Origin of the sequence: Streptomyces sp. NPDC001604 (assembly GCF_042893475.1) — a bacterium.
GTDB lineage: Bacteria > Actinomycetota > Actinomycetes > Streptomycetales > Streptomycetaceae > Streptomyces.
In genome coordinates, this window is sequence record NZ_JBIAUY010000009.1 from 1 (window position 1) to 54752 (window position 54752).

A 54752-nucleotide genomic window follows, 5' to 3' on the forward strand; every position below is an offset into this window, starting at 1 on the left:
CTGGTCGGCGGCCTGTTCACGCGCTGGTTCCACCGCTGGGCGCTGCTCGCGGGCTGGGCGGTCGGCATGGTCTACGGCACCCTCGCCGCCTACGGTGTCGCCTCGCCCACGCAGGGGCACTTCGGCGGCTCATCGGCGGCCATCCCGGGCATCGGCCAGACCGGCTACATCGGCCTGACGGCCGCCGTGCTCAACGTCGCCCTGACGGTGGTCCTCACCTTCATCCTGAAGGCGGCCAAGGCCCCCGAGGGCATCGATGCCACAGCCCCCGGGGACTACACGGCGGATGCGGCGGGAACCGAAGCCGTGTCGGCCTCCACCCTCCAACCGGGCACTTCACCTGCACCCAGCCCCGGTTGAGACCCCGCCCCATGGAGGCTTACGCCGCCGCCTTGACACCGAGGGAGTCCAAGGCGGCGGCCACGGTCTTGCGCAACGACGCGGCGTCGGCGCCGGCACGCGAGCGCAGGTTGACCCCGTAGGCGAGCAACGCCAGCAGATCCGCGGAAGCTCCGGGATCGGCCCCGGGGGCGAGCTGCCCCTGGCGCTCGGCGGTCACCAGTGCCGCGTACATCGCCTCGCGCAGCTCCCGGTGGTGCTGGTCCAGGACGCCGCGCACCTCCGGATCACTGTTCTCGGCCCCGGCGTGGGCGTTGGAAACCATGCAGCCCCATTGGGCGTACTCACCCGAGCAGCGCGCCTCGATCAGGCCGGCGAAGAACTCGGAGACGGCCGGCAGACCCCGCTCGTCCTCGGCCAGGCGGCGGAACATCGGCTGGGAACGCTGCTCCAGATAGCGGCGCAGCGCAGCGCGGTACAGCTCCTGCTTGCCGCCGAAAGTGGCGTACAGGCTGGAGCGGTTGAGCCCGGTCGCGGTCACCACGTCCTGGATCCCGGTCGAGGCCACGCCCTGCCGCCAGAACAGCCGCACCACGGTTTCCAGGGTGGCATCCGGATCGAAGTGCTTGATGTCCGGCATGGTCCACCCCACCATCCTGAAATGAGGATTCCAAGATACTCCCGGTTCAGCTCGCCGCAAAGGTGTCGACAGGTACAGAGTGGGACAGGGCCCCGCGCGAGCGCGAGGTCGTCCAGCTTCGTCCAGGATCCGCCTCAGGGGCACCGCGCGCCGCGACCATGCCCCCATGAATCGAATACCAGCCCTCTGGGCGGCCGCGTATGGATCACAGACCCCTCGCCTTCGGCGGCACCTCGCCCGACGTGCGGTCCAACTCGCCGCGTTCATCAAGGCGCTCGCTCTGACCGACCATCACCCGTTCACCAGCCTCTGAAATCACTGTCGCCGCCTGGCTGGCGCGGGACCACGCATACCCTTATCTTGGAACGGTCATTTCAAGATCGGTGGGCCCCGAGGATCCCGCTCCAGTCGCCGCCCAGGAGGAACGAGCGCCATGACCACCCTGAATGCCGAACTGCGCACCTTCTACGAAGCACGTCAGCAGCAGATCCCGGCCGAGATCCGGGAGATCATGCACCGGGCAGGCCAGGAACTCGCCGACTCCGGCCAGGCAGACCGCGCCCTGACCGTCGGCGCCCAGGCCCCACGCTTCACCCTCCCCACCGCGACCGGACAGAGCCTGAGTCTGGACGACCTGCTCACCGACGGCCCGGTCGTCCTGACCTTCTACCGCGGCGCGTGGTGCCCGTACTGCAACATCGCCCTGCGCTCACTCCAGCGCCACCACGAGGCCATCACCGCCCGCGGCGCCCGCCTGGTGGCCGTCTCCCCGCAAATCCCCGACGAGTCCCTCACCCTGACGGAGAAGCACGCCCTCGCCTTCGACGTCCTCAGTGACGTCGGCTCCGACACCGCCAAGCAGTACGGCCTCGCCTTCGACCTCCCCGGCGACCTGGCCGCCGTCTACGACAAGCTCGGCTTCGACCTCCAGCGCGTCAACGACGGCCACCCGCGCACCCTCCCACTGCCCGCCACCTACGTCATCGACCGCGAAGGCACCATCCGCTGGGCGTTCGTCGACACCGACTACACCACCCGCGCCGAACCCGCCGACATCCTCGCCGCCCTCGACGCACTGGACTGAAGGCCCCGGCTGCTTTCCCCTCCCGCGATCGAGACAGGAGGGGAAGCAGGCGTGGTGCCGGTTCGGCCGATCGCCGTACTGGCAGGATGGCTGCATGGAACGTGTGCTTGGAATCGGTGGTTACTTCCTGCGCGCCGCCGATCCGGCGGCCCTGAGTGCCTGGTATCGCGACTGCCTGGGTCTCGACGCCGACGAGAACGGTCTGTGGCGTCCGGAAGCCGGGCCGACGGTGTTCGCGGCGTTCGAGTCCGAGAGCGACTACTTCGGGTCCCCCTCCCAGCAGACCATGCTCAACTTCCGGGTCCGCGACCTGGATGCGATGCTCGCGCAACTGCGCGCCAGGGGAGCGGACGTGGCAGAAGAGACACAGGACATGGAGGGCGTCGGTCGATTCGGCTGGGTCACCGACCCCGAGGGCAACCGGATCGAGCTGTGGCAGCCCGCCTGAGCGCGTCACGTCCCTGAGGTCGAGTCGTACATGAGGCCGGGGCCCAGGGACATGACCAAGCAGAGGGGGAGAAAGCGCGTGAGTGTCCAGCAGTACGACAAGATCGGTGAGGCCTTCGAGGGCTTCAAGTACCTCCCGCCGGCGCAGTACGCGGAAGTCCCCGGCAGGCGAAAGGGTCGCTGCGGCACGAGAGACCGCGCGGCCGGGTCACGGCGCTGCTCGACGCGCCCATCGAGAACATCTAGACCCCCCTCGCGCCGCGAGGTCTAGGAACAGTGTCTGCGGGCGGCCGGTTTCGGCGAGCCGACCTGGGTGACCAACGACCGGACACTGTGCGGCCCGCCTGGGCAGGTCCGCGGGTGCATCACGCCCGGCGACGCGTCCACTCCGGCTCGGTCCGTGCCCACTCGCGCTCCCACTCGGCCAGGCGGTGCCCGGTGGACACCCGGCGTACGACTGTGTGCGCCAGCAGCACCACGGTCACCGCGCCGCCCGCGGCGCAGATGCCGACGGTCACGGTGTGCTGCCAGACCTGGGTCTCGCTCGGCGGTGGAGGGACGGTCCTGCCTACGGCGTCGAACCAGACGTCGACCGTGTCGCCGCGCTTGGTGCCCGCCGGGACGCGTGCGTTCGCCGTGTGGGTGCCGGTCGCGTCCTTCCAGCGCACATCCACCCGGTACGAGTGATCCCGGCCGCTCTGCGCCGACGGCAGCCTCTCGGGTGTCCTGCCGACGACCTCGGCCCGTACCCGGTGGCGTTCGGCGCGCTGTGCCGCCGCCACGGACCGCGCCTCGTCATGAGCCCACCAGCCCGCGAGCGCTCCCGCCAGTGGCGCGCCCACGAACAACAGGACGGCGACGACCAGCGTCGCCCACGCCTCGACCACGTCCGACCGGCGCCGCAGCGGATTGCGCCGCCAGCGCCAGCCGCGCACCCGGGTTCGCATGTCCACCTCCTCGCCGTCGCCGGAGCCGGAGGGGCCGTATCGTCTTCGGTCCGTATTGTCCCTCCGCGCCGCGTATTCGCGCGAACGCCCAGGAGAATCGGGTACCCAGCACACGGGAGATCGCTCAATCCGCCCGGCCTGCCCTTCGGGCTGTCAGCCGAAGCGTTCGATGCGGATCCGGTCCACGGGCTGGCCCGCCTCGACGAGCAGCCGTGAGGCATGCTCGGCGAAGGCGTTCGAGCCGCAGACATAGGCCTCCCACCCGCCGGCTGGCTGCTCGGCCAGGAGCGGTGCCAGATGTGCTGCGGCCAGACGGCCCACGGGCGCACCCGCCGGTGCGCTGCGCGTGAAGACGGGTGTCGTCTCCGCGCCGAACTCCCTCGCGTAGATGAGCTCTTCCGGACTACGCGCGGACACCAGCAGCCGCAGCGGCACGTCCAGCCCGCGCGCCCGGTGGTGCCGCACCATCGACATCAGCGGTACGACCCCGGAACCGGCCCCGAGCAGCAGCGCGGGCCGGTCGCCCGGCCAGGCGAAGAAGCCGCTCAGCGGGCCGCGCACCTCGACCTGGTCACCGGGCTCGGCCACGGTGTGGAACCAGCCCGAGACCTCGCCGCCCTCCACATGGTCCAGGGTGAGTTCGATGTGCCCCGGGTCGTCGGGCGCGGACGCGAGCGAGTAGTGGCGCTGGGCCACATAGCCGTCCGGTGCGGTCAGCCGCAGCATCAGGTGCTGGCCGGGCAGATGCCCCTCCCAGTCGGGTACCGCGAAGCGGAAGGTGGCCGCGTGCGGGGTCTCCCGGCGGATCTCGGTGAGCGTGGCGGTCTGCCATACCGAGGCCGCCCGGGTGCTCACGGCGATCCGGCCGGGCACCGCGAAGCGGGTCGGGGGAGTGAACCCGGGGGAGGGGGACGGCTGTGTCAGTTGCTCAGTCACCGGAGTACCGCTGCTCCTGCCAGGGGTTGCCGCGCGCGTGGTAGCCGTTCTGCTCCCAGAAGCCCGGCTCGTCGTGGTCGAGGAGCGTCAGGCCCGCGATCCACTTTGCGCTCTTCCAGAAGTACAGGTGCGGCACCAGCAGCCGGGCGGGCCCGCCGTGCTCGGGGGCAAGGGGCTGCCCGTCGTACTCCCAGGCGATCCAGGCGCGCCCGCCGGTCAGGTCCGCGAGGGGGAGGTTGGTGGTGTAGCCGGTGTGCGAGTAGGCGACGGCATGAGTGGCCGACGCATGGGGGCGCACCTCGTCGAGGAAGGCGTCCAGGGACACACCCGTGAACCGCACTCCGAACTTCGACCAGCTGGTCACGCAGTGGATGTCGCCCTCGTACGCCGACGCCGGCAGCGCGTGCGCCTGCTCCCAGTCCCAGGTGCGCGGCCGTTCCACCAGGCCGTCGACCCGGAAGGTCCAGTCGGCGGGCGCCAGTTCAGGGGTGACCTCGGCGGACAGGACGGGCCAGTCGTCGCCCGCGTCGTACTGGCCGGGCGGCAGGCCCGGATTGTCGACGCGGGCGCGCCCGGTGAAGCCTCGGGTGACGTTCATACGGATCCAGCGGGACGGAAGTGATTGCTTACGCATCCAACCGTACGTGCTCGTCAGGCGTGCTCCGGCCCGGGCCGGGCCTCGATCATTAAGGCCGTATGAAGACTCCGGCGGCCCGGGAATAGCCGGCTCCTGAACGTCCTTGCGGACTGGTGCCGGAACCGGTGCCCCGTACAACCGGTGACCAGGCGGCAGCGAAGGAGAGTGGGAGCAATGCCCAAGGCGTACGTCTTCACGCGCTACGGCGGACCGGAGGCCGAGGCCCTCGTCGACGTGGACCGGCCGAGCCCCGACCCCGGTCAGGTGCTGGTCGCGGTGCGTGCCGCGGGGGTGAACCCAGTCGACTGGAAGCAGCGCACCGGCTACCGCCGCCCCGGCGAGAGCGGCGAGCGCGACTTCCCCGCCTACTTCGGCAATGAGGTCTCCGGCGTCGTGGAGGAGGTCGGCGAGGGAGTCGAGGGGTTCGCCGTCGGGGACGCGGTGTTCGGCCGGCCGGTCGTCGGCGGGTACTCCGAGTATGCGCTGGTGTCGGTCGACCTGATCGCGCACAAGCCCGACGCGCTGTCGTTCACCGACGCCGCCACCCTGCCCGTCGCGGCCGTGACGGCGTACGACGGAATCCGCCAGCTCGACCTGCCGACCGGCGCCACCCTTCTCGTGACCGGCGCGGGCGGCGGGGTCGGTGTCGCGGTGGTGCAGATCGCCCGAGCGCAGGGCCTGCGGGTCGTAGGGCTCGCGAGCGAGGCCAAGAAGGACCTCGTCGAATCGCTGGGGGCCGAGCACGTGGCGTCCGGCCCGGGCTGGACCGGGCGGCTTCCGGGCGGTGTCGACGGCGTGTACGACCTGGTGGGCGGTGACGTTCTCGAGGAGGCGGCGACGCTGCTCACCGACCGGACCAGGCTGATCACGGCCGGGGCCCCGCCCGAGGTCGTGGAGAAGCTGGGCGGTGCCCGCGTCGCCCGGGTGCGCACCTCCGAGCGGCTCGCGGCGGCGGCAGACCTCGTGGTGCGTGGCGACCTGGACCCGCAGGTGACGCAGACCTTCCCATTGGAGCGGGCCGGCGAGGCGCTGCGCGCCGTTGAAGAGGGCCACGCCCGTGGCAAGATCGTGATCGAGGTCGCCAAGTGAGCCACGTCCTGGACAACCCCGCCCTCGCCTCGCTGACCGGTCCGCACGCGCACTTCGCCGAGCGGCGCGGCCGGGTGCTGCGCTACCCGGCCGACGTGTCGCCGTGGCTTGCGCTGCCCGACGATCCCGGCCCCGACGACTGGGCCGACCTCGCGGCGCTCGCGGGCCCCGGGGCGGAGGTGCCGCTCGCCGGCTACTGCGGCGAACTCCCCGCGGGCTGGGACGTCACCTTCCATGTGGACGGCGTGCAGCTCGTCGACGACGGCATCGCCGCCGCACCGGACCCCGAGGCCGTCCGTCTCGGCGCCGCCGACGTGCCCGAGATGCTCGACCTGGTCGAGCGCACCAGGCCGGGCCCCTTCCTGCCCCGCACCGTCGAGCTCGGCACCTACCTCGGTATACGCCGGGACGGCGCGCTGATAGCGATGGCGGGGGAGCGGCTGCACCCGCCGGGCTGGACCGAGATCAGCGCCGTGTGCACCGACCCCGCGTTCCGCGGCGAGGGCCTCGCGACCCGGCTGATCCTCGCGGTGGCCCATGGCATCCGTGAGCGCGGCGAGACCCCGTTCCTGCACACCGGAGCGGGCAACACCAACGCCATCCGCCTCTACGAGTCCCTCGGTTTCCGGCTGCGCCGCACCACCGCGTTCCTGGCGGCCCGCGCCCCCGAACCCCTCACGGACGGACGGGAGTTGGCGGCCTCCTAGCGCTCACCGTCGGGTGGTGTCCACGCGTTGTAGCGCACGAGATACCCCGCGAACCGCCGTAGATCCTCCTCCGGCCAGTCCGCCAGCCGCTCCCGGAAGGCCGCCCGGCGGCTGTCGGTGACCTGGGCGAGGATCCGGCGCCCGGCCTCGGTGAGGTGCAGGACCTGGACGCGGTGGTCGTCCGGGTCCAGGCGCCGCTCGATGAGCCGGGCCTGTTCCAGGGCGGCCACCTGGCGACTCACGGTGGACTTGTCCAGGGCGTAGTGCGCCGCCAGGTCGGTGGCCCGGCAGCCGCCGCTCTCCTCCAGATGTCCGAGCAGCGTGTACGAGACCAGCGACAGCTCGGGGTGCATACGGCCCGCCGAGGCACGGGCACGGCGGGCGAAGGCCGTCATCTCGCGCTGGATCGTCTCCACGGCTTCGTCTGCTTCCACCGGACCTCCCTCGTTCACCACGGAATACCACCCCACCCCCGCTTGGTTGTACAGTACAACTTGATGTGAGAGTTGTATAAGCCAACCATCTGGAGGTTGTGAGCGATGAGGTCGCCGGCCCTGCGCCATGTGATCACCCACCTGATCACCCCGCTGCTGATGTGCATCGGCATGGGACTCGCGTACATGGGTGCGTTCGTCACCCCGGAGCCCCATCACCTGCCCGTCGCCGTCGTCGGCTCCGGCCCGCAGGCGAAGGTGTTCGCGCAGACCGTCAAGGACAAGGCGGGGGACAGGCTCGACGTCCGCACCGTCGCCACCCGCTCCGAGGCCGTCGGCCTGCTCGACTCCCGTGACATCACAGGCGCCTACGTGCCCAGCGCGAAGACGCCGGAACTGGTGGTCGCCAGCGCCGCCTCCGACATGGACGCCACGGCCGTCGAGAAGGTCTTCACGCCCATCGCCGCCGGGCAGGGCCTTCCGCTCAAGGTCACCGACGTGGCCGCACCGGTCGACGACGACCCGACCGGGCAGGGACTGTTCTTCCTGCTGATCGCGCTGAGCATCGGCTCCTACGCCTCCGTCGCCGCGCTCGGCGCCGCCGGCGCCGGTCTGGCCATGCGAGTGCGTGCCCTGCTGGCACTCGGCGTCTCCGCCGTCGTCAGCGGTATCGGCGCGCTGCTCGCCGGGCCCGTCTTCCACCTCGCCCACCACGGCCTCGCGAGCCTGTGGGGGATGGCCTGGCTCTACTCCGCGGGCATCCTCTTCGTCGGCGTCGGCCTGCACACCTTCCTCAAGCGCTGGACCACCCTCGCCATGATGGTGCTGTTCGTCATGCTCAACTTCACCAGCTCCGGCGGTCTGTTCCGCCCCGACCTGCAGAACGGCTTCTTCGGTACCCTGCACGCCTTCTGGAACGGCGCCGGATTCGTCGAGGGCGCACGCAGCCTCCTGTACTTCCACGGCGACGGTCTGTCCCGCAACGTGTGGACGCTCATCGTGTGGCTGCTGCTGGGTCTCGCCGGCACGGCGATCGCCGCCGCCCACGAGCGGGCTCGCGGCCGGGCCGAGGCGTCGGTCACCGCCGCCGCCCTGGCCCACGTTCCCGAGGAGCGGAAGGCTGAAGAGAGGGCCGAGGAGGAAGCGGAGGAAGAGGTCGAGGAGACGGTCGGCGTCTGACGCCTTGCGGTAGTGTTGGCGCCCGGCCGTGGAAGCTCCCGGCCACCGAAGACCGAGGAGGTGAGACCCATTACCGCTGTGTCAGGTCGGGTGCTCACACCTCGAGTCGACGCGGGCCGCCGGCCGTAGGCGACCGCGAGAGCGCCCTTCGACTTACCGAAAGGCTCTCGGCTTTCATGCCTCCCTTGTCTCCATCACCTTCCTCCCTGCCGTCGCCCTCCACCCGTGAATCGGTCGTCGCAGCGCTGCGCGCCGCGGGCTGTGTCTTCGCCGAGGACGAGGCGGAGTTGATCCTGGCCGCCGCGCGCACGCAGGAGGAACTGGCCACCTTGGTCGGCCGCCGGGCCGGCGGGCTGCCCCTCGAACTCGTCGTCGGCTGGGCCGAGTTCCGGGGGCTGCGCATCGCCGTGGAACCCGGAGTGTTCGTGCCTCGCCGCCGCACCGAGTTCCTCGTCGAACAGGCCCTCGCCCAGGTCCCCGACGCATCCGTCGTCGTCGACCTGTGCTGCGGCTCGGGCGCCGTCGGCGCGGCTCTGGCCACCGCGCTCGGCCAGGTCGAAGTGCATGCCGCCGACATCGATCCGGCCGCGGTGCGCTGCGCCCGCCGCAATGTCGGCGCCGTCGGCGGCCGGGTCCACGAGGGCGACCTGTTCGCGGCGCTGCCGGACGAGCTGCGCGGCCGTATCGACATCCTCGCGGCCAATGTGCCCTACGTTCCCACCGGTGAGGTCGGCCTGTTGCCCGCGGAGGCCCGCGATCACGAACCGCTGGTCGCGCTCGACGGTGGCGCGGACGGGCTCGACGTGCTGCGCCGGGTCGCCGCCGAGGCATCCCGCTGGCTCGCCCCGGGCGGCTGCCTCCTGGTCGAGACGAGCGAACGGCAGGCCGCCGCGGCCGTGGACGCCTTCACCACGGGCGGGTTGAGGGTGCGCCTGGCGGTCTCCGAGGAGCTGTACGCCCATGTCGTGGTCGGCGTCCGTCCCTGAACCAGCCTTTGCGGACTCCGTTCCCGGTCAGGTGGAAGGGGAGAGTTGCTCGCGCACCCATTCCGGATCGGGGTTGGTGTGCGGCCGGCCCTTCACGACGACAGTCGGTACGGTCTCGTTGCCGTCGTTGGCTTCCCGCACCGCCGCCGCCCCGGCCGGGTCGCGCCAGATGTCGACCCAGTACAACTGACGGGCGCTGCGGCCCAGTCGGAGGCGCAGGCGCATGCAGTACGTGCAGCCGGGGCGCCAGAGGACGACCGGTCGGCCGTCGGCCGCGCTGCGGCGTTGTGCCTCCGGCCAACCGATCGACTGCGGGAAAACCAGGGGTGAGTTCACGCCCGCGAACGCCACGAACACCAGCAGGACGGCCACGGCGGCGGCCGGGCTGCCTCTGAGGAGCAGCCCGGCCGCAACGGCCGAGCCGCCGAGCACCAGCAGAAGCGGCAAGATCCAAGGACGCGTCATGACGACGCAGGCTACCGGTGCCTCAGGTCGTCGCGCCGCTGCCCGACGGGCTCGAGGACGGGGCGTGGTTGCGCCAGTCCCTGTTGCCGGGGCCCCGGAACCTGTCGTGCCGGTCGCCGGGCCCCTGGCGGTCGAAGGTGCCGGAGATCGCGCGGGTGGCGGTCCGGGTGCCATCGGCGGAGCGGGTGCCGGCCAGGAGGGCCGTCTCACCCTTCTTGAGGGTGCCGGTGCCCGAACCCTTCGCACCGTCACGGAACACGGTGGTGTCGGAGTTCACGGTCCATGTCCAGGTGGCACCGTCCTCGCTCTTGAGCGTGACCTGGTCACCGGCGACCTTCTCCACGGTGCCGCGCTGCCAGATCCGTACCACCCACTTGCCGGTGTCCTGGTCCTTGACCGTCGTCTCGCCGTGCACGCCCATGCCGCCGAAGCCGAAGCCGAAACCGAACCAGGGGCCGACACCGTGCCGGCCGCCGGGACGGTCCGGGGACGGGGAGTCCGACCCCGACGCGGAGGGCGTGGCGCTCTGGCCGGAGCCGCCCGAGGTGGCGGCGTAGGCGACGGTGCCGCCGAGGGCAAGAACGGCGACCGTGGCCGCCGCGGCCACGGCACGCGCCCGGCGGGAGCGGCGCAGCCACTGCCCCGGCGCGCGGTCCGGGCCGCCCGGACCGGTCATCACTTCCATGCCCGGTGGCGTCCCGACGCGCCCGTCAGGCGGCTCGCCCCCGGCAGTGGGTTCCTGCTCCGGCTCGTGCATCACGGCTCGCTCCCATCGGCCACGGCAGGCGGCAGTCTGCATGCCATGCCTTGCTGTGATTGTCGAATGCGGGCGATAAGGAGCCCGTAATCAGTAGCTGTGAGAGCCCGCCCCGGCCGCCTCGGGCGGTCAGCCCGGCTTCTGCACGCGTGCGATGAGAAGTGCCACGTCGTCGGAGTTGTCGGGCTGGTGCAGGGTGCGCAGCAGCAGGTCACAGACCTCCTCCAGGGGGCGGTCGGGACCTTCGAGAAGCGAGAGCAGGGCGTCCAGGCGCTCGTCGAGGGGGTGCTGCCGGGTTTCGACCAGCCCGTCGGTGTAGAACACGAGACGGTCGCCGGGCTCCAGGTCGACCGTGGTGGTGGAGAAGGCGACGCCGCCCACGCCCAGCGGTACGCCCGTGGGCAGTTCCAGCAGCTCCGGGGGGTGCCCGGGCCGCAGCCGGGCCGGCGGCAGATGCCCGGCATTGGCGATCCGGCACTGGCGCAGCTGCGGATCGTGGACGGCGTACACACAGGTCGCGATCGAGTGGTCCAGGCCCTCGGTGATCTTGTCGAGGTGTTCGAGGAGACGGGCCGGGTCGAGGTCGAGGGAGGCCAGGGTGTTGGTCGCGGTGCGCAGTCGGCCCATGGTCGCGGCCGCGTTGATGCCGCTGCCCATCACATCGCCCACCACCAGCGCCGTCTTGCCGCCGTCCAGCGGGATCACGTCGAACCAGTCGCCGCCGACCTCGCTGGTGGCTCCGGCGGGCTGGTAGCGGGAGGCGACCTCGAGGCCGCCGGTCACCGGCGGGTGGCTGGGCAGCAGGCTGCGCTGGAGGGTGAGGGCGGTGTCCCGGGCGTTCTGGTACCAGCGGGCGTTGTCGATCTGCACCGCCGCGCGGGACGCCAGCTCGCGGGCGAGCAGCAGGTCGTCCTCGCTGAACGGCTCCGGGTTGTGCGTGCGCTTGAGGTCCAGGGCGCCCAGCACCTCGCCGCGAGCGATCAGCGGCACCGCCAGATACGAGTGGACCCCCGCCTCGGCCAGCAGCTCGGCCGCCTCGGGGGAGCGGGCGATGCGCGGCAGGTCCGCGGGCGCGACCTCCGCCACCATCACCGGCCGGCCGGTGCGCACGCACTCGGTGACCAGGCGGTCGGGGCCGTACCGGGTCACCTGCCCGGGCGGGTCGGCCGCTCGCAGCGCCTCAGGGGCGCCGTCCGCCTGCACGGCCAGGGCCCGGATCACCGCCGGCTCCGTGGGGCCCAGGCTGCTGCGCCTGCCCGCCACCACCGCCTCCAGCAGATCCACGGCGGCTATGTCGGCGAGCTCCGGCACGGCGACGTCGGCCAGTTCGCGGGCGGTGCGGTCCAGCTCCAGGGTGGTGCCGATGCGGGCGGAGGCGTCCGCGATGACCTGCAGCCGCCGGCGCGCGGCCTCCGCCTCGACGCTCGCGCGGTGCTGCTCGGTGATGTCCACGACCGAACCGGCCACACCCAGCACGGTCCCGACGGCGTCCTCCAGCCGGTACAGCGAGAGCGACCAGGCACGCTCCTCGTCCGGATCGGCCGGGGTCCACCCGGTCGCCTTCTGGTCGACGAGGGGCCGCCCGGTCTCCAGCACATGACGCGCCGCACTCTCGATGGCCTCGACGTCCAGGTGCGGCAGGACCTCGGCGATCGAGCGGCCGATGTGCTCCTCCGCGGTAATGCCGTTGAGCCGTTCGAGGGCCGGGTTGACCGACACGTACCGCAGGTCGGTGTCCAGGACGGCCAGCCCGATGGGCGACTGCGCGATCATCCGGGTGGACAGGGCCACGTCCCGCTCCAGCCGCCGTACGGTCGAGCGGTCGGCGCACAGCCCCAGGGCGTAGACGTCGCCGTGGTCGTCCAGCAGGCGCATGTTGCGGAACTCCACGAGGCGCGTGCTGCCGTCCTTGCGCCGAATGGGGAAGGCACCGGCCCAGCTCTGCCCCGTGACCATGACATCGGCGAACAGTTTGACCACGAGGTCGAGATGCTGCTCGTGCACCATGATCCGGGCCGCGTACTGGCCGAGGGCCTCCTGCGCCGGATAGCCGAACAGCTCCTCGGCCTGCGGGCTCCACAGCACGATGCGTCCCTCGGCATCCAGGACCACCGAGGCCACGCCCAGTACGTCGAGCAGCCCGCTCGGCTGTACCGACTCCTCGCCCTCGGCCACCGGAAACCCAGGTGCACTCATTCCACGCACCGCCTTCGCCCGTTCGCGCGGCACGCCGTCCCCCGTGCCGACTCCCCTTGTTCTACCGCGCTCAACCGTCCCTGTGACGACCCCGTCGCCCACCTCCACCATCCCTCAACACCACGGGGGCCGTCCCCCGGAGCGTGACGACAGTACCCGGTACGGACCGTCACCGAACCGACAGCCACCGTTACCGAATTGGTCTGTACATGACTACGTCATCGGGCCAGACTGTCCGCCGAGCACGCCCCGCCCCCATCGAGGAGCCCCCATGCCCCTGCGCGCCCGGCAACGTTGTCACGCGGTTCTGACCGCGGCCCTCGCCCTCGCGGCCGCCGCGGTCCTGTCCGCCGCTCCGCCCGCCTCGGCGGCCGACACCTGGACGGAACTGGGCTCGGACCGCGCCGATCCGCTGACCGAGAGCCAGGGCCTGACCTCCGTCGAGGTCCCGGCGGGCAGCCCCAACCGCTACACCGGCATCGGCACGATCCCCGCCGGCGTCGCCGGCCGCGGCTGGAACCACGTCGGCGACCCCGACGCCTCCTACAACGGCTACTACGTCGAGCCCTACCAGGCCGACTCGGGCAGCGCGAAGATGTTCCGCGTGCAGGCGCCGGGCGGGGCCTGGTCGGAGTACGTCCACACGCTCAGCTCCGGCGAGGCGCTCAACAACTCCTGGGTCGCGATCTCCCCCGACGGACAGTGGATGCTGGCCGGCGAGTACGGCACCATGACCCGCTTGCTGGTGTTCCCGACCCCGGGCGTCAACGCGAGCACCTCGCCCTCGGCGAACCTCCCGCAGGCCTCCACCGTCAACCTCGACCACGCCGTCCGCGACGTCCAGGGCTGCGACTTCTCCGGTCCTACGACGCTGCTGTGCTCCTCCGACGACCCGGCCGGAACGCTCTTCGGCATCACCAAGCCGCTGCTCCAGGTCGACCTGTCCGCCTCACCGAACGGCACATCGGACGTCTCCGGCCATGTCACGGCCCTGCGGCAGCTTCCGCTGCGCAGCTCCTGCTCGGGCACCTTCGAGGTCGAGGGCATCGACTACGACCGCCGGGACGGCACCCTGCGGGTGATCGTCGTGTCGCCGGGTTTCTGCGTCCTGACGGACAGCAAGACGTACCGCTTCAAGCGGAGCTGATTCCTCGCTGGTCCGGTGCGGCCAGTGGTGCTTTTCTGGGGGTGTGGCGCGATTCGCGGGGAACTCGCGGTACCGCGCCACAGCCACGAGAGGAGCGGTCACGATGGATCGTCAGCGCTCGCACGAGGAGCCGGTCTCCCTCGAGATCAGCGGATGCAGCAAGGAGGACGCCCGGATCGTGTTCGACGCGCTGTGCGCGTGCTTCGAGTCCGATCGGGGCCCGGACGAGGTGCCGCAGCAGCTCCACGAGACGCGGCCGATGGTGTGGCTCGGCACGTTCGAGGTCACCGATGCGCATCAGTGTCCGGCGCCGGGGCGGTTGTCGTCCACCGTCGAGCTCGACGCGCAGGGCGGGTACTGGGCGATCGAGCGGCTGCGCAGCACGCTGGATCCCCTGTTCACGGTGCGTGATCTTTCCTCGGCGTCGGGGGATCAGGAGCGGGAGTTGCACGTCATTCTCGAGAGTCGGTGAGTCTGTCGTCTGCGGCGCCGTGGGGGCTGGTCGCGCCCACGCGGCGGAGCCGCAGATCAACACAGCCCCGCGCCCCTTCCCGGCAGTGCAGACCCGGTGGTCAGGAGGCGCAGGACCGTCTGGCGGTAGATGGTGTGGACTGCGGGCAGGTCCGCCAGGTACGCGCGCTCGTCTGTGCCGTGCAGCCCCTCGTAACGCACGCCGAAGCCTGCCGTCGCCGGTATGCCTTCCGCCGCCAGCAGGTTCCCGATGTTCGAGGGGCCCGCGGTCTTCGCACGGACCGTCAGGCCCTCGCGGGCGGCCGCGTCCAGCAGTGCGGCGGAGGGCTGCTGGTTCTCGGTCAGGCGGTACGGCGGCCAGGAGGCGATCGGGGTGATCACGGTCGGCCTGGGGCCGGGAAGCAGCGCGTCCAGCTCGGCGGCCGCTCCGTGCACCAGAGCCTCGGCCGCGCCGGCGTCGAAGGCCGGGGTCGTGCGGATGTCGACGCCCAGTTCGCACCGGTCGGGGACCGCCGAGAAGCCCTCGCCGCCGTGACAGGAGGTGACCGTCAGTTTCGGCGGCAGCGGGAACTCGCCCTCGGCGCCCGGTAGTTCCGCGTCCTCCAGCAGCCGCACCAGCCGCGCCGCCCGGGAGACGGCACCGCGCGCCGTGCGCCTCGACCCGGAGTGTCCCGACTCCGCGTGTACGGCGATCGTGGCCCGCCACAGCCCCCGCCCGCCGACCACCACCTCGTCCGGGCCGGGATAGCCGATCATCACCCCTGCCGGGCGCACCGCGGCCGCGTCCGCGAGATAGGCCCGGGCTCCGCCGAACCCGCCGGTGTGCTCGTCGGCGTCCAGCAGGACCGCGAGCCCACCGCTCAGGTCCTGTGCCTGGTCCCGCACCTCCGCCGTGATCCGGCAGAACATCGCCGCCGCCAGCTTCGAATCGGCCGCGCCGCGCCCCCGTAGCCATCCGTCCACGACGTCCGCGCAGTCCGGCGGGAACGACCAGGCACCCTCGTCGCCGTAGGGGGCGGTGTCCACGCAGGCGTCCAGCGCCCACCACGGCCCCGGCCGGCCACCCGCCACCTCCACCAGCAGGGCCACCGGCCGGCCCGTGTCGTCGTAGAGGCGGCGACACGGCAGGTCGCGGGCGCCGAGCCAGTCCTGGAGGACGGCGAGGACGGGGCCGTAGTCGTCGATCCCGGCCCGGCTCGGGCAGCGGATCAGTGCCTGCGCGAGCTCGACCACCTCGGTGTCTTCGGGGCTCATGAGGCCACTGTGCCCGGGGGTGGTCCGTGTCACCCTTTTCCGCTTATGCAACTAGTTGCAAAACATGGGCGGGGTCCTCTACAACAGAGGCATCACACCGCGCATGGAGGGCCCGATGAGCCGTTACCCGCATCTGCTGAACCCCCTCGACCTGGGCTTCACCACGCTGCCCAACCGCGTCCTCATGGGCTCCATGCACGTCGGCCTGGAGGAGGCCGAGCGCGGCTTCGAGCGGATGGCGGAGTTCTACGCCGCCCGGGCGCGCGGGGGAGTGGGGCTCATCGTCACGGGCGGTATCGCGCCCAACGACGAGGGGCGCCCGTACGAGGGCGGTGCCAAGCTCACCAACGACGCCGAGGCCGAGCAGCACCGGCAGATCACCGAGGCCGTGCACCGTGAGGGCGGCCGGATCGCGATGCAGATCCTGCACTTCGGCCGGTACGCCTACCACCAGGACCTGGTCGCCCCGAGCCCCCTCCAGGCGCCGATCAGCCCCTTCCCGCCCCGCGAGCTCACCGACGCCGACGTCGAGCGGACCATCGACGACTACGCCCGCGCCGCCCGGCTCGCCCGGCAGGCCGGCTACGACGGTGTCGAGATCATGGGCTCCGAGGGCTACCTCATCAACGAGTTCATCGCCGCCCAGACCAACCAGCGCACCGACCGCTGGGGCGGCTCGTACGAGAACCGCATGCGCTTCCCCGTCGAGATCGTGCGGCGGGTGCGCGAGGCCGTCGGCGAGGACTTCATCATCATCTACCGGCTGTCCATGCTGGACCTGGTCCCCGGCGGCTCCACCCTCGACGAGGTCATCACCCTCGCCCAGGCCGTCGAGGCGGCCGGCGCGACGATCATCAACACCGGTATCGGCTGGCACGAGGCCCGCATCCCCACCATCGCCACCTCGGTGCCGCGCGGCGCCTACGCCTGGGTCACCAAGAAGCTCATGGGCGAGGTGTCCGTCCCGCTCGTGACCACCAACCGCATCAACACCCCGGAACTTGCCGAGGAGTTGCTCGCCGAGGGATATGCGGACATGGTCTCCATGGCCCGCCCGATGCTCGCCGACCCCGACTTCGTGAACAAGGCCGCCGAGGGCAAGCCGGAGGCCATCAACACCTGTATCGGCTGCAACCAGGCCTGCCTCGACCACACCTTCAGCCTCAAGATCACCTCCTGTCTGGTCAACCCGCGCGCCTGCCACGAGACCGAACTGGTCCTGTCGCCAACCCGGTTGAAGAAGCGTGTCGCCGTCGTCGGGGCCGGGCCGGCCGGACTCGCCTGCGCGGTGTCGGCGGCCGAGCGCGGCCACGAGGTCACCCTGTACGACGCCGCGAGCGAGGTCGGCGGTCAGCTCAACGTGGCCCGCAAGGTCCCCGGCAAGCAGGAGTTCGACGAGACCCTGCGCTACTTCCGCCACCAGCTCGACGCGCACGGCGTGGACGTACGTCTCAACACACTGGTGGAAGCAGAGGACTTGAAGGGCTACGACGAGGTGGTCGTCGCCACCGGCGTCACCCCGCGCACCCCCGACATCCCGGGCATCGACCACCCCAGCGTCGTCGGCTACCTCGACGTGCTGCGCGACAACGCCCCCGTCGGCGACCGGGTGGCCATCCTCGGCGCGGGCGGTATCGGCTTCGACGTCGCCGAGTTCCTCACCGACGGCGGGGACAAGGCGAGCGAGGACCCCGAGACGTACTTCCGCCAGTGGGGCGTCGACATGGACTACCGGGCACCCGGCGGACTCGCGGCCCCGAAGCGGCCCGCCGCGCCGCGCACCGTCCACCTGCTGCAGCGCAAGACCAGCAAGGTCGGCGCGGGCCTCGGCAAGACCACCGGCTGGATCCACCGCACCGAGCTCAAGCACCGGGGCGTCACCATGGTCCCGGGCGTCCGCTACGACCGCATCGACGACGCCGGCCTGCACGTCACCGTCGGCGAGGAGAGCACGGTCCTGCCGGTCGACACCATCGTGCTGTGCACCGGACAGGAACCGCGCCGCGGCCTGTACGAGGAGCTGGTCGCCGCCGGAGTCGGCGCGCACCTGATCGGCGGTGCCGACGTGGCCGCCGAACTGGACGCCAAGCGTGCCATCAAGCAGGGCACCGAGCTGGCGGCGGCCCTCTAGGGGGCCCTGCGGCCGTCCCTAGGATGACTCCATGTCACTCCCGCACGCGATCCTCACCGCCCTGCTCGAAAAGCCGTCCTCGGGGCTGGAGCTGACCCGCCGGTTCGACAAGTCGATCGGCTACTTCTGGTCGGCGACGCATCAGCAGATCTATCGCGAGCTGGGCAGGCTGGAGGCCGAGGGACACATCCGGGCGCTGCCGTCCGAGCAGCCGGCCCGCGGGCAGAAGAAGAGCTACGAGGTCCTGCCCGCGGGCCGCGCCGAACTGGCCCGCTGGACCGCCGCCTCCCAGGACCCCAAACCGCACCGCGATGTGATGCTGCTGCGGCTGCGGGCGGCGGCCGTGGTGGGCACCGCAGGCCTGGAGGCGGACCTGCGCCGCCATCTCGATCTGCACCGGCTGCAGTTGGCCGAGTACCAGGAGATCGAGCAGCGCGACTTCCCGCCCGGCAAGGACGCCCCCCAGGACCGGCTGCGGCACCTGGTGCTGCGAGCCGGTATCGACCTGGAGACCTTCTGGACGCAGTGGCTCACGCACGCCCTGGAGGAACTCGCCGAACTGCCCGGTTCCGAACCGGCGTGAGCTCTGTGGCTCCTGGGCCCGCCGCCTTCAGAGCCGGTGCGGCCGGGCACGCCGGCGCAGGTACCAGCCCGTCGCGATGACGCCCGTGCCCACCAGGGCGGCGCCCACCCCGACCGTCAGCGGGCCGTAGTCCTGGACGGCGCCACCCAGCCCGCCCCTGACGCCGAGCGAGGGCGAGGGCCTGGTGGTGGCCGAGATGGTGGCGGCGGGAGTGGTGGTGGGCTTCGGGGTGGGAGTGGAGGAGGAGACGACGACGGTCTGGGTGCCCGCGGTGCCGTCGTTCGCGCAGACGACCGTCACGGTGTACGTGCCGGGGCTCACGTTCGACCAGGCCGCCGACTGCAGGGCGGCGGTGCCCGTCAGTGGCGTCTGACGGGTCGGCTGGCTGCTGCTGAGCAGCGAAGCGGTGCCGAACGCCCCGTTGGTGCCGCGCGAGGAGCACGCGCTCGTGGTCACCGAAACGGTGGACCCGCTGGTGCTCACGGAGATCCCCGACCCCTGCGCCGCGGCCGGCACGGCGGCCAGGGCGAGCGGGAGCGCGGCGGCGGCTGCCGCGGTCAGGGCGGAGCGAACGACTGGCTGAAAGTTGCGCATTGGACTGCCCTCCGACGGCACGGTTGGCGGTACATCCCTTGCGCCGCCGAAGTCGGGAAACGCCCGTGCTGCCTCAGGGGCAGCCAACGTCCCCGCGGTCCTGCCCGCATGCGGACCGCCTCCGGGCAGGTGACGGATTCCTCCATCCGGCCCATGCCACAGGGTCGTCACCGCCGTCAGCCGCCGGCCGCCCCGGTGGTCACCGTCCGCTCCGCCGAGTAGCCGCCCCAGGTGCCGTCGGGCAGTCTGGCCCGGATCCGCACGCGGTGGCGCACGCCGGCATCCCGGCTGACGTAGAAGGAGTACGATGCCCGGCCGCGCGGCGCGTCCCCGCCGTAGACCAGGGAGGTGGCCGCCCGGCCGTCGAGGCTGATCTGGTACTCCGTGACCACGCCGTCGGTGCGTGGCGGGGTCCAGCGCAGGTCGAGGTAGTACGCCCCGCCGGCGCGGTGGCTGGTGGCCCGGAAGGCCGTGGGTGCCGTGCTGCGCCCGTCGTCGGAGCCCGGCGTGGTGAGGTGGACGGTGGCGCCGGGAGGCGAGAGGTTGTCGGCCGCGTCGCGGGCGCGGACGGTGAAGGCGTAGTGGGTGCCCGGCCGCAGCCCGGTGACCACGGTCGCCGTCTGTGCCCCGCCCACACTGTGGATCTTGGCGGTGCCCTGGTAGACGTCGTAGGACACCACGGCCCGGTCGTCCCTCGACGCGGACCAGGACAGCTCGACGGCGCTGCTGCCGACCGCGCGGCCGCGCACCTTTCCCGGGCGGGTAGGTGCCGTGTCGTCCTCCGCCACGGCCGCCGGAGTCGCCGCCCGCACCTGGCGGCCGGGCGGTCCGAGCCGGCCCTCGGTGTCACGGGCCCGCACGGTGAAGACGTACGAGGTGGACGGCCTGAGCCTGGTGACGTCCACCATGTGCTGGGAACCGGGCACTTCCTCGACCTCGGTGCTGCCCCGATACACCTCGTAGACGCTGACGCGGGGGTCCGCGGACACCGCGTTCCACATCACGTGCACGCTGGTCGAACTGCCCGCCGTCGCGGTCACTCCGGTGGGGGCCGCCGGCAGTCCGCCCTCGTCCTCCCCGGCGCCGCTCCGGCCGCAGGATCCGACCAGGGCCAGCGCGGCACAGACGGCGAGGGCTCGGTGCACGAGCACGGTGTCGCGACGCACGGCGTTGCCTCCCCGGACGACACAAGGGGAATGGTCCGGACCAATATGACGCGGCTGGCGTGCTCGCATCAAGGGGGCGGTCGCGGACGTGGGTGACGGCGTTGCGGACCGCGCGCCGGAGTTACGTATGCTGAAGCTCCTCACGGCTGAACTCTCCCTGAGGGCTGGTGAGTTCATGCCGTTGGCGCGGGCCGCTGTCGTCGCTGTTCCCGCGCCGGACGTGGGTGGCCGGGCCGCCGGAGCCGACATGGGCTCGGGCGCCCGGCCTCCTCTCGGAGTGCGAAGACACGCCACGCCGTGACCCGCCTGGAGCTGTACGCCGTGCCGTCCGCCTACGGTGGCCCCGTGTGATCACTACGGCGCCGGACCGGGCTGAATGCCCGTCAGTGCCCCTTAGGGAAAGGGCTTCTCATGGTGCGTGTCCAGTCGCTGACCCTGGCCGTGGCCGGCGCCGCCTTACTCCTCCCTCCGATGCTGTCCGAGGCCGCGGCCCGGGCGGAGCCGATGGCCGGGCGCGAGGGCGACGTCCGTGCCGCGGATCTGCTGGCCAAGGTGCGTGACTGCACCCAGATCTCCCACGGCCGCTTCCGCAGCGACGCCGGCAGACCGGCATCGATTGCGGTGTGCGGCACCCGGCGGGCCGTCTTCTGGAAGGCCGACATGGACATCGACTGCGACGGACAGCCCGGCCCCCGCTGCAACCGCCGTACCGATCCCTCGTTCTCCCAGGCCACCGCCTACCAGCAGTCCGACGGGCGCTATCTGAGCGCCGAGCGCCTCCCGTACATCGTCGTGCCCGCCGCGAGCCGCATCTGGGACCCCGCCGACGACGGCGTCCGCGGCGGATCGGTCGCCGCCGTCGTCCACCGGGGCCGTGTGCAGTACGCGGTCGTGGGCGACATCGGCCCGGAAGGCATCATCGGCGAGGCGTCCTACGCCACCGCCAAGGGCCTCGGCATCCGCCCGGGCCCGAACGGCGGCGGCACGCCCTCCGGCGTCACCTACATCGTCTTCAAGTACTCGCAGGTCAAACCGATCGAGAGCCATGCCGCGGCCGTCGCGGTGGGGCGGCGGCTGGCGCAGCAGTTCGTAGGCGGTGGATGAGCGCCCGGGGCGTGGTCAGACGGCCGCCCACCCGTTGTCGACCGGCAGGATCACGCCGTTGACGTTGCTCGCGGCGTCCGAGGCGAGGAACACGATCGCGGCGGCCTGCTCCTCCGGCTGGGACACGCGCCCCACATTGCCCATGTAGGGGCCGAGGGCCGCCGGCCCGTGCGCGCTTGCGTCGATGTCGGGGATCATCCCCGTGGCGGTGCCGCCGGGGGCGATCGCGTTGGTGCGGATGCCCTGGTTGCGGTACATCACGGCGAGCGACTTGGTCAGGCCCACCACTCCGTGCTTCGAGGCCGTGTACGCCGCGCCCGCGGCGCTGCCCCGGATACCGGCCTCGGAGGCGGTGTTCACGATCGCGCCCCTGCCCGCCTCCAGCATGTGCGGCAGCACGGCCCGGGTGAGCAGGAAGGGGGCCGTGAGATTGACCCGTATGACCCGCTCCCACTCGGCGTCACCCACGTCCGCCGGCGCCGACATCCGGTCATGATCCCGGCGTTGTTCACCAGGACGTCCACACCGCCGAAGCTCTCCACGGCCGTTCGGACCACGTGGGCGACGACGGCCTGCTCGCTCAGGTCGCCCACGACGGCGACCGCGGCGCCGCCCGTCTGCTCGAGCTCCTTGACGACCGCGTCCGCGCCCTCGGCGTTGAGGTCGGCGACCACGACTCGCGCCTCCTGTGCCGCGAAGGCCCGAGCGGCGGCACGCCCGATGCCCGAGCCCGCTCCGGTGACGATGACGCTGCGCCCGTCGAGTCCACTGGCCATGAGGTGCTCCTGTCCATGCGTACGAGGACCCGCGCAGATGCCTGCGAGCCCGGTGTGCGCACACCCTACGACTTAATGTCTGTGAGTGACATAAAATGGGTGGGGGAGAATTCAGGGAGAGTGATCACCGGAGCCGGAGGGACACATGACCGCAGCCCGCGGACGCACGGGACGACCGCCTCTGACCGAGGAGCGCAAGGCCGAGATCCGGCTGGAGATCGCCCGGGCAGCGGTGGACCTCTTCGTCACCCAGGGCGTCGCGGCGACCACGGGCGAGCAGATCGGGCAGGCCGTCGGCGTCTCCGCGCGCACCGTGTGGCGCTACTTCCCCAGCAAGGAGGCCTGCGTACGGCCGCTGTTCACGGCCGGCATCGGCATGATCGCCGCCCGGCTGCGGGAATGGGCGACCGGACAGTCCCTGGAGGACATTTTCGCGCCGGAGCTTACGGCGGACCTCGGTGTCGTCGCCGGGCCCGAGCGCGGGGCCGTCGGTGCGCTGGTACGGCTGACCCGCACCGAGCCGGACCTGCGCGCCGTCTGGCTCCAGACCTACGACGAGGCGGAACCGGTGTTCGCCCGCGCCCTCGCCGAGCGCGCCGGGCTGCCGGCGGACGACGTGCGGCCCGCCATTCAGGCGGCGATGTTCAACGCGGCCCTGCGCGCGGCCGTCGAGCACTACGCCTGGCGCACCGCGGACGCGGAGCCAGACCGTGCGACGGCGGAGGCCGAGCTGACGGCAACCCTGCGCTCGGCCCTCGCCGTCGTCGCGGCGGGACTCGGGTAGGAGAGCTTCCCGGACTTTTCGGTGGCTTCAGACCTTCCGGTAGGTGTACGCCTCGGCCGCTGCCGCCTCCACGGCCGCGAGGTCGGCGCCCGTGGCCGCCGTGACCACCGCGGCCACCGCCCCCTCCACGAACGGGGCGTCCACCAGCCGTGTCCGGTCGGGGAGTTCGTCGCCCTCGGCGAGCAGCGCCTTCACCGTGAGCACGGCGCTGCCGAGGTCGGTGAGCACGGCGACCCCGGCGCCCCGGTCCACGGACGCGGCCGCCGCGGCGATCAACTCCGCGCTGGTGCCGAGCCCGCCGCCCTCGGTGCCGCCCGCCGGGGCGACGGGCACCGAGACCTCGCCGCCCGCCAGCCCCTTCGCCAACTCGGCCACGGACGCGGCCACTTCGGCGCTGTGCGACACCAGCACGATCCCGACCTGTTTCCCGTCACTCACCGTCGGCCTCCGCGAGAGCGGCGACGAGCAGCGCCGAGGAGGTGGCGCCGGGATCCTGGTGCCCGATGCTGCGCTCCCCGAGATAGCTGGCCCTGCCCTTGCGGGCCTGCAAGGGCGTGGTCGCGAGGGCGCCCTCCTCGGCGGCGGTGCCGGCCGCCGCGAACCCGCCCTCGTCCAGCGCGTCCACCGCCGGCACCAGCGCGTCGATCATCGTCTTGTCGCCCGGTGCGGCGCCGCCGAGCGTCATGACCGCTTCCACCCCGGCCCGCAGCGCCTGGGCGAGCTGCGCCTCGCTGACCTCGCCGGCGTCGCCGAGCGCCTTGCCCGTACGGCGCAGCAGCGTGCCGTAGAGAGGCCCCGACGCGCCGCCGACGGTCGAGATCAGCTGCCGCCCGGCCAGCGTCAGGACCGCACCGGGCGTGTCCGGCGCCTCCTTCTCCAGCGTCGCGACCACGGCCCGGAACCCGCGCTGCAGATTGCTGCCGTGGTCGGCGTCCCCGATGGGCGAGTCGAGGGCGGTGAGCCGTTCCGCCTCGCGGTCCACGGACGCGGCGGTCGCCGTCATCCAACGGCGGAAGAAGTCGGCGTCGAGCACTGGATCTCCTTGCGTGGTAGGTACGTTGACACCCTCGGCCCGCCGGTCTACATGCCCCAGCGCAGCCCGGGCGTCTTCACCGGCGCGTCCCACAGCCGCAGCAGCTCCTCGTCGATCTGGCACAGGGTGACCGAGGCGCCGGCCATGTCGAGCGAGGTGACGTAGTTGCCCACCAGCGTCCGGGCGACCGCGACCCCGCGCTCGGTGAGCACCCGCTGCACCTCGGCGTTGAAGCCGTACAGCTCGAGCAGCGGTGTCGCCCCCATGCCGTTGACCAGGACGAGGACCGGATTGCGCGGGGGCATGTCCTCCAGGATCGCGTTCACCGCGAACTCGGCGATCTCACCCGAGGTCATCATCGCCCGCCGTTCACGGCCGGGCTCGCCGTGGATGCCGATGCCCAACTCCAGCTCGCCCGAGGGCAGATCGAAGGTGGGGCTGCCCTTGGCGGGCGTGGTGCAGGCGCTGAGCGCGACGCCGAAGCTGCGGGAGTTCTCGTTGACCTGCCGGCCGATCGCCTCCACCCGGTCCAGCGGCTGCCCCTCGTCTGCCGCCGCGCCCGCGATCTTCTCCACGAACAGCGTGCCGCCGACACCGCGCCGCCCGGCCGTGTAGAGGCTGTCGGTGACCGCCACGTCATCGTTGACCAGCACCTTGCCGACCTGGATGCCCTCGTCCTCGGCGAGCTCGGCCGCCATGTCGAAGTTCAGCACGTCGCCGGTGTAGTTCTTCACGATGAACAGCACGCCCGCCCCGCTGTCCACGGCCGCCGCGGCGCGCGCCATCTGATCGGGAACCGGGGAGGTGAACACCTCACCCGGACAGGCCGCCGACAGCATGCCGGGACCGACGAATCCACCGTGCAGCGGTTCGTGCCCCGAGCCACCCCCGGAGATCAGGGCGACCTTCCCGGCGACCGGGGCGTCCCGCCGCACGATCACCCGGTTCTCCACGTCGACGGTCAGCTCGGGATGGGCGGCCGCCATGCCCCGCAGGGCGTCCGCGACCACGCTTTCCGGCACATTGATCAACATCTTCATGGGTGCCTCCCGGTGAGACTAACAGATGAGCCCATGGCCTCTGTTTTTGCAGGTCAGTGAGGGTTTGACTGGTTGTCGATCTTGGCGGTCCACGGCGATCGGAAGCGGGTTCCGGCGGTAATGATGCTGACTTGATGCTGACTTTGGTGACAGGGCGTCAGGTGTATGTCGTGGTCGGTTGCAAGCGAGCGTTTGGAGCGCCCCTTTCGGCAGTATCGACCTTGCGGCGGTGAAGGTCACGCCGGACGGCGGCGCGATGCTGGACAGTGTGTGTCGTAGGTTCCTCCATGAACGTGGGAGCGCTTCGCTCGTCAGTCGAGCTGGATGAGCCCCCGGCGCGCGGCCTCCGTCACGGCGGCCGCGCGGTTCTCGGCCTTCAGCTTGCGGTAGATGCGCACGAGGTGGGTCTTCACCGTCGCCTCGCTGAGGAACAGCGCCTCCGCGATGGCCCGGTTGGTCAGGCCCTGCGCGGCCAGCCGGACGACCTCGACCTCGCGCTCGGTCAGGTCCGCGTCGGGCCGGACCACCTGGCCGACGAGTTCCCCGACGACCTCGGGGGCGAGGGCCATGGCACCGGCGGCGGCGCCGCGGACGGCCCGGAAGAGCTCCTCGGGCGGCCCCGCCTTCAGCGCATATCCGCGTGCGCCCGCCTCCAGTGCCCGCACGACGTCGGCCCGTCCGGAGAAGCTCGTGAGCATCAGCACGGGCACGGCCGGGGCCTCGACGGCGAGCCGGCGGACGGCCTCGATGCCGTCGATGCCGGCACCGGCGAACCGGAGGTCCATCAGCACGACATCAGGCTTCTGCTCGACGGCGAGCCGTACGGCCTCCTCGCCGCTGCCTGCCTCCGCGATCACCTCGAGGTCCGGTTCCCCCTCCAGCAGGGCCCGCAGTCCGGCCCGTACGACGGCGTGGTCGTCCGCGACCACCAGACGTACGGTCATCCGGCTGTCGCCGAGGTCAGACGGGGAGCCGTCGCCGGGAGCACGGCCCGCACCCGGGTGCCCCGGCCCGGTGCGCTGGTGACCCGCAGGTCGCCGCCGCACTCGCGGAGCCGGGCACGGGCCGCCGGGAGGCCGAAGCCGCGGGTCTTCCGGGCGGAGGTCCCGGTCGGTTCGAAACCCACTCCGTCGTCCTGCACGTCGAGTTCGATCCCATCCGCCCCATGATGGAGGGTGACCAGCACGTTCACCGCGCGGGCGTGCTCGCGCACGTTCGCCAGGGTGCCCTGCGCGACGCGGAACAGGGTGGCCGCCGCCTGCTCGTCCAGAACGGGACGAGGCTCGCCGACGGAGCGGAACCGCACCCGGGCCGCGGTCCCCTCCTGCTCCACCTGGGCGCACAGCAGCCGCAGCGAACCCTCGAGTCCAGCCTCGGCGACGGCGGACGGCGTGAGGTCGTGGATGATGCGACGGGTCTCGGCGAGATTGCCGTCCAGACCGTCGGCCACCGCGCGGACCCTGGTGCGGGCCGCGTCCGGCCGCCGCTCCCAGTCCCGCTCGGCCGCCTGGAGCAACATCAGACTGCCCGCGAGTTCCTGGGCCAGCGTGTCGTGCAGGTCCCTGGCGATCCGTGCGCGCTCGGCCAGCACACCGGCCCGGCGCTGCTGTTCGGCCAGGATGTCCCGGGTGCTCCGCAACTCCTCCAGCAGACGCTGACGTTCGGCGGCGTCCCGCTGCTGGGCCCGGTAGAGGGCCACGGTGCCCCAGACGGCCGCCACCGGGATCAGCGCCATCTCCAGGTCGAGCCGGCCGGTGGAGCCGACCAGCCGCCAGCCCAGTACGACGGAGATCGCGCCCACCGCGACCAGCGCCGCCCGCCGCCCGAGAGCCCGCAGGGCCGCGCACGCGAGCGGGACCCCGCACCAGGCGTACGACCAGGTCAGCGGCGCCGGAGCCAGGAACACGAGGACGCCCCAGAGACCGATCAGCGTGGTGATCCAGCCGAGCCGGACGGCCGGACCGAGCCGGCTCCACAGCCCCAGACCGGCCCCGTACACCATGGCCAACAGCCCGCTGACGCCGACCATGCGCCAGCACAGCGGGCTGTTCAGATCCACGAGCCGCACGACGGCGGCACCGACGACCAGGAAGAACACGTAGTGCGGGGCGTGTTCCAGGGTGCGTCGGGCGCCGTGGGCGAGAGCGCGGTCGGTCACGGCAGATCCCCTTGAACGGACTGATCCACTTGAACGGGCGTCCGAGTCTATCGGGGCTTGATATGGCCTATGTGAAGAGCCGTGCGCTACGCGCCCGGGTGCAGCCCCAGCCAGCCGGGCGTGGGGTCGCCCTTCACCTCGCCGAAGTACAGGGCGAAGGTCTGCTTCCAGCGCTCGATCGCGGCACGGTCGGCCATGAAGCGGGGGAAGCCGTCGAGGTGCGCGTCGGGGTACTCCCAGAGCGGCTTCAGTCCCGTCGGGGGAGTGACGTCGGTGCGTACGGACCAGCCGTTGAAGGACCCCTGCTGCGTGGGGAGGGACAGCTGCCAGTTGAGGTACAGCTTGGCGGCGGTCTTGTTCGCGGCCTGCTTCAGGATCGCGGCGCGCTGGCCCCAGGCCATGAACGGGGCGCCGTCCGGGATGACCCACTTCACGGGCCCGGTGGAGAGCGGGGCGCCCGAGCCGCCGACGCCGATCGCATGGGTGCCGGCCCGGACCGCGTCGCCGGGGGAGTTGCTGCCCCGCGCGAAGCGCACGTTCTGTGCGGCGAGCTCGGCCGCCCACTTCCAGCCGTACTTCTGGACGTAGAGCGAGTAGAGGTAGAGGACCGCGTCGTCGTCGTGCGGGTAGGAGGAGGCGATCTTCCCCTTCCACCTCGGGTCGACCAGGTCCAGCGGGGTCCGCGGGGCGTCCGAGCCGACCGCGGACGGGCTGTACATGAAGCTGAAGGCGATCGCTCCGATGGCGACCCAGGCGCCGTGCGGGTCCTTGAACTTGTCGTACACCTCGGAGAACCCGGCCGGCTTGTACCGCAGCAGCTGCCCCTGCTGCTCCCAGCGCGTGAAGTCCTGGAGGGTCTGGAGCTGCACGACATCGGGGACGAGGGTGCCGGTGGCGAGCTGGTTGTCGACGCGGACGTCGTGGTACTTGCTGTAGTCCACGACCAGGGTCAGGTCGATGTCCGGGAAGCGCTTGAGGAACGCCGCCTTGGTGAAGTCCTGCTGGGTCGGGGTGTCCCCACCGGCGTAGACGACGAGCTTCCCGCCCTCGGCGAGGGCCGCCTGGTACAGCTCGTCGAGGGTCCTGGTCTCCTCGGGCCCGGTGGTGGCCTGCGCGGGGCCGGCGCCCAGCGCGCCGATCCCGAGGGCGGCACCTGCGGCGGCGCCGGTGGCGAGGACACGTCGTCTGCTGAGGAAGCTGGACATGCTGCGAAGACCTCTCTGATGGGGGGCTGACGTACGCATCCTGCTCGCCACCGGCAGACGCCCGCGTCCTCCGTGCGGAGCGAGGGGCAGGCTGGAGTGGTAAGCGCGGTTCAACCGAACGGTTGACCGAGACCCCGGTGGGCGGTTGACCGAGTGTGATGGTCACGCGTCACGCTCACCGGGCCTGGATGAGCTTTTCGTCCGGTGGTTCGAAGCTTTGCTTGATTCGCGCCCATCAGTTCAACCAATGCGCCGATGCCCGCGTGAACGTACGCCCAGCAGCACCCATCTCTCAGGCCCGCCAGCCATAGCGCTCGGGCCGGCCGGCGGCGCCGTAACGCAGGGAGACATCCGCCGCGCCGGTGGTGTGGAAGTGCTCCAGGTAACGGCGGGCGCTGACACGGGAGATACCGGCGGCGGCCGCGCATTCGGCGGCCGACAGGGTGCCGTCCGCATCGCGGAGCGTGCGTTCGACGAGGTCGGCGGTCTCGACGCTCAGGCCCTTCGGGAGTCTGGCGACAGCAGCGGGCACTGACCCTGCGGACAGAGCCCGGTCGATGTCGGCCTGGCCGCGCACCACCGTGGTGAGAAGCCGGCCGCGCCGTGCGGCGTACCGGTCCAGGCGGGGCTTCAGGTCCTCGTAGTCGAAGGGTTTGAGCAGGTAGTCCACGACACCGTGGCGGACCGCGCCGCGCACGGTGTCGGCCTCGCGCGCGGCACTGATGACCATGATGTCGCAGTCGTGTCCCGCGGCGCGCAGCCGCGGGATGACGTCCAGGCCGAAGACATCGGGCAGATAGAGATCGAGGAGAACGAGATCCGGGCGCAGTTCGTCGACTGCGGTGATGGCCTGTTCACCAGTGCCCGCGGTGCCGACGACCCTGAACGGAGGCACCCTCTCGACGAAGGTGCGGTGGACCCGAGCCACCATGAAGTCGTCGTCGACGACGAGAACGTCGATCGTGCCGGAGGTGCCCGTCACCGTGCTGCTCCTTCCTCGATCGCTTCCGTCGAGTGGCTCACGGACATGCGCGCGGTGAACCGGGCGCCTTCGGCGGTGTTGGTCACCCTGATCTCCCCACCTCGTCGTTCACAGACGAGCCGGGTGAGTGCCAGGCCGATCCCACGCTCGCCCTCCGCGGCGGCCTTGGTGGTGAAACCGTGGTGGAAGACCTCCTGGGCGAGTTCGGGCGCCACGCCCGGGCCCGAGTCGCACACCACGATCTCCACGCTGGACGCGTCCTGCCGGAGTTCGACCTCCACCCAGGGCTCCCGGTCGTCGGGGCCGCTTCCGGCTGCGGCGTCGATGGCGTTGTCGACCAGGTTGCCGACCACGGTCGCCACGTCGGCGGCGTCCTCCGGGGCGAGCCGGCCGAGGGAGGTGTCGTCCGAGATCCTCAGGGTGATCCTGCGTTCGGCCGCGAGGGAGTCCTTCGCCATGAGGAGGGCGGCGACGGCGGGATCGTGGATGCGGCGGCCGATGGTCATGTCCAGGGACTGGCGGCGCCGGGTGAGCGCACGGACGTAGCGTACGACCTCGTCCTGCTCGCCGATCTGGATGAGTCCGGAGATCGTGTGCAGCTGGTTGGCGAATTCGTGTGTCTGGGCCCGGAGCAGCTCGGACGTGCTGCGGAAGGAGCCGATCTCGCGTTCCAGCCGAGCCAGTTCGGTGCGGTCCCGCAGCGTGGTGACCGAGCCGAGCAGGCGGTCGTTCTTCGTGACGGTCATCCTGTTCATCACCAGCACGCGACCGTGCCGTATGACCACTTCGTCGGGCCCGTGCTCCGCTTCGGGCCGGGTGCCGGTGAGCACGTCGTGCAGACGGCCGTCGATGCCGAGCTCGTCCAAAGTGCGGCCCACGCACTCCTCGGGCAGGTCGAGCAGCTGTCTGCCCACCTCGTTCACCAGGGTGAGGCGCTGCTGGGGATCCAGGGCGACCACCCCCTCGGCGATCCCGTACAGCATGGCCTCGCGGTGTTCGGCGAGCCCGGTGATCTCTCGCGGCTCCAGACCGAGCGTCTGCCGTTTGACCCGTCGGGCCAGCAGCCAGGAGCCGGCCAGACCGAGCCCACTGGCGATGCCCAGGTAGGCGAGGAGATAGGAAGACGCACCACTGAGCCGCTGCCACACCGTCGGCGACGCCTCCCCGATCATCACGATGCCCAGGGTCCGCCCCAGGTCACCGCTCGCCGCGCCGAGCACCGGCACCTGCGCCACCAGTTCGCGGCTGCCGTCCCAGGTGAGCGAGCCGGACCAGCCTCGTCCGCGGGCCACCCCCGGTCCGAGCCGCAGCCGGTCACCGGTGACCGTCGGGTTGGTCGAACTGACGATGCGACCGGATGAGTCGGCGATCGTCACGGAGGTGACCCCGGACTGGACCAGTGTGGAATGCGTCAGCGGGGCCAGCGTCTCCTCCGGCGCCGGACGCGGGAGCTGGTTGCGCACCAGTGGATTGGCGGCCAACTGCTCAGCCAGCGCACTCACGCGGCGGCCCTCGACCCGGCTGAAGGTGGCCTCCGACTGGGCGAGCGAGAGCGCCGCGACCGCCAGCAGCACGACCACGACGATGGCGAGCTGCAGCGCCAGCATCTCGCCCGCGAGGGTGTGACGCCGAAAACTGGTGACCACAACGAACTCAATCTCTACTGCTGACACAAACTGGGCGGCTCGCACCACGGGCCGCACAATCATGACGTCCATCGCGACGGCTGCGGAAGAGAGGTGCCATGAGAGGTCGCTCGCACGCCCTTCGCGGCGCCCTCCTCGCGCTGTCACTGTTTCTCGTCAGCGGGTGCCAGGTGCTGCCCGGCGGGGAACCGGCCGACACCGGGCTGCGGATCATGGTTCCGAACACCCCCGGTGGCGGCTACGACACCACGGCGCGGACAGTGGCCCGCGTGCTGCAGGAGACCGGCGTGGACTCCGGCGTGCAGGTCTTCAACCTGCCGGGAGCAGGCGGCACGGTCGGCCTGCAGCGCATCGTGAACGAGCGGGGCAACGGCAGGCTCGTCCTGCAGATGGGTCTCGGGGTGATCGGCGCGTCGCACGTGGCACACACGAAGGCGTCCGTCATCGAGACCACTCCGCTGGCCCGGCTGGTCGAGGAGGCCGGTGCGGTGGTCGTGCGCCGTGACTCGCCCTACCGGTCGATCGACGATCTGATCGCCGCCTGGAAAAGGAACCCCGCGCGCTTGAAGGTCGGGGGCGGATCCTCACTCGGCGGACCGGACCACTTGCTGGCCATGGAGTTGGCCAAGGCTGTCGGTATCGGCCCGCACCGGGCCGGCTACGTCGCCTACGGCGGCGGAGGCGGAGACCTGCTGCCGGCTCTCCTCGACGGCAAGGTCGACTTCGCCACCACCGGCTTCGGCGAGTTCCTCGACCAGATCGACGCCAGTCAGCTCAGGGTCCTGGCGGTGACCAGCCCACGACCGATCGACGCACTGCCCGGAGTACCGACCCTCAAGGCGTCCGGCATCGACCTGGTCTTCAGCAACTGGCGGGGAGTCGTGGCGCCGCCCGGCATCAAAGGCGCCGACCGTAAGCGGTGGATCGAAGCGCTGACAGCGATGCACCGGTCCCGGCAATGGAAAGCGGAACTCCGCCGCCATGGCTGGACCGACGCGTTCACCACCGGCGACGCCTTCGCCGCGTACCTGTCCGAACAGGACACGTCAGTGGCCCGTCTCGTCAGGGATCTCGGGCTGGACTGACCGGGCCACCGCCCGCCCCTCCTGACACCAGCCGCACCACCACCTTCTGCGCTGCGGCTCACTTCGCCATGCCCCTCACCTGTCCATCTGTCCGTCGAAAGGCACCCGCATGACCACGCACACCTGGTGGTTGCTGCTCATCCTCACCATCGCGATCACGGCCCTGATCTACCTCATCAACTCCCGCCTGCGCATCCATCCGTTCGTCGCGCTCATCGTCGTCGCCGTCGGCACCGGCCTCGCCGCCGGTGAGCCCGCCGCCAAACTGGTGGAGTCCCTCGAGGACGGTGCCGGCGGCACCCTCGGGGACGTGGGCATCACCCTGGCCCTGGGCGCCATGCTCGGGCGCCTGCTGTCCGACTCGGGCGCCACCGACGCCCTCGCCCACGCCCTGATCGACCGCTCCAGCACCCGCAGGCTGCCCTGGCTGGTCACGGCCGCGGCATTCGTGATCGGCATCCCGATGTTCTTCGAGGTCGGCCTGATCGTGCTGCTGCCGCTGATCTTCAGCGTGGCGCGCAGGCTGGAGGCCCAGGGCGGCACGAAGGGCTCCCCGTACGTCCTGCTCGGCGTACCGGCCATCGCCGCGCTGTCCACCCTGCACGGCATGCTGCCGCCGCACCCGGGGCCGCTCACGGCCATGACCGGTCTCCACGCGGACCTGGGCCTCACCATGGTCGTCGGCTTCGTGTGCGCCGTCCCCACCGTCATCCTGGCCGGCCCCGTCTACGCCCGCTGGATCGCGCCGCGCCTTGCCGAGGTCCGCCCGGACGAGGCTCTTGTCGCGCAGTTCACGGGTGCGTCGCAGTCCGTCCGGGAGAAGTCGCCTGTCAGCGTGACGGTCGGCGCATCGCATGCGTCATCGGCAGATACGGACGTCACGTCCCGTTCCGTGATACCCACCGGGTTGGCCATCACCGCGGTGCTCGTCCCTGTCGCCCTCATGTTGCTGCGTACCCTCGCCGAAACGGTGCTCGACGAGACGAGCACCGTGAGTTCCGCGCTGACCTTCGTCGGCGAGCCCGTCGTGGCGATGCTCGCCGGGCTGCTCTTCGCTCTCGGCGTGACCACTGTGGGCACGGGCCGCTCCGGCGAGGAGGTCCGCGCATCCCTGACGGACAGCCTGAAGTCCATCGCCGCCATCCTGCTCATCATCGGTGGCGGTGGTGCGTTCAAGCAGGTTCTCCAGGACTCCGGCATCGGCGACGCGATCGCCTCTGCCGCCGAGGGGGCGCATCTGAACGTCATCGTGCTGGGCTGGCTGATCGCCCTCCTGCTGTCGCTGACCACCGGGTCCGCCACCGTCGGCATCGTCTCCGCCACCGGCATCATCGCCCCCATGGTCAGCGGAGGCGGCCTGGAGGCATCGCTGCTCGTGGTGGCCATCGGGGCAGGCTCCCTCGGGCTGAACTACGTGAACCACGCCGGATTCTGGCTGGTCAAGGAATCCTTCGGCATGGATCTCACTCAGGCCACGAAGACACAGACCGTCGTGCAGACCCTGGTGAGCGTGCTCGGCCTCGGAATGGCGCTCCTCCTGTCCGTGTTCGCCTGACAGCCACTGAGCGGTGTGCATCGTCAAGGTGCACACCTGACAGCCACTGAGCGGTGTGCGTCGTCAAGGTGCACACCGCTCAGCCACGGGACGCTCAGCCCGTTCTGTGCCCCCACTGCGGGCCGACCAGGTCCCACTCCCTGCCCCACTCGTCGATGCGCCGCCGGTCCAGCCAGTAGCGTGCGGCGCCTGTGACTCCGAACGCGATGCCGGTGACTGCGAGCGCCGACGAGGCTCCCAGCAGGCCCGCTTCGACTGCCGCATCGGTGAGGCTCGGCGGGCGGGTGGTGAGGTTGCCCTGCGTGTCGGTCCAGAGCACCGTCGTGGATCCGGCCCCGAGCCCGCCTTCCACCAGTGTCCTGCCGGTGCGGGCGGATCCGTCCTTACCGGCCCAGCGGACCTGCGCAAACGCCCGGTAGCTCGTCGCCTCCGCGGGGGGCGTGTCCGTGAGGAGTACGGCCGTTACGGGGCTGCGCTCGGCGCGCTGCTGCATGAAGGCGTCGTCGGCGGCCCGGGCCGTCAGTACGCCGGTGAGGGTTCCGCCCACGGCCACGAGCGTCCAGAGGGCCAGCACGAGCCAGGCCTCGAGCATGTCGTCGTGTCTGCGCAGCGGGTTGGCCCGCCAGCGCCACAGCCACCTCTTGGTTCGCCTGCACGTCCGCATCGGTCTGCACCTCTTCGTCGTCACTGCGAGCAAGGTGACAGCCGGGCGCGTGCCGTGGCATGGGCCGGGCAGATGGAGTCGTGGGGCCGACCGGGACCAAGTCTGCGGCGGAGAGGGGCCCTTCAGCCCTGCCGCCGCCCCGTGGGCGGAGCGCTCCGCTCCCACGGCCGCCGTGATCGGTGGCCCGACCGGCCATCTGACGGGGACCATCGGCCCCTCACCCGGAGGCCCCCGGGCGCCCACCCTCGTAGGACGACCACCCTGTTCCGAAACCCGTGCGGGAGGAGGGCACCATGCCATCCGTGCCTCTCGACGCCGCGACCCTGGAAGCCTGTGTGGCGGCCGCCGTGGCCGCGCCTTCGTTCTTCAACACGCAGCCCTGGCGCTTCAGGCTGGACCCCGAGACCGTCGCCTTCGAGGTGCGCGCGGACCCGCAGCGCAGTCTGCATCGCGCCGATCCGGCCGGCCGTGCGCTGCATCTGTCGGTGGGAGCCTCCGTCTTCAACCTCCGCGTCGCGGTGTCCCACTTCGGCTGGTCTCCCGTGGTGCGGCTGCTGCCCCGCCCCGACGACCCCGGCCTGCTCGCCGTCGTCCGGCCCACCGGATCGGCCGGTCGGTACGGCACGGAACACCGCGGCGACCTCTATCCGGCGATCTGGCGCAGGCACAGCAGCCGCTTCCCGTTCTCCGCCAGGCCCCTGCCGCCGCAGGCGCGCGCCGAACTCGCCGAGGCCGCCCACGCGGAAGGCGCCTCACTGATCTTTCCCGAGGCCGCCGAGACGGTCCGGATGCTGCGGGTGACCGCGGAGGCCGAGCGGCGCAACCACGCCGATGCCGACCGGGGCAGGGAGAGCCGCCGCTGGGTGCACCGCGACCCGGACAGCCCGTGCGACGTCGGCCTTCCGCAGACCGCACTAGGTCCGCAGGACGCCCGCGAACGCATCCCCATGCGGGACTTCACCGCTGCACTCCACCCCGGGCGGTTGCCCGCGCAGGACTTCGAGACCGCCCCGGCCATCGCCCTGCTCAGGACCGAGCACGACCGCCGTACGGACTGGCTGCGCGCGGGACAGGCACTCGAACACGTCCTGCTCGTGGCCACCGCCCTGGGGCTTCGTGCATCGCTGCTCCACCAGCCGATGGAATGGCCCGACCTGCGCCGCAGCCTGGGCCCTGACCCCCACCACACCGGTCACGCCCAGATGTTGATCCGGCTCGGCTACGGACCCGAGGGCCCGGCCGGCCCGCGTCGCACCGCCCGAGCGGTGCTGGATGCGGAGGCGCCGCACCGATAGCCGCGACTGCCGGTTCGCGCGGCCGCGGTCAGTCCGCCGCCGCTCCGGCACGGCGGGCGAAGGCCAGTCGGCCCAGGGCCCGCCAGTCCGTCGGCGGATTCGCCCGGGGCGCCCCCGGCCGACCGCTGGGCACCCGGACGCGCAGCGATCCCGGCGCGATGCGGCAGATGACGGGGGTGGGCAGCCGGAGGGCCTCGCCGTCGACGCCGACCGCGATCTCCGGGGTGTCGGCGTCGACGACCACCTCGTCCGCGGTCAGCGCGGTGAGTCCGCGGGAGTGCGGGCCGCGCAGCAGGTCGACAGCCTGGGCCACGTTGTCGACGGTGACGCCGAGGACGCCGAGCGTGCCGGAATCCAGCCGTGTGCGGTGACCGAGGCCGGCGGCATCCCCCACCTGGTAGGGGTTGTTGCTGACCAGCACCGCCTGCGGTGCGTCCATGAGCACATGGGCGGCGTGGACGGTCAGTCGTGGGCCGGACTGGTGGGTGAGCAGCTCCGGGAGCTGCTGCAGGATGGTGCCCACCTTGTCGTCGCGGTAGGCGGAGCTCTGTACGACCTGCGCGTACACACCGAAGGACGCGTTGTTGACGAAGACGCGGTCGGAGACGAAGCCGAGGTCGATGCGGAGTTCCACTCCGTCGGTGAGAGCGTCGAGGCAACTCGAGGGGTCGGCACGATCCAGGCCGAGATCCAGCGCGAAGTGGTTGCGGGTGCCCGCCGAGATCACCATGAACGGTATGTCGTGCTGTGCGGCCACGCCTGCGACCTGCGCCTGGGTGCCGTCCCCTCCGGCGACTCCCAGCAGATCCGCGCCCTCGGCCACGGCGCGGCGGGCCAGTTCGGCGACGTCCTGCGGATGAGCGGCGTCGAGTACGGCGACCTCGGCGCCCAGCGCCCGGGCCCGCTCCGCGAGGTGGAACCTGTCCACCTTTCCACCGCCGGAGCGGGGATTCATGACGAGGAACGGCGATTTCGGCGGCGGAGTTCGCTGCTGTGGTGGCCCGGCGGGCCGCGCCTCCGCGCCGAGGGCGGCTTGCCCGGTCACTCGCGCCACGGCCCCCAGTGCGAGGGCCGACAATGCGGCCCACAGCAGGTGGAGGGTGGCGTAGTACAGCAGCACAGCGAGCGGCACCAGCGAGGCCAGGGTGGAGGAAAGCGCCCGAAGCAGGCCGTGATGGGTGAGCGCCCACCACACGGCAGCCGCCGTCACGGCGAGGCCCGCCAGACCGACGAGCAGCAGCGCAATGCTTCTGACCCCGGCAGCCGCAAGCAGCAGCGCGATCGCGGCGGTCGCGACCAGCAGTGCCAGACGAGCCGTCCACCTCTGAGCCGTTCCAGGGCGACGATCGCTCGGTTCGGCCGCCCGGGCGGGGGTCTCGGCACTGCGCACAGGGGCATTTCAGCGCCCGCGCCCGGACGGCACATCACCTGCCAGGGGTGATCCCACGCGAGCTGCGAACCGCGACGATGCCAGAAAGGAGGAACGGTCATGGTCACGATGAACGAGAGTCCTTTGTCTGCGTCCGAGCGCGCGGCGCTGGGCAGGGCGACGCGGGCCTCCCTGCCGCGCTCCGCCCATGCCGCCTTCGAACCGGACACCAAGCGGCCGGATCCCGTCGACATCATCGAGCGGCAGTCCGCCACCCGCGTCCCGGAACTCGTCCCGATCCGGTACGGCCGGATGCTCGAATCACCGTTCCGCTTCTACCGCGGCGCGGCGGCGATCATGGCCTCCGATCTGGGCGCGTCATCGCACACCGGGCTCATGGTCCAACTGTGCGGTGACGCCCATCTGCTGAACTTCCGGCTGCTCGCCTCCCCCGAGCGGCACCTGGTCTTCGACATCAACGACTTCGACGAGACCCTGCCGGGCCCCTTCGAGTGGGACGTCAAACGGCTCGCCGCGAGCCTGGTGATCGCCGGTCGCGCCAACTCGTTCCCGGAATCTGACTGCGCCTCGGTCGTGCGCGAGAGCGTCCGGGCCTACCGCGAACGGATGCGGGAGTTCGCGGGGATGCGCACCCTCGACATCTGGTACGCCCGCGACGACGCCGCCCAGGTCGAGGCGATCCTGTCCGAGCGGCTGAGCCGCAGCGAGCGCCGGCGGGTCGACGCCGCATCGGCCAAGGCCCGCACCCGGACCAGCCTGCAGGCCGCCGGGAAACTGACCCGGCTGGTCGACGGCGCACCACGGATCATCTCCGACCCCCCGCTCATCACCCCGCTCGACGAGCTGCTGCCCGGCACCGAAGGCGACGAGCTGCAGCAGACCCTGCGCGCCCTGGTCGCGGACTACGCGCGCACCCTGTCCTCGGAGCGCCGGCACCTCCTGGGCCGATTCCACGTGGTCGACATGGCCCGCAAGGTGGTCGGTGTCGGCAGCGTCGGCACCCGCTGCTGGATCGTTCTGCTGCTGGGCCGGGACGACGAGGATCCGCTGCTGCTGCAGGCCAAGGAGGCAGGCACCTCGGTCCTGGCTCCCTACAGCGGCGCGAGCGTGTACGACAACCAGGGCGAGCGGGTGGTGGCCGGGCAGCGGCTGATGCAGGCCGCCAGCGACATCTTCCTCGGCTGGAAGCACATGACCGGCATCGACGGCCGCGAACGAGACTTCTATGTACGGCAGTTGCGGGACTGGAAGGGCATCGCCCGGCCCGAGACCATGGATCCGGCGACCCTGGCGCTCTTCGGCCGTCTGTGCGGCGCCTCGCTCGCGCGCGCCCATGCCCGCTCCGGCGATCCGATCGCCATCGGCGCCTATCTCGGCGGCGGTGACAGCTTCGACCGGGCGCTGGCTCGGTTCGCACAGGCCTACGCCGATCAGAACGAGCGCGATCACCGGGCGCTGGCCGATGCGGTGGCCGCCGGACACGTCAGCGCGAGGACCGATCTCACGGCGTAGGAACCGATCTCACGGCGTAGGACCGGGCCCTGCGGACAGTGCCGGGCTCTCCGCCGGCACAGCGCCCTCCCGCAGCTCACGCCGCCCGGCAGCCGCGCTGGTGCGCCGGAACCAGGCGCCGTACCGCCCGGCGAGTGCCACGGCCGACACACCGTGCAGCAGGACGCTGAGCCCAACGGTCGCGGCGACCACCCGGCCCATCGTCTCCGTCCCCGGCACGTGCTCCTCCACCACCAGCAGTGCCAGCACGACAGAGGCGAGACCGCGCGGCCCGAACCATCCGATGTACGCGACCGTCGGCGGCCGCAGTCCGCTGCCCAGCAGCGAGAGGGCCACGGGCAGCATGCGCACCACGGTAAGGCTGAGCGCGGCATAGAGCACGAGCTTCCAGGTCAGGTGCTGCAGCGCAGGTCCCAGCAGCACCGCGCCGAAGAGCATCAGGCTGACCGACGCCAGCAGGCCCCCCAGCTCCTCGGCGAATTCGGACGTGTTGTCCCCACCTTCCGGCTCGGTGGCGGTGGCGGTGGCGGCAGAGAATCGCCGAAGGGCGTATCCGAAGGCGAACCCGGACACCCAGGCGGCGATGAAGCCACTGCCGTCGGTGATCACAGCCAGTTCGTAGGAGACCACGGCGACCGCGAGGGCCTGGATCTGCCCCCACTCCGGTTCAACCCAGCCACGGGCCCGGGACGCCTGGAGAAGCCACCCGCCGCAGCCGCCGACCAGCAGGCCCAGGGCGCTGCTGAGCAGCAGGGCACGCCAGAAGGTGCCTGCCACGCCCTCGTGCGCGTAGGACGTGCCGGGGATGGCCGCGAGGAAGACGACGAAGAACGGCAGCACCATCCCGTCGTTGAGGCCGCTCTCCACATTGAGCCCCTCGCGGACCAGCGCCGGCACCCGGGGATCGGACATGGCGCTCTTGCCCAGGGCGGCGTCGGTGGGGGCGAGGATCGCGCCCACCAGGGCCAGCTCCCAAGCGGTCAGCCCCGGAAACAGCGGCCAGGCCAGCAGCCAGCCGGCCGCGATGCTCAGCGGCAGCCCGATGCCCAGGAGCCGGTCGGGCAGGAACCCGCCCGTGGCCAGGTCGCGTCGCCGGACGGTCATGGCGTCCGTGAACAGGACCAGGGTCAGGGCGGCTTCCAGCAGGGCCGTCAGGGCCGCGGAGTCGTGTTCGATGCCCACGATGTCGAGGACGGCGGGACCGATGAGGACGCCACATCCGGTGAACGCCATCGCCGAGGAGACGGGCGTGGTCGACAGCCGACGCGAGCCGAGGGCGTAGGCGGCGGTGACGCCCGCGACCGCCACCACGGTCCAGGCGCCGCTGCTCATCGCGCCCTCCTCCCTCCGGCTGCCGTTGCGCACCCACGCGCTAGTCGCGCATGAATGCGCCGGCGGCCTCCTTCTCCAGATCGGCGAAGGGCTGACCGCTGACATCGACCAGCACGCGGCGGATGGTGCCGCCCAGGAACCGGAAGGGCGGATCGTAGTCGGCGGAGACGGCCTGGCCGCTGTCGCGGCCCACGCACAGGCCCTCGCCGTCGCAGGCGAACATGCCGGGCTGGGTCCTGATCCGGATCGCCCCCACCTCACGGTCGTCGACGTGCAGGGTCAGGGTTCCGACCGTGAGGCCGTTGTCCTTGCGGTCGTCAGCGCGGAAGGCGGCCGACAGGATGTGCTCGCCGACGGGCACCCGGCCGGCTGAGGCGACCTTCTGCTCCATCCGGCCCAGCCAGTTGTAGACGTAGTGCAGCCTTCCATCGAGGAGATAGAGGCTGTGCCCGCCGAACCGGCCGCCCTGCGCGAACAGCACACCGCGGGCCTCCGGGGTGTCGAGACGGACGTCGGCGGCGATGGTGTAGGACCGGCCGCGGATGTTGACCGCCACCGGCTCGGGCACGTCGGCGCAGTCGGGGTAGTACACGTACTGGCTGCGGGGCTTGGAGAGCTGGGGCCGTGGCGTGCTGAAGATCTCGATCGCGGTGCGGTCGTCGAGCGGCAGCCCGCCCAGGCGTTCGGCCTCGCGCGTCCACAGCCGCTTGAGTTCCTCCAGCTTCTGCGGGTGCTCGGCGGCCAGGTCGTGGGCCTCGGAGCGGTCCTCCCGCAGGTGGTAAAGCTCCCAGGTGTCGTCGTCGAAGCTGCTCCAGCCGGACGGTGCCGGTGGATGCAGTGCCGAGGCGTGCCAGCCGTCGTGCCAGATGCCGCGGGTGCCCAGCATGACGTAGAACTGCGTGTCCCGGGGGTCGGGTGCCTGGGGGTTCTCCAGGACGCTGCGCAGACTCGCGCCGTGCAGCGGGGACTGCCGGTAGCCCTTGACCGTCTCCGGCGGTTCGACACCGAGCAGGTCGTACAGGGTCGGCACGATGTCGATGGCATGCGTGTACTGGTGCCGTATGCCGCCCGCGGCCCCGATGCCGGCCGGCCAGGACAGGAACATCGGGTCGGCGACGCCGCCCTCGTAGGAGGCCCACCGCTTCCAGTACTTGAAGGGGGTGTCGAAGGCCCAGGCCCACCCCGTCGGGTAGTGGTTGTAGGTCTTGGGGCTGCCCAGGTCCTCCAGGTGCCGCAGGTTGTCCGCCATGTCGTCGGGCACGCCGTTGAAGAAGTTGTTCTCGTTCAAGGAGCCGTTCGGGCCGCCCTCACCGCTTGCTCCGTTGTCCGACACCACCACCGTGATGGTGTTGTCGAGCTGCCCCGACTCCGCCAAGTAGTCCAGAACACGGCCGAGTTGGGCGTCGGTGTAGGAGACGAACCCGGCGAAGACCTCCGCCATACGGGCGAACAGGCGCCGCTCGTCCTCGTTCAGGGTCTGCCAGGGGCGGACGAACTCGCCGGCCGGCCACGGCGCCCCGCCGGGCCCGAGCGCATACGGCTCGCCGTGTGGATTGACGGGGGTGAGCTCGGTCCCCTCCGGCATGATCCCCAATTCGATCTCACGCCGCAGCGCCAGTTCGCGGTAGACCTCGTAGCCGTCGTCGAAGACGCCCTGGTACTTGTCGGCCCACTCGCGCGGGACGTGGTGCGGGGCGTGTCCGGCGCCGGGGCACAGGTAGGTGAACCACGGTTTGTCCGGCGCGATGACCTTGGCGTCGCGGATGAACTCGATCGCCCGGTCGGCCAGGTCCTTCGACAGGTGGTAGCCCTGGTCCGGGGTCTGCTTCACCTCGTGGGGATGGTTGTCGTAGACGAGGTCCGGGTAGTACTGGTCGCTCTCCCCGCCGAGGAAGCCGTAGAACCTCTCGAAGCCGCGGGAGAGCGGCCAGTGGCGCTTGGAAGAGGCCATGTTGGCCTCTTCCGAGGGGCACAGATGCCACTTGCCGACGCAGTAGGTGTTCCAGCCGCGCTCCACCAGTACCTCGGCGATGTTCGCGTTCTCCGTCGGGATGCGCCCGTTGCTGTTGGGGAACCCGTTGGTGACCTCGGTGACGCAGGCCATGCCGTTGCTGGTGGCGTTCCGGCCGGTCATCAGGCACGACCGGGTGGGTGAGCACAGCGCGGTGGTGTGGAAGTTCGTGAAGCGCACTCCGGCGTCCGCGATACGGCGCATCGCCGGGGCCCTGACCAGGCCGCCGAAGAAGTCGAAGGTTCCGAAGCCCACATCGTCCCAGACGATGTAGAGCACGTTGGGTGCGCCGTCCGGTGCCTGCGGCTCCCGGTACGGCTCCCAGTCGGGCACCGAGTCGCGGATGTCCTGCGCGATCCTGCCCCGGAACTCTGCAGCCATGTCGGCCTCCTCGGGGTGCTGGGAGTACACCCAGCACAGCAGGCAGGCGACCGGCGCGACCTCACCCTCTCCGGGTGATCACGGCGCGGTGCGCCGGGTGGAGGCTCTGTGGTGAACGGCTGCGCGCCGCAGCCCTGTGAGGAATGGAGGCCGGCCATGGCCAGCACCGTTACTCCTCGTCGCCATTCGCCGGGCACAATGGCCGCCGCTTCCGGCCTTACCGTGTTCGCCGCGGTGTTGCTGATGATCGCCGGTATCCTCGACATCTTCCGCGGCATCATGGCGATCGCGAATGACGACGTCTTCGTCAACACCCCGAACTACGTCTTCAAGTTCGACCTGACCAGCTGGGGCTGGATCCACCTGGCCCTCGGGGTGGTCGGGGTGATCGTGAGCCTCGGTCTGTTCACGACGGCCACCTGGGCCAGGGTCGGGGGTGTGGCCATAGCCTCGCTGCTGATCATCGCCAACTTCCTGTCCGTCCCCTACTACCCGATGTGGTCGCTCACGCTGATCGCCATGTACGCGTTCATCATCTGGGGCCTGTGCGTGGTGCGGCGCGACGACGTCACCGACCAGCGGATGTGAGCTGCCCTGACCCGGCGCGAGGGATCACGGGACCCCCCGCTACCGGGACGGCGGCGCCGCGGAGGTCGCCGTGGTGCCGGCGTTGCGCTCGGCCGGCCGACGCGCCCTGCACGCTTCGGACCCGCCGGCGCGGTGATCGGCACCACCGGCCCGCATCCCCACTCGTACGGACCTTCCCGAGGTGCGCCCCGCGGCGTTGGCAGCGGCAATGGAGAGGAGGGAGAAGGACCCCGCTGGAGAAGCTGGAGTTTGCATGAGCCCGCGGCCCGGGAGGATCGTCCGCGCGACGGCCTCCGCAGTACTGATCGTGCTGACCTGCATCCTCGTCCCCGTCGCGCTGCTCACGGTGTGGATCCACGACATCGCACTCGACACGGACAGGTACGTGTCCACGGTGTCCCCGCTGGCCACCGACCCGGCGATCCAGGACGCGGCCGTCAACCGGATCTCCCATGCGGCGGACGTACGCGTGGACGGAGCCCGGGCCGCCGCGGAACTCGCCGGATGGCTGCACTCCCAGGGCCTGCCGCCACGGGCCACCGCCGCCGTACGAGGACTGGGACCGCAGATCGATTCCGCCACCAACAGCGCGGTGACGAAGATTGCCACACGGGTGGTGCACAGCGACGCCTTCGCCACGGTGTGGACGAACGCCAACCGAAGGGCCCACAACGCCGTCGTGCACGCCCTCACCGGGCAGGGCCGCGGCGCCGTCGGCGTCAGCGACGGCACCGTCACCCTGGACGTCGGAACAGCCGTCGACCAGCTGAAACAGCAGTTGGTCGACGCGGGCCTGTCCCCGGCCGAGAAGATCCCCGACGTCAACAAGCAGCTGGTGCTGTTCCACTCCGACCAGCTCGCCAAGATGCGCAAGGGCGCCCATGCGCTGGATGTGATCGGCACCTGGTTCCCCATCCTTGTCGTCCTGATCGGCGCCGCCGGAGTGCTCCTGGCCCACCGCAGGCGGCGCGCCCTCGCCCGTACCGCCCTCGGGGCGGCCTTCGCCTGCCTGGTGGTGGCCATCGGCCTGGTCGTCGCGCGCCGCTACTACCTCGACCACCTCCCGCCCCAGGTGCAGTCGAAGGCGGCCGCCGCAGCCGTCTTCGACACCCTGCTGCACTTCCTGCGGCTCAGCCTGCGCACGGCGATCGTGCTCGGGGTCGTGATCGCGCTCGGCGCCTATTTGATCGGTCCCGGACGGCTGCCGGTGGCGATCCGCGGCACCTCCGAACGCACTGCGGACTCCGCGGCAACCTGGGCATACGCGCACCAGGTCCGCACCGGCAGGGTGGGTGTCTGGACGCAGACCTACCGCCGGTGGATCACGCTGGCCGCCCTGCTGATCGTGGCGCTGGTCTTCGCGCTGTGGAACCACCCCACCGCGCTGACGATCCTGCTGCTCTGCCTCGTCCTGCTGGTGGTCCTGGCACTTCTCGCCCTCCTGGCAGCCGGCGGCCGTGCGACGCTGAAGGGGGAGCAGCCACCCCCGTCGCACGACGCCTCATGAGACTTCGTCGTTCCCACGCCGGATCCAGGGGCCCACCCGCAGGGGGTGATGCAGTGCGGGAGAGGCCCGGCCCACCGTATGAGGCGCAGGCCCTCACCGGCCGTGCAGCCGTCGCCGCGGCCCCCTGCGTGCGGAGGTAACCATGGACTACCCGCTGCTCGACGTGTTCCTGACCATGCTCTGGTTCTTCGTATGGATCTTGTGGTTCATGCTGTTGTTCCGCGTGATCGGCGACGTCTTCCGCGACGATGCGCTCAGCGGCTGGGCCAAGGCCGGCTGGACCCTTCTGGTCTGTGCACTGCCGTACCTCGGCGTCCTCGTCTATCTGATCGCCCGCGGGCGCGGGATGGGTGAGCGCGAGATGCGCCGGCTCCAGGTCCAGGAACAGGCGTTCCGCTCGTACGTTCAGCAGGCCGCCGCCCCGGGCCCGACGGCCGGGACCACCAAGGCGGACGAACTCGGCAGGCTGGCCGCCCTGCACGACCGGGGCGCCATCACCGACGCCGAGTACGAGCGGGCCAAGACCAGGGTGCTGGCCGCCTGACCACGTTGACGGATGCGGCGGCGCGGGTGCTCCGGCCACGGCGTCACCCGCCACGGGTGACCCCCCGGCCGGACCGCGCCGCCACGCTCGGAGCCATGAGCACCGTATGGCTGCCCGCCCCCACCGTCCGGCGTCCCGATGCCGTGGCCCGGCGCAGCCCCTTCCACCTGCTGGCCAAGCCCACCGGAGCGATCTGCAACCTGGACTGCACATACTGCTTCTTCCTCTCCAAGGAACTGCTCTACGAGGGCAGCAGATTCCGGATGGCCGACGAACTGCTGCAGGAGTACATCCGTCAGCTGATCGAGGCGCACGGTCCGGCACCGGAGGTCACGGTGGCCTGGCAGGGCGGCGAACCCACGCTCATGGGGCTCGACTTCTTCCGCCGCTCCCTGGAGTACGAACGCCTCTACGCCCGCCCGGGACAACGCATCGTCAACACCCTCCAGACCAACGGCACGTTGATCGACGCCGAATGGGCGCGGTTCTTCCGCGACAACGACTTCCTGGTCGGGCTGTCCGTCGACGGGCCGCGCGCGATGCACGACGCCTACCGCGTCGACAAGGGCGGCAAGCCGACCTTCGACCGGGTCATGCGAGGGCTGGACCACCTGCGTGCGGCAGGCGTGGACTGGAACGTGCTCACCACGCTGCACGACGCCAACGCCGGCCACGGCCGCGAGGTGTACGCCTTCCTGCGCGAGGACTGCGGTGCCCGGCACCTGCAGTTCATCCCGATCGTGGAGCGCACCACCGCGCAGCACCTGCCGGCCGCCGACGCGGGCTGGGGCGCCCGGGCCAAGGACCGGCCGCTGTACCGGCAGGAGGGCGAGCAGGTCACCCGGCGTTCGATCACCGGGGAGCAGTACGGCCGCTTCCTCATCGATGTCTTCGAGGACTGGGTGCGACGCGACGTCGGCACCGTCTACGTCCAGATGTTCGACGTGGCCCTGGCCAACTGGTACGGCACGCCACCGTCGTTGTGCGTGCACTCCGAGACCTGCGGCCGCGCGCTCGCCCTGGAGCACAACGGGGACATCTACTCCTGTGACCACTTCGTCGAACCGCGGTACCTGCTGGGCAACATCGGGCAGCGGCACCTGCTGGAGCTGGTGGACTCGCCCGAGCAGCAGCAGTTCGGGCAGCGCAAACGGGACGGTCTGCCGGGCTTCTGCCGCGAGTGCGACGTACGGTTCGCCTGCCACGGCGGCTGTCCCAAGGACCGCTTCGATGTGACACCGGACGGCGAGCCGGGCCTCAACCATCTGTGCTCCGGCTTCAAGAAGTTCTTCCACCACGTCGACCTGCCGATGCGCACCATGGCCGCGCTCCTGCGCCAGAACCTGCCGCCCGCCCTGATCATGCGGCAGTACGCGGCCGGCGACGCCCGGCGGCCCCACAACGCCCCCTGTCCCTGCGGAGGCGGCCGCAAGTGGGCGCGCTGCCACGGACGGCGGCCGCACCCCACCCGCGCCGGGTGATGTGTCCGCAGGTCGGCGGGTGCAGCGTGGAGCAGATAAGACCCTCTGACCGCCGCGGCAGCACGGCGGCCCGACACGGGAGGCAACCGTGGACTACACCCTGGCAAGCTCGGGCTACCCCCTGCTCAACGCGTTCATGACCATGCTCTGGTTCTTCCTGTGGATCATGTGGTTCGTCCTGCTCTTCCGTGTCATCGGGGACATCTTCCGGGACGACCGCATGAGCGGGTGGGGTAAGGCGGGCTGGACGCTCACCGTCTGCGTGCTGCCGTACCTGGGCGTCTTCGTCTACCTGATCGCTCGCGGGCGGGGCATGGGCGAACGCGACCGGCGCCAGATGCAGAGGCAGGAGGAGGCATTCCGCTCCTACGTCCAAGAAGCCGCCGCCGAAGCCCCCGTGGCCGGGCGGAGCAGTACGGACGAACTGGCCAGGCTCGCCGGGCTGCACGACCACGGCGACATCACCGACACCGAGTACGCGCAGGCCAAGGCGAAGATCCTCACGTCGCACTGACCGCGCACGGTACCGAGTCCGAGGAAGAACGGAGCCCCGGTATGAGCACTCTCGGACCGATCGACCTGATCATTCTTTCGTTCCCGGCCGGTCAGCCTCCCGACTCCTTCCTGGCTGCCGTGGAACAGGTCGAACGACGCAAGGACGTCCACATCCTCGATGCGCTGGTGGTGACGAAGAGCCCGGACGGGCGCATCGGCAGGACGGAGCTGTCGGACATCGCGAGCCTGGGGGACGTGGCCGCCGACATCGCCGCGCGCCGCACGCTCGGGATGGTCGGTCTCGACGACGTCAACGAGATCGCCATGGTGATGGATCCCGACACCAGCGTCCTCGCCCTGCTGGTGGAGAACGTATGGGCCCGAGAGGCCGCCGAGGAGGTCCGTCGGCACAACGGCCGTCTGCTGGCCACGGTGCGCATTCCTCATGAGCAGATCGCCGAGGTGGAGGCGGAACTCAGCGGCACAGCCACGCCGCAGACAACGACGTGACGCCCGCACGCGGCGGCACAACTGCGGAAGAGAAAGGACAGGACGATGCCTCTCGGACGACGCCGTCCCTTGCTGCGCGGCGCCCTGGTCGGCGGCACCGCCTACGCCGCCGGACGCCGGGCCGCGGCGGCCCAGCAGCACGAAGCGGACCAGCAGGCGGCCACGGACCAGCTCCAGGCGCAGCAGGCTGCCGCACCTGCTGCCCCCGCTGCCGGCTCCCAGCCGTCTGCGGGCAGCGCCCTGCTCGACGAGCTGACGCGGCTGGGAGAGCTGCGCGACCAAGGAGTGCTGACGGAGGCGGAGTTCGCCGCCGCCAAGGCGCGGCTGCTGGGCACGTGACGGCCGACAGGGCCGGCCCCGCTCCTTGGAGCGGGGCCGGCCCAGCTGTGGGTACGGGGTCTTGCTCCTCACGTCGGGAGCCGGCGCATCTCCACCACGTGCAGACCGAGCGACTGGAATCGCGCCAACAGGCCGTACAGATGGGCCTCGTCGGTGACCTCGCCGAACAACACGGTCTGGCGGGACGCGACGAAGCTGTCCAACTCGGGGAACGCCGCAGCCAGCGTGTCCGACATCTGCCCGTCGACGCGTATCTCGTAGCGCATGAGCAGGCTTCTCTCGACGTCGTCCGGTCCTTCGTGTCTCTGTGTCTCCATGCTGCGGCGGCAGGAGGCGGGGGACATCACCCCGGGCAGGTGAACGGGCCTCACAGCAGACCCAGCTCCCGGGCCCGGCGGACCGCCTCGCCGCGCCGGCCCACGGCCAGCTTGCGGTGGACGTTCTTCAGGTGCGTCTTGACCGTGTTGACGGACAGATGAAGATCGTCAGCGATCTCGTCGGTGGACATCAGCTGCGCCACCCGCCCCAGCACGTCCCGCTCCCGCTCGCTGAGGGGCTCGCGGGACGGGATCACGGATCTCTGCTTCACATGCGGGGCGTAGGAGCGCCCTTCCGGCGTGGTGGCCAGCCAGTCATGTCCCTGCGTGAGCGCGGGCCGGCGGCTCAGCAGCCGCGCCAGCCACGGCCCGGCTTCCTGGAAGGGCCGTCTCAGCTGATGAGGGCGGGAGACCGCGAGGGCACGCAGCACCAGGCTCTCCGCGGTGGCGGCATCGCCGAGCGCGTCGACGGCCTGTGCCCGAGCCACCAGAGCCCAGGCCGTGATGCCCGGTCCACGACCGGGGCCGTCGGCGAGTGCGTCGAGGATGCCCAGCGCCTGCCGGCTCGCGTCGGCAGCCAGGTACGCCCGCGCCTCGGCCACCAGGCCCTCCGGGGTCTGCGGCGGTTCGTCCTCGAAGACCTGCACAGCGGCCCGGGCGTCGTCCTCGGCCAGGCGTACGGCGGCCCGGGCCATCGCGATCCGGTCCTTCACCCACGGGGAAGGGTCCGCAGAGGTCAGCGGCTTCTCCGTCATCGCGTCGAGTTCCTGGAGCGCCCCCTGGGGATCTCCCTTCGCAAGCCGCAGACGGGAACCCAGCAGGGCGAGTTCGACGGCCACGATGGGATCGCGGGACGCGGCGGACGAGGCGACGGCCTGCTCGAGGTGGTCCCGCGCCGCCACGAGCTCGCCCCGGTCGATGGCGAGGGCGGCGAGTACGAGCTGGGCCACCCCCGTTCGCGCGGACGCCGGCAGACCGGAGTGGTCGGCCTCGGAGATCGCCGCCCTGGCATGGGACTCGGCGTGGCCCGGCCAGCCGTGCAGATAGTCGATCAGTGCCAGTCGGCCGAGGGCTTCATGCCGGGGGAAGGCCGTCGACGGCCCCTCGGCGGCCTGGGCGGCGGCGGACAGCGTCGAACGAGCGGCATCGAAGCGGCCGGCCCACAGCTGGGCCGATCCGAGGTCCGTGAGCATGAGGGCCGTCAGCTCCGGGCGCTGCTCCAACCGGTCGGCGGGCAGCGCACGCGCGGCTGCCGCCGCCGTCTCGGCTGCCGTCTCGGCCATGTCCGCCGAGCCCGCCACCCGAGCGGCGAGCACTCGCAACACGGCACAGCTGAATTGTGCGGCCGCTGCCTCGCGCGGGTCGTCGGGCAGCTTCTCCTGCGCATCATGCAGGTAGGCGACACCACGCTCCACGTCGTGGCGGGTCAGTTCGCGCGCCGCACGCACCAGATCGGTCGCGGGCCCGGAGGCGTCCGGGGTCATGGGGGCGAAGAGACCGTCCAGGCGCTCGGCGTCCAGGCCGGTGAGCATCCGGCCGATCGCCAGGTCGTCGATGAGCTCGGCGGCGGCCAGATCCCAGTCGCCCGCGTCCGCCGCATGCGGCAGCGCCTCGCTCAGCAGGCCCGCCCCGCTCAGCCACTTGGCGGCCACCCGGTGCAGCTCCGGCTCGAGGCCGGGGTGGCGGACGCGCAGATGGGCCCGCAGGATCTCGGCGAACAGCGGGTGCAGCCGGTACCAGGAATGCCCGATGGGCTCGACGAACGCGTTCGCGCGCTGCAGCTCGGCCAGAATGGGTTCCGCGTCGTTCCGGCCGGTGAGGGCATTGGCCAGATCCGGATGGGTCTCCTCGACGATGCTGGTGCGCAGCAGCAGGTCCTGGGTCTCCGCCGGGTGCGTACGGAGCACTTCGGCCAGCAGGAAGTCCGCGAGGGTGCTCTGGCCGGCCTCGAAGTCCGTCAGGAAGCCTTCCGGGTCGTCAGTGTGCTCGGCCGCCAGGGCGGACAGCCGTAGTCCGGCCGCCCAGCCGCCCGTGCGCTCGGTCAGCGCACGCGCCATCTCCGCCGACAGCGGCAGCCCGTGGCGATCGACCAGGGCCGCCGTCTCCTCGGAACGGAACGCCAGGTCGGCGCTGCGGATGTCGACGAGTTCACCGGCGGCCCGATAGCGGTGCAGGGGCAGCAACGGCTCCACACGGCAGATGATCACCAGTCGCAGGCCCTCGCCCGCGTGGCGGAGGACGAACTGCAGCTCATCGGCCACCTCGGCGGACCCGGACGTCCCGTCGAAGTCGTCCAGGACGAGGATCACCGGCACGTCCCGCCCGTCCAGCCAGGCCGCGAGGCGGGTCAGCAGCGAGTGGTCCACCTTTCCCGGGCGGGCCGGGCTGCCGATCCGGTCGGGCAGGGCGATCCCATGGTGCCGGAAGGCCTGCAGCACATAGGTCCAGAAGACGCCGGGACCGCTGTCCTCGGGGTCCACCGTCAGCCAGACGGCGGGCCCCGGCAGGCTCCCCGCGACCCAGTCGGCGACCAGCAGGGTCTTGCCCGCGCCGGCAGGCCCGTCGACCAGGGTCAGCGGCCCCTTGACTCCTGCATCCAGCTGCTCTGTGAGCCGGGGCCTGCGCACGAACGTTCTCGGGACCACCGGCACGCTGAACCGTGCGGCAAGCACCGGGTCACCGGTGGGGGTCAGCGCCCCCACCGGGGGATCCGGACGACCGCCTTCACCGGTGTGGGATGTGGGACCCATCACGTGCCTCATTGGTAATGGAGCGGTAAAACACCCGCTCTCCGATCGTCGTGCCGGGCGCGAGCCGCTGCAAGCGAGGACTCCGCCACAAGCCGATGGGGTCAGCCCGTCACAGCGGAGACGGTGCCCTCTTCGGGAGCATCGAAGTGGTCCGTGTGCAGGTCGGGAAGGATCTCGAAGACGTCGGCCAGCAGGGCGGGCCGCAGGATGCGCAGGAGGCGACCGCTGTCGGCCACCAGCCGGAGCCTGCCCTGCCGGGCCAGCACCCGGTTCCTTGCGCGGCACAGCAGGCGCAGGCCGCTGCCGTCGATGAAGGTCACGGGGCGCAGGTCGAGCACCAGGTGGGGGCGCGGGCCTGCGGTCAGGGTGTCGAGGCGTGCCGAAAGCGGCGTCGCCGTGAGCATGTCGATCTCGCCGCGCATCTCCACCACCGTCGTGCCCCCGATGACGCGTTCCGTGTGGCAGGGTGCCGGCCCGGTGTGGATTTCGGCCATAGACAGAGCAAAGCGGGATGTCAGGTACGGCGGTAGGGCCGGTCGGCCCTTTGCGCACGTCCGACGGGGGCCGGGTGGCTCCATGCCCTCGCGAAGGCGGACCGAGCGTCGCTCTCCGGCAGGGGCGGGAATGATGGCCCATTTCCTGCCCGGAGCACAGAAGGGAACAGCGACATGACTGCTCGGTTCGTCGTCGTAGGGGTCGACGGCACACTGACCGCCGATGGCGCCGGTGTGCATCGCCGAATGGCCGCCCGCCAAGCACCTGTCCGACGGTTCGCTGAGCATGTCGACCAACCCGTTCGCCGACTACCACGTCATCTACGCCGTCGTCGTCATCGCCCTTGCGGCGGCCGGCGCCGGAGCCACCTGGGGCCTGGGCAAGGCCTGGGCGCGACTGCCCTTCGTCAGCCGGAACCGCCGGCTGCTGTGACCTCGGCGTCCCGGACCGGGGCGCCGCAACGATGCGGTGGCGCCCCGCCGTCTCGTAGGACACTGCACGGCGCCTCATCTCCGGGACGCGCGGGACATGGGCAAACACGGTTCGTCGAGATGAGCGCCGACACCGAAGCGCTCGGAAGCGGCCCCGTCCGGCCTGGCAGCGAGGGCCGACCGGCCCAAGTCCGTCCCACGGGATCCGGACATGCTGGATCTACGGGTCATTCCAGGCGTCGGGTGCGGTCCGGCGGGGCAAGAGGGAGTGAGAGGCCATGGCTGAAAAGGCACCGTCTCGGACGGTCGAGGAACATGCGCTGGGCGATCTCGGACGTCGTCTCGTCGCACGGCGCGCGGAACTCGGACTGAGCCGGAGGGAGGCGGCCACCCGCGCCGGGATGGCGCCGGGCTACCTCCAGTACCTCGAGGAGTACTCCGGCGCCGCACCGGGTCCGGGTGTCCTGCTCCGGCTGTCCCAGGTCCTCGAGACCACCGTGCGGGACCTCACCGGCGGCGACACCGAACTGCCGAGCGGCCTGGGTCAGGCCTCCCGCAGCCCCGACTTCACCTCGCTGAGCGTCCCGGAGTGCCGGGCTCTGCTCTCCACCCATGGCGTGGGGCGGATCGCGGTGCCCACGGTCTCCGGGCCCGTCGTCGTGCCCGTGAACTACAGCGTCGTCGAGGGCGCGATCGTCTTCCGCACCGAACCCGGCAGCACGCCGTCGCAGGCGTCCGGCTGCCAGGTCGCCTTCGAGGTCGACCGCATCGACGACGCGTTCAGCAAAGGCTGGAGCGTGCTGGTCCGGGGCCACGCCCGGACCGTGACCGACCCCGACGAGGTGCGCCGACTCACCGAGGGCGCCCGCAGCGAGCCCTGGGCCGGCGGGCACCGCGACCAATGGGTGCGCATCGATCCCCTCGCCATCACTGGACGGCGCATCACGGTGTGACAGGGGACGTTTCGCGGCCGGGCGGGGACCGATGGACCCTCATCCGCAGCCGCGCCCCGACGGACGATGAACTGGACGCTCCAGCGTCGCACACAGGTGAGAGACGGGCTGGCTCATGTATCCCAACGACGGTTTCCGCGAACTCGAACGGCAGGAGTGCCTGCGTCTCCTGGCGAAGGTGCCCGTCGGCCGCATCGTCCACACCCGGCAGGCCCTGCCCGCGGTGCTGCCCGTCAACTTCTCCCTGGACAGCGACGGCGCGGTGCTCGTGCGCACCTCGGCGGCCTCCGAACTGGCCCGCGCCGTCGACGGCACGGTGGTCGCCTTCGAGGTCGACGAGGTCGACGCGGTGGCACACTCCGGCTGGAGCGTCGTCGTCACCGGGGCGGCCACAGTGGTGCGCGACCCCGACGAGCACGAGCGCCTGACCCGGACCGGCCCACGCTCCTGGGCGCCCTCGCCCGAGGAGGTCTTCGTCCGCATCCAGCCCGAACTGATCACCGGCCGCGAACTCGTGGGCGGACGCAGCCTTTACGGGATCCATCTGTCGCCCTGAGCGCCGCCGCGCCCGATGTCGGCGAGGCACGAACCCGCCAGGGCCGTCCGCCCCAGCCGCACTTCCCTGACGAGGACCCCGGGCCCGGTGAGGACGCTTGACCCACGTGCCCACTGCGCACCGCGGCAGACAGTGAGAGCGGCTCCGAGACGACACGCGGCCGCCACCCGCCCGGCGTGGTTGATGACGGCGCTCGCCACCACGGGCTTCGCCGTCAACTTCTGGGCATGGGCGCGGCTCAGCCCGCTCGGCCCCCTGCTCAAGGACTGCTTGGCTCTGACCTCCTTCCAGCAGTCTCTGCTCGTGGCGGTGCCGGTCGTGGTCGGTTCAATGGGCCGAATCCCTGTCGGCGCGCTGACCGACCGCCCCGCCGCCCTGGCCCTTCTGCACACCGAGCCGTGGGAGGCGGCCGAGGCACTACGCGCGCGGGTAGGTACAGCCGTGTCGGAACCGCTGCCCTTGATCCGACCGGCGGTGGTCGCGGGCTTGTCACGGCTCGGCGTCCTCGACGCGGAGGGCAAGGCGGGGACAGGCGCCGACGGCCCGGCGGGCGTGGGTGTGCAGCCGTGCCGGGACAGCCCGGTCCTTGAGCACGGGGTAGCCCCATTCGTCGAGGTGGATCAGCTCGGGCAGCAGTTCCGCGCACAGGCCCTGGCCCGTGCAGGCGATGCGGTCGATGCGCAGGCTCCGGGTGCGGGTCATCGCCATCCCTCCGGGGGTGTGGCAGGCGGTACGGGTATCCGGGGCGGCCGACGGGCTGCTTCGCAGACGCCGCGGGTGAGGTGCCACTCGACGTCCTCGGCGAAGGTGTGCAGTGCGGAGGCCGCGAGGCGGGCGGCGCCGTCCGGGTGGCGGCAGGCGCCCCGGTCCGGCAGCAGAGCGGTCCGGCGGTGCAGACGGGACAGCAGATCCGCGTCGGCCCGTCCGGTGGCCAGGGCGGCGAAGTCCTCGGCCACGGCGGGCAGGCCGAAATGGCAGGGGCCGCACTGGCGGGCGCCATGAGCGGCCAGATAGGCAAGTATCCGCGCCGTCTCGCTCAGCCCGCAGGTCGAATGGGCCAGAGCGACGAGCACGCCCGCACCGGGCGCGGCACCCAGTGGGGCCAGATCGCGGCGGGTGAGGGGCGTGTGCAGATGCTCCGCCGGGAGCCAGGTGCCGGCGAAGCCCCCCACCAGGACCGCCTGCACGGGTTCCGTCGGACCTCCGGCACGGTCGAGGACCGTGGCGAGGAGGGTGCCGAGCGAGACCTCGAGGACACCCGAGGCGGCGACGGCGCCGGAGACGGTGACGAGCGTGGTGCCGGGCTCGTCCGGCGCGCCGGCCTGCCGGAACCAGCGGGGGCCGTGTCGGGCGATGAGAGCCAGGTGGGCAAGGGTCTCCGCGTTGTGCACGAGCGTGGGGCGCCGGGCGACGCCGCGTTCATGGGTGCGCGGGCTGCCCTGAGGACGGGCCGGACCCCCGTTGAGCCAGCTCACCAGCGAGGTCGACTCGCTGGAGACGTAGGCGTGAGGGAGGGCGTGCAGGCGCACCCGCACCCGGTCGAGGCGGGCGTGCCGACGCTCGGCCAGAGCCGCCCCGAGCTGCCTGTACTGGGCCGTGCGGTCGCGCGGAAGGCACAGGTGGACAGTGTCGGCGCCGACCGCA

54 protein-coding genes and 5 pseudogenes (1 of these 59 running past the window's edge) are annotated in these 54752 nt (G+C 71.4%); 30 read left to right on the plus strand and 29 right to left on the minus strand.

What is annotated here, in order from left to right:
- Positions 1–360: pseudogene (locus ACFY1E_RS24125) on the plus strand (sodium:solute symporter); the annotation flags it as partial.
- Positions 361–379: 19 nt separating this feature from the next.
- Here ACFY1E_RS24125 and ACFY1E_RS24130 read toward each other — a convergent pair.
- The gene (locus ACFY1E_RS24130; protein WP_389079307.1) at positions 380–979 is read right to left on the minus strand and encodes a TetR/AcrR family transcriptional regulator; all 600 of its coding nucleotides are present in this window, start codon (positions 977–979) and stop codon (positions 380–382) included.
- 166 nt (positions 980–1145) lie between these two features.
- On the opposite strand from ACFY1E_RS24130, the gene ACFY1E_RS24135 reads away from it, so the two are divergent.
- The 4 genes and pseudogenes from ACFY1E_RS24135 to ACFY1E_RS24150 all read left to right on the plus strand — a co-directional run.
- Positions 1146–1292 (plus strand): hypothetical protein, encoded by a 147-nt coding sequence (locus ACFY1E_RS24135; protein ID WP_389079309.1) that lies wholly within the window; start codon positions 1146–1148, stop codon positions 1290–1292.
- A gap of 120 nt (positions 1293–1412) precedes the next feature.
- On the plus strand, positions 1413–2063 hold the full coding sequence (locus tag ACFY1E_RS24140; protein WP_389079311.1) for a peroxiredoxin-like family protein: 651 nt from the start codon (positions 1413–1415) through the stop codon (positions 2061–2063).
- Positions 2064–2157: 94 nt separating this feature from the next.
- On the plus strand, positions 2158–2511 hold the full coding sequence (locus tag ACFY1E_RS24145; protein ID WP_389079312.1) for a VOC family protein: 354 nt from the start codon (positions 2158–2160) through the stop codon (positions 2509–2511).
- A 78-nt stretch (positions 2512–2589) separates the two neighbouring features.
- Positions 2590–2673, plus strand: a pseudogene (locus ACFY1E_RS24150) (class I SAM-dependent methyltransferase); the annotation flags it as partial.
- A 202-nt stretch (positions 2674–2875) separates the two neighbouring features.
- On the opposite strand, the gene ACFY1E_RS24155 reads toward ACFY1E_RS24150, so the two are convergent.
- The 3 genes from ACFY1E_RS24155 to ACFY1E_RS24165 all read right to left on the minus strand — a co-directional run bounded on the left by ACFY1E_RS24155 (position 2876) and on the right by ACFY1E_RS24165 (position 4991).
- Entirely contained in the window at positions 2876–3457 is a 582-nt protein-coding gene (locus ACFY1E_RS24155) for a hypothetical protein (protein ID WP_389079315.1), read from the minus strand.
- 153 nt (positions 3458–3610) lie between these two features.
- Entirely contained in the window at positions 3611–4393 is a 783-nt protein-coding gene (locus tag ACFY1E_RS24160) for a ferredoxin reductase (RefSeq protein WP_389079317.1), read from the minus strand.
- Positions 4386–4991: a sulfite oxidase-like oxidoreductase gene (locus tag ACFY1E_RS24165; RefSeq protein WP_389079319.1), complete on the minus strand. Its 606-nt coding sequence runs from the start codon at positions 4989–4991 to the stop codon at positions 4386–4388. The genes ACFY1E_RS24160 and ACFY1E_RS24165 overlap by 8 nt, the downstream gene beginning before the upstream one ends.
- Positions 4992–5204: 213 nt before the next feature.
- Between ACFY1E_RS24165 and ACFY1E_RS24170 the strand changes: the two genes are divergently transcribed.
- Both ACFY1E_RS24170 and ACFY1E_RS24175 read left to right on the plus strand, forming a co-directional pair.
- Positions 5205–6119, plus strand: a complete 915-nt coding sequence (locus ACFY1E_RS24170) for an NADP-dependent oxidoreductase (RefSeq protein ID WP_389079322.1) — start codon at positions 5205–5207, stop codon at positions 6117–6119.
- Positions 6116–6826, plus strand: coding sequence for a GNAT family N-acetyltransferase (locus ACFY1E_RS24175; protein ID WP_389079324.1), 711 nt, complete (start codon positions 6116–6118; stop codon positions 6824–6826). The genes ACFY1E_RS24170 and ACFY1E_RS24175 overlap by 4 nt, the downstream gene beginning before the upstream one ends.
- Here the strand turns inward: ACFY1E_RS24175 and ACFY1E_RS24180 are convergent.
- Complete coding sequence (locus ACFY1E_RS24180) at positions 6823–7260, minus strand: MarR family winged helix-turn-helix transcriptional regulator (protein ID WP_389079326.1); 438 nt, start codon at positions 7258–7260, stop codon at positions 6823–6825. The two genes, ACFY1E_RS24175 and ACFY1E_RS24180, sit on opposite strands and share 4 nt — an antisense overlap.
- Positions 7261–7365: 105 nt before the next feature.
- Here ACFY1E_RS24180 and ACFY1E_RS24185 point away from each other — a divergent pair, with 105 nt between their 5' ends.
- Complete coding sequence (locus ACFY1E_RS24185) at positions 7366–8439, plus strand: hypothetical protein (protein WP_389079328.1); 1074 nt, start codon at positions 7366–7368, stop codon at positions 8437–8439.
- A gap of 176 nt (positions 8440–8615) precedes the next feature.
- Positions 8616–9425, plus strand: a complete 810-nt coding sequence (locus ACFY1E_RS24190; RefSeq protein ID WP_389079330.1) for a putative protein N(5)-glutamine methyltransferase — start codon at positions 8616–8618, stop codon at positions 9423–9425.
- Between the two features lie 27 nt (positions 9426–9452).
- Here the strand turns inward: ACFY1E_RS24190 and ACFY1E_RS24195 are convergent, their stop codons facing one another.
- The 3 genes from ACFY1E_RS24195 to ACFY1E_RS24205 all read right to left on the minus strand — a co-directional run bounded on the left by ACFY1E_RS24195 (position 9453) and on the right by ACFY1E_RS24205 (position 12843).
- Positions 9453–9890, minus strand: a complete 438-nt coding sequence (locus tag ACFY1E_RS24195) for a glutaredoxin domain-containing protein (protein ID WP_389079333.1) — start codon at positions 9888–9890, stop codon at positions 9453–9455.
- A 22-nt stretch (positions 9891–9912) separates the two neighbouring features.
- A complete protein-coding gene (locus ACFY1E_RS24200; RefSeq protein ID WP_389079336.1) occupies positions 9913–10575 on the minus strand; it encodes a hypothetical protein in 663 nt (220 codons plus the stop codon).
- Positions 10576–10776: 201 nt separating this feature from the next.
- Positions 10777–12843, minus strand: a complete 2067-nt coding sequence (locus ACFY1E_RS24205; protein WP_389079338.1) for a SpoIIE family protein phosphatase — start codon at positions 12841–12843, stop codon at positions 10777–10779.
- Between the two features lie 271 nt (positions 12844–13114).
- On the opposite strand from ACFY1E_RS24205, the gene ACFY1E_RS24210 reads away from it, so the two are divergent.
- A complete protein-coding gene (locus ACFY1E_RS24210) occupies positions 13115–13990 on the plus strand; it encodes a hypothetical protein (protein WP_389079341.1) in 876 nt (291 codons plus the stop codon).
- Between the two features lie 103 nt (positions 13991–14093).
- Positions 14094–14462, plus strand: a complete 369-nt coding sequence (locus tag ACFY1E_RS24215; RefSeq protein ID WP_389079343.1) for a hypothetical protein — start codon at positions 14094–14096, stop codon at positions 14460–14462.
- Positions 14463–14518: 56 nt separating this feature from the next.
- Here the strand turns inward: ACFY1E_RS24215 and ACFY1E_RS24220 are convergent, their stop codons facing one another.
- Positions 14519–15715, minus strand: a complete 1197-nt coding sequence (locus ACFY1E_RS24220) for a M20 family metallopeptidase (RefSeq protein WP_389079345.1) — start codon at positions 15713–15715, stop codon at positions 14519–14521.
- Positions 15716–15830: 115 nt separating this feature from the next.
- Between ACFY1E_RS24220 and ACFY1E_RS24225 the strand changes: the two genes are divergently transcribed.
- Positions 15831–17846, plus strand: a complete 2016-nt coding sequence (locus ACFY1E_RS24225; protein WP_389079346.1) for an FAD-dependent oxidoreductase — start codon at positions 15831–15833, stop codon at positions 17844–17846.
- Positions 17847–17877: 31 nt separating this feature from the next.
- Positions 17878–18429 (plus strand): PadR family transcriptional regulator, encoded by a 552-nt coding sequence (locus tag ACFY1E_RS24230; protein WP_389079348.1) that lies wholly within the window; start codon positions 17878–17880, stop codon positions 18427–18429.
- A 27-nt stretch (positions 18430–18456) separates the two neighbouring features.
- Here ACFY1E_RS24230 and ACFY1E_RS24235 read toward each other — a convergent pair whose 3' ends face one another.
- Together ACFY1E_RS24235 and ACFY1E_RS24240 are read right to left on the minus strand one after the other, a co-directional pair.
- A complete protein-coding gene (locus tag ACFY1E_RS24235) occupies positions 18457–19023 on the minus strand; it encodes a hypothetical protein (protein WP_389079350.1) in 567 nt (188 codons plus the stop codon).
- 176 nt (positions 19024–19199) lie between these two features.
- Positions 19200–20189 (minus strand): fibronectin type III domain-containing protein, encoded by a 990-nt coding sequence (locus tag ACFY1E_RS24240; RefSeq protein ID WP_389079352.1) that lies wholly within the window; start codon positions 20187–20189, stop codon positions 19200–19202.
- Between the two features lie 414 nt (positions 20190–20603).
- Here ACFY1E_RS24240 and ACFY1E_RS24245 point away from each other — a divergent pair, with 414 nt between their 5' ends.
- Positions 20604–21293, plus strand: a complete 690-nt coding sequence (locus ACFY1E_RS24245; RefSeq protein ID WP_389079807.1) for a glycoside hydrolase family 75 protein — start codon at positions 20604–20606, stop codon at positions 21291–21293.
- Between the two features lie 15 nt (positions 21294–21308).
- On the opposite strand, the pseudogene ACFY1E_RS24250 reads toward ACFY1E_RS24245, so the two are convergent.
- A pseudogene (locus ACFY1E_RS24250) lies at positions 21309–22069 on the minus strand (SDR family NAD(P)-dependent oxidoreductase).
- Between the two features lie 145 nt (positions 22070–22214).
- Between ACFY1E_RS24250 and ACFY1E_RS24255 the strand changes: the two are divergent.
- Entirely contained in the window at positions 22215–22853 is a 639-nt protein-coding gene (locus ACFY1E_RS24255; protein WP_389079355.1) for a TetR/AcrR family transcriptional regulator, read from the plus strand.
- A 27-nt stretch (positions 22854–22880) separates the two neighbouring features.
- Here the strand turns inward: ACFY1E_RS24255 and ACFY1E_RS24260 are convergent, their stop codons facing one another.
- The 8 genes from ACFY1E_RS24260 to ACFY1E_RS24295 form a co-directional block, all read right to left on the minus strand.
- Positions 22881–23291, minus strand: coding sequence for a PTS fructose transporter subunit IIA (locus ACFY1E_RS24260; protein ID WP_351463824.1), 411 nt, complete (start codon positions 23289–23291; stop codon positions 22881–22883).
- Positions 23284–23886, minus strand: coding sequence for a dihydroxyacetone kinase subunit DhaL (gene dhaL, locus ACFY1E_RS24265; RefSeq protein ID WP_389079357.1), 603 nt, complete (start codon positions 23884–23886; stop codon positions 23284–23286). The genes ACFY1E_RS24260 and dhaL overlap by 8 nt, the downstream gene beginning before the upstream one ends.
- 47 nt (positions 23887–23933) lie before the next feature.
- A complete protein-coding gene (gene dhaK / locus ACFY1E_RS24270; protein WP_389079359.1) occupies positions 23934–24926 on the minus strand; it encodes a dihydroxyacetone kinase subunit DhaK in 993 nt (330 codons plus the stop codon).
- Positions 24927–25237: 311 nt separating this feature from the next.
- Entirely contained in the window at positions 25238–25870 is a 633-nt protein-coding gene (locus tag ACFY1E_RS24275; protein WP_389079362.1) for a response regulator, read from the minus strand.
- Entirely contained in the window at positions 25867–27084 is a 1218-nt protein-coding gene (locus ACFY1E_RS24280; RefSeq protein WP_389079363.1) for a sensor histidine kinase, read from the minus strand. Before ACFY1E_RS24280 ends, ACFY1E_RS24275 begins: the two co-directional genes overlap by 4 nt.
- An 86-nt stretch (positions 27085–27170) precedes the next feature.
- Entirely contained in the window at positions 27171–28289 is a 1119-nt protein-coding gene (locus ACFY1E_RS24285; protein WP_389079365.1) for an ABC transporter substrate-binding protein, read from the minus strand.
- 292 nt (positions 28290–28581) lie between these two features.
- Positions 28582–29271 (minus strand): response regulator, encoded by a 690-nt coding sequence (locus tag ACFY1E_RS24290; RefSeq protein ID WP_389079368.1) that lies wholly within the window; start codon positions 29269–29271, stop codon positions 28582–28584.
- A complete protein-coding gene (locus ACFY1E_RS24295) occupies positions 29268–30917 on the minus strand; it encodes an ATP-binding protein (protein ID WP_389079370.1) in 1650 nt (549 codons plus the stop codon). The genes ACFY1E_RS24290 and ACFY1E_RS24295 overlap by 4 nt, the downstream gene beginning before the upstream one ends.
- A gap of 98 nt (positions 30918–31015) precedes the next feature.
- Between ACFY1E_RS24295 and ACFY1E_RS24300 the strand changes: the two genes are divergently transcribed.
- Positions 31016–32002, plus strand: coding sequence for a Bug family tripartite tricarboxylate transporter substrate binding protein (locus ACFY1E_RS24300; RefSeq protein ID WP_389079372.1), 987 nt, complete (start codon positions 31016–31018; stop codon positions 32000–32002).
- Between the two features lie 109 nt (positions 32003–32111).
- On the plus strand, positions 32112–33557 hold the full coding sequence (locus ACFY1E_RS24305) for a GntP family permease (protein WP_389079373.1): 1446 nt from the start codon (positions 32112–32114) through the stop codon (positions 33555–33557).
- A gap of 94 nt (positions 33558–33651) precedes the next feature.
- Here ACFY1E_RS24305 and ACFY1E_RS24310 read toward each other — a convergent pair whose 3' ends face one another.
- On the minus strand, positions 33652–34221 hold the full coding sequence (locus ACFY1E_RS24310; protein WP_389079376.1) for a hypothetical protein: 570 nt from the start codon (positions 34219–34221) through the stop codon (positions 33652–33654).
- 293 nt (positions 34222–34514) lie between these two features.
- Here ACFY1E_RS24310 and ACFY1E_RS24315 point away from each other — a divergent pair, with 293 nt between their 5' ends.
- The gene (locus ACFY1E_RS24315; protein WP_389079378.1) at positions 34515–35516 is read left to right on the plus strand and encodes an Acg family FMN-binding oxidoreductase; all 1002 of its coding nucleotides are present in this window, start codon (positions 34515–34517) and stop codon (positions 35514–35516) included.
- A gap of 28 nt (positions 35517–35544) precedes the next feature.
- Here ACFY1E_RS24315 and ACFY1E_RS24320 read toward each other — a convergent pair whose 3' ends face one another.
- Entirely contained in the window at positions 35545–36906 is a 1362-nt protein-coding gene (locus ACFY1E_RS24320) for a diacylglycerol/lipid kinase family protein (RefSeq protein ID WP_389079381.1), read from the minus strand.
- Positions 36907–37005: 99 nt separating this feature from the next.
- On the opposite strand from ACFY1E_RS24320, the gene ACFY1E_RS24325 reads away from it, so the two are divergent.
- Entirely contained in the window at positions 37006–38418 is a 1413-nt protein-coding gene (locus ACFY1E_RS24325) for a DUF2252 domain-containing protein (protein WP_389079383.1), read from the plus strand.
- A 9-nt stretch (positions 38419–38427) separates the two neighbouring features.
- On the opposite strand, the gene ACFY1E_RS24330 is transcribed toward ACFY1E_RS24325, so the two are convergent.
- Both ACFY1E_RS24330 and ACFY1E_RS24335 read right to left on the minus strand, forming a co-directional pair.
- Entirely contained in the window at positions 38428–39750 is a 1323-nt protein-coding gene (locus ACFY1E_RS24330) for a cation:proton antiporter (protein WP_389079386.1), read from the minus strand.
- A gap of 40 nt (positions 39751–39790) precedes the next feature.
- Positions 39791–42142 (minus strand): arylsulfatase, encoded by a 2352-nt coding sequence (locus tag ACFY1E_RS24335; RefSeq protein WP_389079387.1) that lies wholly within the window; start codon positions 42140–42142, stop codon positions 39791–39793.
- 156 nt (positions 42143–42298) lie between these two features.
- On the opposite strand from ACFY1E_RS24335, the gene ACFY1E_RS24340 reads away from it, so the two are divergent.
- The 7 genes from ACFY1E_RS24340 (at position 42299) to ACFY1E_RS24370 (ending at position 47606) form a co-directional block, all read left to right on the plus strand.
- A complete protein-coding gene (locus ACFY1E_RS24340) occupies positions 42299–42730 on the plus strand; it encodes a hypothetical protein (protein ID WP_389079390.1) in 432 nt (143 codons plus the stop codon).
- Between the two features lie 253 nt (positions 42731–42983).
- Positions 42984–44237 (plus strand): hypothetical protein, encoded by a 1254-nt coding sequence (locus tag ACFY1E_RS24345; protein ID WP_389079392.1) that lies wholly within the window; start codon positions 42984–42986, stop codon positions 44235–44237.
- 142 nt (positions 44238–44379) lie between these two features.
- Positions 44380–44781, plus strand: coding sequence for an SHOCT domain-containing protein (locus ACFY1E_RS24350; RefSeq protein ID WP_389079395.1), 402 nt, complete (start codon positions 44380–44382; stop codon positions 44779–44781).
- Positions 44782–44876: 95 nt separating this feature from the next.
- On the plus strand, positions 44877–46262 hold the full coding sequence (locus ACFY1E_RS24355; protein ID WP_389079397.1) for an anaerobic sulfatase maturase: 1386 nt from the start codon (positions 44877–44879) through the stop codon (positions 46260–46262).
- 136 nt (positions 46263–46398) lie between these two features.
- The gene (locus ACFY1E_RS24360) at positions 46399–46776 is read left to right on the plus strand and encodes an SHOCT domain-containing protein (protein WP_389079808.1); all 378 of its coding nucleotides are present in this window, start codon (positions 46399–46401) and stop codon (positions 46774–46776) included.
- Between the two features lie 41 nt (positions 46777–46817).
- A complete protein-coding gene (locus tag ACFY1E_RS24365; protein WP_389079399.1) occupies positions 46818–47267 on the plus strand; it encodes a DUF6325 family protein in 450 nt (149 codons plus the stop codon).
- A gap of 45 nt (positions 47268–47312) precedes the next feature.
- Positions 47313–47606 carry an SHOCT domain-containing protein gene (locus tag ACFY1E_RS24370; RefSeq protein WP_389079401.1) on the plus strand — a complete coding sequence of 98 codons (294 nt, stop codon included), beginning with the start codon at positions 47313–47315 and terminating at the stop codon, positions 47604–47606.
- A gap of 68 nt (positions 47607–47674) precedes the next feature.
- Here the strand turns inward: ACFY1E_RS24370 and ACFY1E_RS24375 are convergent, their stop codons facing one another.
- The 3 genes from ACFY1E_RS24375 to ACFY1E_RS24385 form a co-directional block, all read right to left on the minus strand.
- Positions 47675–47872, minus strand: a complete 198-nt coding sequence (locus tag ACFY1E_RS24375) for a hypothetical protein (RefSeq protein WP_351464086.1) — start codon at positions 47870–47872, stop codon at positions 47675–47677.
- Between the two features lie 101 nt (positions 47873–47973).
- Complete coding sequence (locus ACFY1E_RS24380) at positions 47974–50673, minus strand: LuxR C-terminal-related transcriptional regulator (protein WP_389079404.1); 2700 nt, start codon at positions 50671–50673, stop codon at positions 47974–47976.
- Positions 50674–50774: 101 nt separating this feature from the next.
- Complete coding sequence (locus tag ACFY1E_RS24385; RefSeq protein WP_389079407.1) at positions 50775–51167, minus strand: STAS domain-containing protein; 393 nt, start codon at positions 51165–51167, stop codon at positions 50775–50777.
- 223 nt (positions 51168–51390) lie between these two features.
- Between ACFY1E_RS24385 and ACFY1E_RS24390 the strand changes: the two are divergent.
- The 4 genes and pseudogenes from ACFY1E_RS24390 to ACFY1E_RS24405 form a co-directional block, all read left to right on the plus strand.
- A pseudogene (locus tag ACFY1E_RS24390) lies at positions 51391–51600 on the plus strand (hypothetical protein); the annotation flags it as partial.
- A 277-nt stretch (positions 51601–51877) separates the two neighbouring features.
- A complete protein-coding gene (locus ACFY1E_RS24395) occupies positions 51878–52552 on the plus strand; it encodes a pyridoxamine 5'-phosphate oxidase family protein (RefSeq protein WP_389079409.1) in 675 nt (224 codons plus the stop codon).
- 115 nt (positions 52553–52667) lie between these two features.
- A complete protein-coding gene (locus ACFY1E_RS24400) occupies positions 52668–53108 on the plus strand; it encodes a pyridoxamine 5'-phosphate oxidase family protein (protein ID WP_389079412.1) in 441 nt (146 codons plus the stop codon).
- A gap of 183 nt (positions 53109–53291) precedes the next feature.
- Positions 53292–53474 (plus strand): annotated as a pseudogene (locus ACFY1E_RS24405) (MFS transporter); the annotation flags it as partial.
- Between the two features lie 123 nt (positions 53475–53597).
- Here ACFY1E_RS24405 and ACFY1E_RS24410 read toward each other — a convergent pair.
- Both ACFY1E_RS24410 and ACFY1E_RS24415 read right to left on the minus strand, forming a co-directional pair.
- Positions 53598–53810 carry a ferredoxin gene (locus ACFY1E_RS24410; protein WP_389079414.1) on the minus strand — a complete coding sequence of 71 codons (213 nt, stop codon included), beginning with the start codon at positions 53808–53810 and terminating at the stop codon, positions 53598–53600.
- On the minus strand, positions 53807–54752 hold the 3' portion of the coding sequence (locus tag ACFY1E_RS24415; protein ID WP_389079415.1) for an NADH-ubiquinone oxidoreductase-F iron-sulfur binding region domain-containing protein. Its footprint extends 380 nt past the window's final position; the window shows 946 of its 1326 coding nt (coding positions 381–1326); its start codon lies beyond the right edge, outside the window; its stop codon occupies positions 53807–53809. The genes ACFY1E_RS24410 and ACFY1E_RS24415 overlap by 4 nt, the downstream gene beginning before the upstream one ends.

Coding starts and splice junctions, on each gene's coding strand:
- ACFY1E_RS24315 (WP_389079378.1), top strand. CDS start 34,515: ATGCCATCCGTGCCTCTCGACGCCGCGACCCTGGAAGCCTGTGTGGCG.
- ACFY1E_RS24335 (WP_389079387.1), bottom strand. CDS start 42,142: ATGGCTGCAGAGTTCCGGGGCAGGATCGCGCAGGACATCCGCGACTCG.
- dhaK (WP_389079359.1), bottom strand. CDS start 24,926: ATGAAGATGTTGATCAATGTGCCGGAAAGCGTGGTCGCGGACGCCCTG.
- ACFY1E_RS24145 (WP_389079312.1), top strand. CDS start 2,158: ATGGAACGTGTGCTTGGAATCGGTGGTTACTTCCTGCGCGCCGCCGAT.
- ACFY1E_RS24205 (WP_389079338.1), bottom strand. CDS start 12,843: ATGAGTGCACCTGGGTTTCCGGTGGCCGAGGGCGAGGAGTCGGTACAG.
- ACFY1E_RS24220 (WP_389079345.1), bottom strand. CDS start 15,715: ATGAGCCCCGAAGACACCGAGGTGGTCGAGCTCGCGCAGGCACTGATC.
- ACFY1E_RS24135 (WP_389079309.1), top strand. CDS start 1,146: ATGAATCGAATACCAGCCCTCTGGGCGGCCGCGTATGGATCACAGACC.
- ACFY1E_RS24310 (WP_389079376.1), bottom strand. CDS start 34,221: ATGCGGACGTGCAGGCGAACCAAGAGGTGGCTGTGGCGCTGGCGGGCC.
- ACFY1E_RS24230 (WP_389079348.1), top strand. CDS start 17,878: ATGTCACTCCCGCACGCGATCCTCACCGCCCTGCTCGAAAAGCCGTCC.
- ACFY1E_RS24365 (WP_389079399.1), top strand. CDS start 46,818: ATGAGCACTCTCGGACCGATCGACCTGATCATTCTTTCGTTCCCGGCC.
- ACFY1E_RS24275 (WP_389079362.1), bottom strand. CDS start 25,870: ATGACCGTACGTCTGGTGGTCGCGGACGACCACGCCGTCGTACGGGCC.
- ACFY1E_RS24350 (WP_389079395.1), top strand. CDS start 44,380: ATGGACTACCCGCTGCTCGACGTGTTCCTGACCATGCTCTGGTTCTTC.
- ACFY1E_RS24140 (WP_389079311.1), top strand. CDS start 1,413: ATGACCACCCTGAATGCCGAACTGCGCACCTTCTACGAAGCACGTCAG.
- ACFY1E_RS24190 (WP_389079330.1), top strand. CDS start 8,616: ATGCCTCCCTTGTCTCCATCACCTTCCTCCCTGCCGTCGCCCTCCACC.
- ACFY1E_RS24360 (WP_389079808.1), top strand. CDS start 46,399: ATGACCATGCTCTGGTTCTTCCTGTGGATCATGTGGTTCGTCCTGCTC.
- ACFY1E_RS24210 (WP_389079341.1), top strand. CDS start 13,115: ATGCCCCTGCGCGCCCGGCAACGTTGTCACGCGGTTCTGACCGCGGCC.
- ACFY1E_RS24375 (WP_351464086.1), bottom strand. CDS start 47,872: ATGCGCTACGAGATACGCGTCGACGGGCAGATGTCGGACACGCTGGCT.
- ACFY1E_RS24400 (WP_389079412.1), top strand. CDS start 52,668: ATGTATCCCAACGACGGTTTCCGCGAACTCGAACGGCAGGAGTGCCTG.
- ACFY1E_RS24330 (WP_389079386.1), bottom strand. CDS start 39,750: ATGAGCAGCGGCGCCTGGACCGTGGTGGCGGTCGCGGGCGTCACCGCC.
- ACFY1E_RS24170 (WP_389079322.1), top strand. CDS start 5,205: ATGCCCAAGGCGTACGTCTTCACGCGCTACGGCGGACCGGAGGCCGAG.
- ACFY1E_RS24410 (WP_389079414.1), bottom strand. CDS start 53,810: ATGACCCGCACCCGGAGCCTGCGCATCGACCGCATCGCCTGCACGGGC.
- ACFY1E_RS24355 (WP_389079397.1), top strand. CDS start 44,877: ATGAGCACCGTATGGCTGCCCGCCCCCACCGTCCGGCGTCCCGATGCC.
- ACFY1E_RS24215 (WP_389079343.1), top strand. CDS start 14,094: ATGGATCGTCAGCGCTCGCACGAGGAGCCGGTCTCCCTCGAGATCAGC.
- ACFY1E_RS24235 (WP_389079350.1), bottom strand. CDS start 19,023: ATGCGCAACTTTCAGCCAGTCGTTCGCTCCGCCCTGACCGCGGCAGCC.
- ACFY1E_RS24155 (WP_389079315.1), bottom strand. CDS start 3,457: ATGCGAACCCGGGTGCGCGGCTGGCGCTGGCGGCGCAATCCGCTGCGG.
- ACFY1E_RS24285 (WP_389079365.1), bottom strand. CDS start 28,289: ATGTCCAGCTTCCTCAGCAGACGACGTGTCCTCGCCACCGGCGCCGCC.
- ACFY1E_RS24165 (WP_389079319.1), bottom strand. CDS start 4,991: ATGAACGTCACCCGAGGCTTCACCGGGCGCGCCCGCGTCGACAATCCG.
- ACFY1E_RS24305 (WP_389079373.1), top strand. CDS start 32,112: ATGACCACGCACACCTGGTGGTTGCTGCTCATCCTCACCATCGCGATC.
- ACFY1E_RS24185 (WP_389079328.1), top strand. CDS start 7,366: ATGAGGTCGCCGGCCCTGCGCCATGTGATCACCCACCTGATCACCCCG.
- ACFY1E_RS24255 (WP_389079355.1), top strand. CDS start 22,215: ATGACCGCAGCCCGCGGACGCACGGGACGACCGCCTCTGACCGAGGAG.
- ACFY1E_RS24200 (WP_389079336.1), bottom strand. CDS start 10,575: ATGGAAGTGATGACCGGTCCGGGCGGCCCGGACCGCGCGCCGGGGCAG.
- ACFY1E_RS24345 (WP_389079392.1), top strand. CDS start 42,984: ATGAGCCCGCGGCCCGGGAGGATCGTCCGCGCGACGGCCTCCGCAGTA.
- ACFY1E_RS24300 (WP_389079372.1), top strand. CDS start 31,016: ATGAGAGGTCGCTCGCACGCCCTTCGCGGCGCCCTCCTCGCGCTGTCA.
- ACFY1E_RS24370 (WP_389079401.1), top strand. CDS start 47,313: ATGCCTCTCGGACGACGCCGTCCCTTGCTGCGCGGCGCCCTGGTCGGC.
- ACFY1E_RS24195 (WP_389079333.1), bottom strand. CDS start 9,890: ATGACGCGTCCTTGGATCTTGCCGCTTCTGCTGGTGCTCGGCGGCTCG.
- ACFY1E_RS24380 (WP_389079404.1), bottom strand. CDS start 50,673: ATGGGTCCCACATCCCACACCGGTGAAGGCGGTCGTCCGGATCCCCCG.
- ACFY1E_RS24395 (WP_389079409.1), top strand. CDS start 51,878: ATGGCTGAAAAGGCACCGTCTCGGACGGTCGAGGAACATGCGCTGGGC.
- ACFY1E_RS24225 (WP_389079346.1), top strand. CDS start 15,831: ATGAGCCGTTACCCGCATCTGCTGAACCCCCTCGACCTGGGCTTCACC.
- ACFY1E_RS24130 (WP_389079307.1), bottom strand. CDS start 979: ATGCCGGACATCAAGCACTTCGATCCGGATGCCACCCTGGAAACCGTG.
- ACFY1E_RS24340 (WP_389079390.1), top strand. CDS start 42,299: ATGGCCAGCACCGTTACTCCTCGTCGCCATTCGCCGGGCACAATGGCC.
- ACFY1E_RS24385 (WP_389079407.1), bottom strand. CDS start 51,167: ATGGCCGAAATCCACACCGGGCCGGCACCCTGCCACACGGAACGCGTC.
- ACFY1E_RS24325 (WP_389079383.1), top strand. CDS start 37,006: ATGGTCACGATGAACGAGAGTCCTTTGTCTGCGTCCGAGCGCGCGGCG.